The organism is Mariniflexile maritimum (assembly GCF_009746565.1).
In the GTDB taxonomy this organism is placed as follows: Bacteria; Bacteroidota; Bacteroidia; order Flavobacteriales; family Flavobacteriaceae; genus Mariniflexile; species Mariniflexile maritimum.
Genome location: NZ_WRPN01000004.1, coordinates 173,015 through 230,685, shown reverse-complemented (window position 1 = coordinate 230,685; position 57,671 = coordinate 173,015). Strand labels below are relative to the sequence as shown.

Genomic DNA, 57,671 nt, shown 5'->3' with positions numbered 1-57,671 from the left:
TTTAATTCAAAATATATTTTTCAATTATTAATAAATCTGTTATGAATTTTTGATTATCTAAGATTTGGTATCGTGTATAGGATACCAAATATGGGGAGGCGTTTTTTTGGAATGAAGACTATCTGATTTTAAGTACTTACACAATACCAACCAATGTTCTGGTATATGAAAAGCAGCAAATTTATACGTGCCAATTTTTGGTTTTAAATATAGATAGCAGAAAAAACCAAACTTTTGGATAAACTCGTAAAAAATATTATGAATGTGTATGGTTTGTATTTGCTAATTAATTCCTTCACAATTAATTAAGGGCCTATCATCTTCCGTAAGATAAAAATCAATTTTAATTTCACTTTCATTAGTTATATTAATAAATTTTGTTTGAATTGTTTTATAACCAATAGAAACTACTTCAACAAATAAATAATTATCTTTAAAATCGTTTTTTATTAATATGGAATATTCTCCATTTTGTGAATTTTTTATTTTGTTACACCCTATGGATAAGTAAACATTATCTAAAGGTTTGTTGTTCATAACATCAGAGACTTTACCTGAAATTTTTAAATAGGAAGCTTTGATATTGGACTTTACTATTTTCATTTTATAACCACCTTTATTATATGTTGGAATTAATTCTTCCTTGATAGAAGAGCATCCATTTAACAGTAATAAATAGATAAAAAATATTAAAATTTGTTTAAATGATTTCATGTTTATAATATATTAACAACCCGCATTTTTACCTTTTTGTGTGGTAAAAATGTTTGTTCGGTTAGTGTGTTTATTTTTAGGAAAAAGTTGCTTTTTTTGAATGTGACGATTTTCAGTAGGAAAATTGGAAGCAGGCAAACAGGGCAACAAACTAAGCACAAGCCTAAAGTAGCAATTTTTTTAATTCGGTGTTGGCTTTTAGTGCTTTTTTCTGTCAGTTTTTTGTCAGTAATACATATTAAAATCAGTTGTTTTAAATCTGCTTTCAGGAAGCTAATGGAAGTCTATGAAACAGCGTAAAGATTGGCTAAAATTAGATTTCCCAAATTAAAAATTCACCGGAAACATTGGTTTTGGAACGGACTTTTCAGCATTAAAGGTAACCTGTTGGAATATGAAAATGGAGCAGATTTATACGTGTCAATTTTCGGTTTAGGAAAAAGATAGCATAAAAGAAGCAAACTCTTGGTTTAGCCTTTAACTGCTATTTTTTATATACCGTGTTGTAGGCAGTATTTTATTAATAAATCACTTCTACTTTTCTGTCAGTCGTAATTTCTTTAAATACCATTCCAGAAAATCTTTTCTTCAAAATTTCATTTTTTAATCTTTCCGAAGCATAGTAGCCTCCCGCTGGAGTATTAATAATTCTAAACATGTCGTCTTTAGAATTATTTAGGATCAATACAATTTTTTTGTGTTTAAGCCATAGATTATCTTCTTTTAAAATTTCAAAACAACTTAGATAATTTTCATAGTCGGTTATTTTTATATTCTTTCCTATTAAAGTATAATCTTTTAGAGAACCGATATAAAATTCACTTTTAGCAAAATCAATGTAGTCTGTTTGTTTTGTTTCGGTTAAATAAAACAAACTGTAGTCTTGAATAAAAGCTTTTTATATTCTATTTTAATTGGCCATTTTTGATAGTGTCCTATATTAAATTTTTAAAAAAATTCTATAAAATGATTTTGTACCACGAGAAATTTTGATGGTATCATCACTACGTCCAACATAGTTGTTAAGTTTGCTTTATCTTGTAATTTTGGTATTGGCAATTCGAAATCAAAATCTATTTTTCCTTCAAAGGGCATAAAATCTTTTTGAATATCTCCAAAGTAACCACTTATACTTTGGAGAGAGATTCCAATTTCATTTCTGTTAGCACCAATTGTTGTTAGCTTATAGTATTTCATTTATTTACGGATAACTAATTAAATTTGAAATTTGCCCTATATTCATATTTTGATTTGCTTCTATAAGTTGCCGTATATGATTTGTTAGACCATTTAAGAAATTAAAAGCATCATCATAGCTATTGATATTTGGAGCATTTTGAATAAGTATATCACGTACAGTATCGCTATATCCACCAATAGAATTATGACCTGTTAAGTGGTTTGTCTATTACTCATGCCCACAACTACAAAACAACAATAAATTTATTACCCTCTAAAAACGGTAATAGCTCTAGCCTGCAATTATTTTTTTTGAATCTATAAAAAAAGTATTTCCCAAGGTGGGAACATCTTCTGTTTCAAATTTTATAAACTTTGATTAATAGTGGTGAATTAAAATATTTTTTAACAAAAAGCACCATTTTTACCAAAATCTAAAACCGATTATCGCCATCTAAAATATTACCAAGTCCACCTAAAATACTGCCTTCCCCTTTTTGCTTGCCACCGCCTTGTGGTGCCGATGCCAATACGCGACCTGCCAATCGGCTAAAAGGTAATGATTGAATATAAACGGTTCCCGGACCTTGCAATTTGGCAAAAAACAGACCTTCACCACCAAAAACAGTATTTTTAATACCGCCCACAAACTCGATGTCATAATCTATTTCTTGGGTAAAGCCAACAATACAACCGGTATCAACACGCAAGGTTTCACCACGTTGTAATATTTTTTTAGCCATAGTGCCCCCTGCATGCACAAACGCCATACCATCGCCCTCCAACTTTTGCATAATGAATCCTTCGCCGCCAAAAAGTCCGCGACCCAGTTTTCTTGAAAACTCAATGCCAACGCTTAACCCTTTAGCGGCACACAAAAAAGCGTCTTTTTGACAAATAAATTTACCGCCAAACTCGGTTAAATCGACAGGGATTATTTTTCCGGGATAGGGCGATGCGAACGATACGTTGCGCTTACCGGAAAGCGTATTGTAAAACGCGGTCATAAACAAACTTTCTCCGGTTAGAATGCGTTTGCCAGCACCCAAAATCTTTCCCAGTAAACCAGAATCGTTTTGCGAGCCATCGCCAAAAATAGTTTCCATTTTAATGCCATCGTCCATCATCATAAAACTGCCCGCTTCTGCCACAACGCCTTCTTGAGGGTCGAGTTCAATTTCTACATATTGCATTTCTTCGCCGTAAATTCTATAATCAATTTCGTGTGCTGTCATTTTTTTATTTTTTTGTTGATTTGTTGATTTGTTAAATCGTTGAATTGTTAAATCGTTGAATTGTTTATTTGTAGTATTGTTTATGCATTTGTTACATTTTTTGTTAGTTGTTAAGGTGTTTGTTGTTGCGTTGTAAAACAGCTAAACGACTTAACAACATACAACTTAACCCTTAAATTTAATGCTCCATTCAAAAACAAAGGTTGAAACCTCAACACCTGCTTCATTAATGCCGATTGATTTCATTTGTACGGTTTGCCCCTCGCCTGTTTCGTTGGTTTTTTTAAGTGCCTTATCAATTAAATGGCCATCGTTGCATGTAAACGTAATGCGTCCGGTTGCTTTTTTTGAAAAAGTGGCCGTATTGGAAGTTACCAACATAGACACTCGTTTGCCAGAATCCTTAATTTTTGCAATCATCAAGGCGCCTGTTGAAAACTCGGCAGCCATTCCTTGAACCGCCCAAAACATGGAGTTAAAGGGGTTTTGGTTTATCCATCGGTGTTTTACGGTTACTACACATTTAGTGCCGTCAATATATTTGGTACGCACACCACAAAGAAATGCAGAAGGCAATTTAAAAATGGTGAATGTATTTAGTTTTGCAGGAGTTAAAGTCATTATAAACTTTTAAAATTTTCACTAAGTTAAGAAAATAATCAGCATCCGTAATTGTTAATTTTATGTTAAATTATGGTACTATGCGTAACATAATACCTGTTTTAAGACATATATTTGCATAAGAAACTATTATATGTTTTAAAATCATGCTAGACACACACCAAAAAAACATCGCCACATTTATTCATCTATCAACCTTTAGCAGGTTTATCATTCCGTTTGGAAATTTTTTAGGCCCCATTATTTTATGGGTGGCGAACAAGGACAAATCGGAGTTTGTAGATGCCCATGGCAAGCAAATAATCAATTTCCAAATAAGCATTTTGCTCTATAGCATCATTATTGGGATGCTTACGGTACCGTTTTTCATTTTCAAATTGTTTAGCGGTATGGACTTTATCGATTTTAATGGGTTTCACGATTTGCACATCAACATTGGCAAGCCTTCAACATTATTATATATTGGTGGCGGTTTGGGTGTATTGGCGGTTGTTGCCTTTATTATTGAACTTATTTTAATAGTTAATGCCAGTTTAAAGGCAAGAGACGGAAACTATTATAAATATCCTTTTACTATAAATTTTTTAAAATAAACTTATGGCCGGCACGAAACTTACATGGAAGGCACCACTGCGTTAGGGATTGAAGCGGAAAGCCCACAGCGACCCCGACGTTTTAGGGGGCGCGAGGACTTGCAGCGTAAAGCCCGACCAGTTCCTGAACTTGTTTCAGGATAAAGGTAACGCCAAAAAAAATAAAAATTTCATCAATACAATCATCAAATCAATCAAAAAAATGAACAGTTTCACATTATTAAAACGCTTAAGAACATGAAGATAGAAAACACAAAAGCACAAATGCGCAAAGGGGTTTTGGAATTCTGCATTCTATCGGTACTAAAAGACGAGGATGCCTATGTTGCAGAAATTTTAGACACCTTAAAAGACGCCAAACTGCTTGTAGTAGAAGGTACTATTTACCCGCTACTAACACGATTAAAAAACGTGGGCCTTTTAAATTACCGCTGGGAAGAATCGACCTCGGGGCCGCCACGAAAATATTACGGTTTAACAGAAACGGGAAAGCTTTTTTTAAAAGAACTTGACACCACCTGGACCGAATTGCAAAATGCTGTAAATATAGTAACCAAACAAAAAAATCCATCAAAATGAATAAAACAGTCAACATAAATTTAGCAGGCACTTTTTTCCATATTGACGAAGATGCCTATTTAAAACTGCAACGCTATCTTGAGGCCATAAAACGTTCGTTTACAGACTCTCAGGGCAGAACCGAAATACTTGCCGATATTGAGGCGCGTATTGCCGAACTTTTTAACGAGCGTGTACAAAACGACAAACAGGTAATTAGGCTGAAGGAAGTGGACGATGTGATTTCCATCATGGGGCAACCGGAAGATTATTTGGTTGATGACGAGATTTTTGAGGATGAAGAGCCTCACGCCACTTTCCAAAGAAAAACAACCACATCCAAAAAACTGTTTAGAGATACCGAGAACTCGTACATTGGTGGTGTAGCCTCTGGCTTGGGCCATTATTTTGGCATCGATACCATTTGGATACGATTGGTATGGATATTATTAATTTTTGGTATGGGAACGGGCATTTTACTGTACATCCTACTCTGGATTTTGGTGCCCGAAGCCAAAACAACGGCCGAAAAGATAATGATGACGGGCGAACCGGTTACCATTAGCAACATTGAAAAAAAAATAAAGGACGGGTTTGAAACGGTTTCTGAGACCGTAACGGGTGTTGCAAAAAACGTTTCGGAATCGGTATCAAATGCCGCAAAAAACGTCGATTTTAAAAAACAAGGCAATTCCATAAAATCGACCTCCAAGAACTTTTTCGATACCATCGCGGATATTATCATGTTTTTCTTTAAAGTATTTGCGAAGTTTATAGGCATTATATTGATTATAGTTGGTGCTTCTGCCCTTATTGCTTTAATTATTGGTTGGTTTTCTGTGGGTATCGCCAATGTTTTGCACATCCCGGGCATAGAATTTTTAAATGTTGCCAATGCAGGCAATACCCCCATTTGGTTTGCATCGTTGCTGGTGTTTTTAGCGTTTGGCATCCCGTTCTTTTTTCTGTTTTATTTGGGCCTGAAAATTCTTATAAACAACTTAAAATCAATAGGAAGCATTGCAAAATTTACCTTATTGGGCTTATGGCTGTTTGCCATTATAGGTTTAAGCGTTATTGGTATTAGGGAAGCTAGCGAACATGCCTTTAACGAAAGTTACATTGAAAAAACAGGCCTGAACGTTACCAAAACCGATACGTTAAACATAAAAATGCTTGGTAACGACAATTACCGTGACGACTATTACAGAGGCAACAACTTTAAATTGGCCTATAATGACCAAGGAAAAAAGGTGATTTATGCATCGGACATTGAAATAATCGTAAAGCCCACGACCGATTCTATTGCCACTATTGCCATAGAAAAAAGTGCCGATGGAAGGGATTATGAAAAAGCTAGGGAACGCGCCAAAAACATCAATTATAAATTTGAGATTAAAAACAAAACGCTGGTACTGGACTCTTATTTTACTACAAATCCTGAAAACAAATTTATCGATCAGGAACTAAACATCACCCTTTATTTGCCCATTGGCTGTGTGGTTAATTTTAACAACAACACCAAGGATTTTTTAAATTTCGATACCTACGATGATAACATTGTAGCTTCAAGACACGCAAATCACTACCTAAAAATTGCCGAGGATAGCGTGTTATGTGATGATTGTACCGAAGATGAATTTGAAGTGGATATTGACACGCCAAACGTAAACATTAACGAAAACGGTATTGAAATTAAAAGCGGCAACAATAACCTAAAAATTGATGAAAACGGCATTAAAGCCGAATCAAAAAAAGTAAAAGTAAATATGGATGCCAATGGCATTAACATAAAATCGGAAAAATAACAATTCATCATTAAAAAAATACAGTTCAGGTATTTATGTTTCTCATCAAAACCATAATAAAGGATATTTGAACTATAAAAACCATCAATCAAAAAACGAACAATTATGACAACCTTAGTAAAAATTATTGTAACCACCTTAATCAGTTTAAGCTTGTTTTCGTGTAATTTCAACATGGACATAAATCCTGGCGTTAATGGAAATGGCACTGTAACAACACAAAGCCGAAGCCTAGACCAACCTTTTTCGGCCATTAAAGCTTCGCAAGGTTTGGATGTTTTTTTAACACCTAGTGAAACAGAGCACGTTACTGTGGAAGCCGACGAAAATTTACAAAGCATCATTGTTACCGAAGTTGTTGATGGCGTATTAAAAATTCACACCAAAGAAAACATAGGCTATAGTAAATCCAAAAAGGTGATGGTGCATTTTAAGGCCATCGCCAACATTGTAGCATCTAGCGGTAGCCATGTGCAATCAACCAAAACCATCACTGCGCAAAACCTTGAGCTTGAAACCTCTAGTGGTAGCAATTTGACTTTACATGTAAATACGAATACACTTACCTGTAAAGCGCCGAGCGGCAGCGACTTGAACATATCAGGAAAAACCAACCAACTTATTGCCAAAGCCTCCAGCGGAAGCGATATAAAAGCGGCCGACTTAACAGCCGAAGCAGGAAACGTTAAAGCCAGCAGTGGTGCAGACGTTACCGTTACTGCCACCAAAGAACTTATAGCAAAAGCAAGCAGCGGTGCCGACATAAAATACTATGGAAACCCCGAAAAAGTAGATATGAATGATAGCGCGTCGGGTACCATCAAACAGAAATAAACCTACTACCAAACAATTTGCAAACCATCTTAAAAGAACAATAAGTTTTAGGATGGTTTTTTCTTATATTTGTTTTTCAACAACTTTCATTAAATCAATGATTAGGCTAATTAACTCCCTATTAATCTCAACACTATTTTGTGTTACTTTACAAGCACAAACCCCAGAAAAGGTAAGGGGCAATAAAAAGGTAACCGTGCAACAAACCCAAATTGATGCCTTCCATACCATTGTTGTAAACGACGATTTTGAAATTGACATTATTTACAACCAAACCCCTTCCGTAACCATTGAAACCGATGAAAACCTGCACGAATTTATTAGTTTTAATGTGAATGCGGGCGTGCTAACCTTTCATAAAACGGCACGAATTACCTCAAAAAAAGCATTGCATATTACCGTTAACTACGATGCCAGTTTAGCCAATATAAAAGTGGCCGATAAAGGCGAAATTACCTCGTTAACAACAATGGAACTGGCAAACACCATAGTAATTACCGAAGGTTCAGCAAGAGCGGGATTAACATTGAAAACAGGAAAATTTGAATTTCAAGGAAACGGAAAATCGAAAGTGAGACTGAATATCACGAGCGATACCTCAAAACTAAACTTGAGCGAGAACTGCAAAATGGAAGCCTTAATTTACAGTTTGAAAACCCATGCCGATCTATACCAACGTGCCATCGCCATTATTGAAGGTGAAACCAATGAATTGAATGTAAGAACCGATAATTATTCATTATTTAACGGCAGAAACTTTACCGCAAAAACCTGCCAATCCATAAACGAAATGTCTAGCGATGCCTATTTAGAGGTTGTGGATACCCTTACCATGGAAGCATCTGGAAACAGCAGTGTTTATTTGTACAATAACCCTAAAATTATTGTAAACAGACTTGAAAATACGGCGAAAATTCAAAAAAAGGAAAAATAATCAATCTTGTTTTTTGCCTCCTAACGCTATTTACTGGCAAAAAGTTTCACATCCTGCTCGCTAACCTCTTGGCCACCCAGAATAATCAAACGTTCCACCACGTTCCTAAGTTCTCGAATATTGCCGGTCCAATCGTATTCTTGAAGCAATTTTATGGCTTTATCTGTAAATACTTTTTTGGCATTGCCCTGTTCCATCGCTATTTTTTCGGCAAAATGATTTACCAACAATGGAATATCGTCGCGTCTTTCGTTTAAGGAAGGTACTTGAATTAAAATCACAGCCAAACGGTGGTACAAATCTTCGCGAAACCTTCCTTCGGCAATCTCTTTTTTTAAATCCTTATTGGTGGCGGCCACCACGCGCACATTTACTTTTATGTCCTTATCGCTTCCTACGCGCTGGATACGGCTTTCCTGCAACGCCCTGAGCACCTTGGCCTGCGCCGATAGGCTCATATCGCCAATTTCATCTAAAAAGATAGTGCCTTCGTTGGCCGCTTCAAATTTACCTGCCCTATCTTTTACCGCACTTGTAAACGCACCTTTTACATGCCCAAACAATTCACTTTCAATAAGTTCACTGGGTATGGCGGCGCAATTAACCTCAATTAACGGGTTATTGGCGCGCTCGCTTTTTTCATGCAACCAATGGGCAACCAGCTCTTTTCCAGTACCATTGGCACCGGTAATGAGCACACGGGCATCGGTTTTCGCTACTTTTTCAATAATATCTTTTATGTGTGTTATGGCATTGCTGTTGCCTATCATTTCAAAATTCTTGCTTACTTTCTTCTTAAGCAGTTTGTTTTCAACCACCAGTTCTTTCCTATCGAGCGCATTGCGAACGGTATTGAGCAGTCGGTTTAAATCGGGTGGCTTGGAAATGTAATCGAAAGCGCCCAAACGCATGGTATTTACGGCGGTATCTAAATCGCCATGACCCGAAATCATCACAACCGGTATATCGTGTTTCAGTTTTTTTGTAGCTTCCAACACTTCAACGCCATCCATTTTAGGCATTTTTATATCGCAAAGCACCAAATCGAAATCATCTTGCTTTATTTTTTCCAAACCAATAAGGCCATCTTCTGCTTCTTCAACTTGGTAAGTATCATTTTCTTCCGAAAGGATTTTAACAAGTACGCGCCTAATGGCGGCCTCATCTTCTATTATAAGTATTTTTGGCATTTTTTATATTTTAGAAATAAATGAAAGGATACAACCCTTCGTTCACTTTTTATTAATTAATTGAAACTCAGTCTTTGCCCAATTCCGCATTAAATCCTGATGGTTTAAAACTTAGATTAATACGATCATCCTGCGTTTGGACGATGCGAATATCGCGCTGCGGAAACGGAATGTTGATGTTGTGTTCCCTAAACAGCCTATCTATTTCGAACCTCAAATCACTTTTTATGGCATTGGCGTTAAAACTATCCAGCAAGGTAAAAACCACCTTGAAATCGAGGGAGCTTTCGCCAAAATTGGTAAAGCGCACCGAAATATCGTCTTTTTGCAATACATCTGGAATGGATGCCGCCGCTTGTATCAGTAACTTTTTTACCAATTGCACATCACTACCGTATGCCACACCTACTTCTACACTTTCGCGGGTATCTGCGCCATTTTGGGTCCAGTTATATAAACTGTTCTCTAAATATAAATGGTTAGGAATTACCAACATCTTGTTATCTATGGTTACGGCCCTGGTGGTGCGCAATTTTATTTCAACAACCCTACCCACTTTTCCTTCCAGTTCAATAATATCGCCCACATGTACGGTTTGGTCCATAAGTATAAAAACCCCCGAAATAATATCCTTGAACAAGGTTTGAAGTGCCAAACCAATACCAATCATAAAAGCTGCAGAAGCTGCAAGTACAGAGGTTACATCGACACCAAGCGCATTAAGCGTGAACAGTAAAATAAGCAAATAGACCAGCCACCTAAAGTATCCGTAAACCACGTTAAACTTGCCTTTATCATCTTCGGGAAGTTTTCTTGTGAGAATACGCAAAACGAGCCTTAAGATTAAGGTGGTAATAAAAATAACGGTGATTACGATAATGACATCCTTAACCGAAATGCTAATATTATCGGTAATATCAACATGATTGTTTAGAAAAGCACTAATGTCTTTCCACAACGAACTTCGCTCAACTACTTTTTCAACCTTTTCTAATTCCTGGTTCATTTTAATATTTTATCCATTTCATCAATTCTTTGTAGCTTGGTTTTTTCCCGTACATTAAAATACCCACGCGGTAAATTTTTGCTGCAAACCACACCGTGAACATAAAAGTACCAATTAAAATGGCCAACGACAACAATTGCTGCCACAAAGGCACACCAAACGGTATGCGCATAAGCATGACCACGGGCGATGTTAAAGGTAAAAATGAAAAAACCAACGATACCGTTCCGTGTGGATCTTCAATAACCGTGAAAAAACCAATGTAAACCGCCAGCATAAGGGGCATGATAATGGGCAACATAAACTGTTGGGTATCGGTTTCGTTATCAACTGCAGCACCTATGGCAGCATAAAACGAACTATAAAGCAAGTAACCGCTAACAAAAAACAGAATAAAGGCGATGACCAGATTTGTTAACGGCAAGTTGTAAAAGGCCGTTACCACATCTTGAACTTGCATGCCCAATTCGGGGTTTGCCATGGCTTGATTGACCAATTCCTGTTGGGGCGTTTGTGTTTCTACACCAAAAACAACCGACAAAATGGTTATTAAAAGACCGCCAATAAATATCCAGATGATGAATTGGGTGATGCCCGCAAGCGAGGTTCCAATAATTTTTCCCAACATTAACTGAATGGGTTTTACCGATGAAATGATGACCTCGATGATACGGCTGGTTTTTTCCTCAATCACGCTGCGCATGATCATATTACCATAAATAATGATGAACATAAACAGTAAATATCCTGCTGCACCACCAAAAAAGAGTTTCATTATGCTGTCCATTTTCGAGCTTTTTTCACCCGTAAAACTTTCCTGCGAGATGGTTACCTGTACTTTCGAGGCGTTTATCATACCAACATTCACCCCATTTTGCTGAAGTTTTATATCGGTAAGCTTGTGCTCCACTTGGGTTTCCAAATCGGATATCAATGAGAGTGAGGGCGATTCTTCCGAATAAAACTTGATATGGGTTGAAACGGCATCAACATCTTTTAATTCTTCAACATACAGCAAACCCGAAGCATTGGTTTCTTTTACCAACCGTTTTGCATCGGTTAAGGACATATTGGACAGCAGGTTGTATGAGGTATGTTCGGTATTTTTAAAAACATCTTTTACCAACCCTGATTGGTCCAAAACGGCAATGGTGCGTACTTTATCATTGTTTAATGCCGATAGATAAGCCACTAGTGAGATGAGCGCAATCATAATAATCGGGCTCAAAATGGTCATTACAATAAACGATTTGTTTCTTACCTTGGTTAAATACTCTCGTTTAATTATAAGTGGTAAATGGTTCATTGGTTGTTAGATTGCTAGATTTTTAGATTGTTAGATTTTTAGGAAAATTGGTGATTTTTTTTAGGTTTGAACTATATAATTTATAACCACTCACTTTTTTGTTTTTAATTATTTTTTACGGTCTCTATAAAAATATCGTTGACGCTTGGTATCAATTCCACAAAGTGCGACACTTCGCCTTTGGTTGTTAGAAAGCTGAGTAAATCGTTGGGTTTGCTGCCATTTGATAGTTTTATGTTAAGTTTCAATTCATCTTCCAAGGTTTTAAAGTTAGCGACCGAAACTTCAAATTTTTGTGAAAGTTCGCGTTGCAACGCCTCATTATCGAAGGTTTTTATGCCCACCTCGAAGGTGTTTATTTTGTATTGGCGCTTGATATCGACCAACTTGCCATCAAGAATTTTGTTCGATTTATGGATTAGCGCAATATCGTCGCACAATTCCTCGACCGATTCCATGCGGTGGGTAGAAAAAATAACCGTGGCACCGTTTTCGCGCAAGCGTAAAATTTCATCCTTGATTAAATTGGCGTTTATGGGGTCGAAGCCCGAGAAAGGCTCATCAAATATGAGCAGTTTTGGTTGGTGCAAAACGGTAACCACAAACTGTATTTTTTGTGCCATCCCTTTGGATAGTTCCTGAATTTTCTTGTTCCACCAATCGCCAATTTCCAAACGCTCGAACCAATACGCTAAGCGTTCCTTTGCTTCGGCCTTGGTTAAGCCTTTTAACTGCGCCAAATAAAGGGCCTGTTCGCCCACTTTCATGGTTTTGTACAAACCGCGCTCTTCGGGCAAGTAGCCAATATCCTTAATATGCGCTGGGTTTAGCAAGTCGCCATCTAAACGTACCGTACCCGAATCGGGCATGGTAATTTGGTTTATTATACGGATTAAGGTTGTTTTACCTGCGCCATTTGGCCCTAATAATCCAAAAATACTGCCTTTTGGAACGGTAATGGACGCGTTATTTAATGCTTTAAAGTTTCCAAAACTTTTAGAAACTTGGTTAACTTCCAATAAGTTACTCATTTAGTTATTTTCAATTGACTAGTAGTTTGTAAATATATTAAATGTTGAGCGAGATGTTTGGTGCTTTATGCATAATTTAAGATTTTATCTTTTGAAAAGCTGGTATGAAATTCGATTTTCGTGTGAGGTTGGCGCGCAAAGGCACTAAACGCAAAGATGGAAAATAAATACAAAAAAATACATTTTAAAAGTTGCCACGAATTCACGAATGTTTTCAATATTACCAACGGTGTTTTTTTTCGGCTTAGGCCTTAGCGGTTTTACGTGATAATATTTTCAATTTCAAAAAACACAAATATTCGCTTATCATACTTAAATATAATTAGATACAAAAATAGTGTTTTAAAAAGGCACTTTAAGGCTTTAGGGGCTTTATAAAAAACAAAACCCACCCTTAAAAAAGATTAAGGATGGGAAAAAAATTGCTATGAAAAAGAAAAATTATCACTAAAGAAATTAGTGATATTCAAATATATGCTTTTTTTTTCTAAAAATTAGTAAAAGCTTGAAGGAACTTTTAAAAAAATAATCGATTGCTTAAAATTCCTTTTAGGTCTTTATATTATGAAAACATATCCTTTACTTTTTCAAAAAACGACTTATCGCTGCTATCTGGTTTAGGCTGAAAATGCTCGTCGTTTTGCATGGTCTCAAAAAAATCGCGCTGTTGTTTGCTCAAGGTTTTAGGTGTCCAAACGTTTACATGCACCAACAAATCCCCTTTGCCATAACCATTGATGCTGGGTATTCCTTTTCCGCGCAAGCGCAAAATTTTACCCGATTGTACGCCGGCTTCAACCTTTATGCGCACTTTGCCCGTTACGGTATCAATTTCCTTTGAGGTTCCTAAAACCGCATCAGGGTAACTTATATACAAATCGTAATGTAAATTATCGCCCTCGCGCTGTAATTTATCGTGCTGTTCTTCTTCAATAACCACAATAATATCGCCTGCAATACCGTTTCCGGGCGCTTCATTCCCTTTGCCCGAAACTTTAAGTTGCATGCCATCAACAACGCCTGGTGGAATTTTTATAGATACGGTTTCATCAGAAACTATCAACCCTTGCGCATCGGCATCGGCAGGTTTTTTATCAATAGTTTGGCCTGCACCGCCGCACACATTACAAGGTGCCGATGTTTGCATCCTGCCCAAAATGGTATTGGTTATGCGCGTTACTTGCCCAGAGCCGTGGCAGGTAGAACAGGTTTTATAGCTGGTGCCCGGTGCCTGTACTTTGCGTTTTACTTTTATTTTTTTCTCGACGCCGTTGGCAATTTCCTCTAAAGTTAGTTTTACGCGAATGCGCAAGTTGCTACCCTTAACCCGACGCTGACCGCCACCGCCAAAACCAGAGAAACCGCCACCAAAGCCACCGCCAAAAATATCGCCAAATTGACTGAATATATCTTCCATATTCATGCCGCCGCCGCCAAAACCGCCACCGCCTTCAAAAGCCTGATGCCCAAATTGGTCGTAACGTGCTTTTTTATCGGCATTGCTTAGCACCTCATATGCTTCGGCCGCTTCCTTAAACTTAGCCTCGGCCTCTTTGTTGTTGGGGTTTTTATCGGGGTGGTATTCAATGGCCTTTTTTCTGTAGGCCTTTTTTATTTCGGCAGAAGTAGCGCCTTTGCTAATGCCCAATATGTCGTAATAATCTCTTTTAGCCATAGGTATGGAAGGTTGGTTTGGTTAAAAAGAACCTTTAAATTAATATGTGTTATTGCCCGAAAATCACTTTTGGGAAACGAATGATTTTATCTCCCAGTTTGTAGCCTTTTTCAATTACATCGATAATTTTTCCTTTTAAATCGTCGGTGGGTGCCGGTATTTGTGTAATAGCTTCGTGGCTATCGGCATTAAACGTATCGCCCTTTTCAACAAGTATCACCTTGAGGCCTTTTTGCTCTAGGGCACTTACCAATTTATTATAAATTAACAACACGCCCTTGCGCAGGGTTTCGGCTTCCTTATCATTGTCAATATGGCTTAGGGCACGCTCAAAATCGTCGAGAATGGGCAATAAACTTTTCATCACGTCTTCACTGGCGGTTGAAAACAGTTCGATTCGCTCTTTGGCGGTACGACGTTTATAGTTTTCAAATTCGGCAAATAGGCGTAAAAATTTATCTTTTTCTTGTTTCAAGGCTTCTTGAAGTTTGTCCTCAACTGTTTGTTCCTCAACAATTTGCTCTTCATTATTTTCAGCAGCTTCATTTTGCATGGCCTCCAAAAATTCGTTTTCTATTTCGTTTGGTTTTTCCTTTTTACTCATAGCTGTATGTCCAATTTTTATACAAATACACAAATTGGTTGGCAAAAGTACTGCCAATATTGTGAAAATGCCATAATGTCATTAAAAAAATTGGTGTGAATTTATAAAACAATTGATTTTGCGGAAAAAAATATGGAAATTTGTTTAACTTTTGATATGGATATTATAAGGATTTTATAGATTTTTGTTTGGATAAAATATACCTCAAAACCACCATGAAAACTGAATTTATAGGACACGGTTTAAACAATAAATCTAAAACAGTGCATTATTATCTGAGAGAATCTTTTTTGGATGATAATTATAATTCTTTTATTGGTTTTTCTGCGTATACAAAAAAGGCTGGACTTGATTTGATTTCTAAAGAATTATTAGAAGCAAAAGCTAGGTACAAAAGCCTCACTCTGTATCTTGGGATTGCAGATAGAGGGACATCAAAAGAAGCATTGGAGTTTTTAATAGCAAATGATATTAAAACATTTACTTATCGTTCTGATAGCAACTATATATTTCATCCGAAGATTTTCTTTTTTGACGGAGAATTTGAGAAAAGAATGATAATTGGTTCTTCAAATCTTACAAAAGCAGGTCTGACAATAAATGGAAATATTGAAGCATCTGTTCTACTGGATTATTCAAAATCAGATAATAGTGGTTTAAAATTGCAAAGACAATACTTTGAATATTTTGATGAAATCTTAAACAAGAAAATTAATCAAGTTGAATTATTAACATCAGAATTACTTGTAAGTTTTGTTGAGAAAGGAATCGTTGTTGAAGAGTTTCTAACTTTTGAAAATGAAAATTCAAAAAACAAAAGAAGTGATAAAAAAGGACGGACTAAGCAAGAGATAGAAGAATTAAAAGAAAAAATTAAACAGCAGAACAAAGGGAAGAAAGGTGAAAAATCTAAATTTAGTATAACTTCTAAATATCTTGATACATGGGATGAAATGTTCGAGTTATTTAAAGAATTCAAAAAGAATAATAATGGGAATGTTACAATACCAAGAGATTATCCAATAAAAGCATTATATAGATGGTATCAGCTACAAAAGATATTTTTTGCTGACGATTCGATTGATGCCGAATATATATTAAAGTATGAGCATATTGGAAAATTATTGGACCAGGACTTCTTTTTTGATGATGCTCACGAGTTATTACAGCAAAATATTGAGGATGAATGGTTAAGTATTCTTTCAGACGCATTAAATGATTCAAGTGAGAGAGAAAAAATTCAAGTAAATCATAGATATAAATTTAATGGTTATCGTTTAGGGACGTGGCTTGTAGGAGTTAATCAAGCAACAAAAGGGAAAAAGCCTAAGCAGCGAAAAATTGACCTTAGACTAAAAATTGAAGAATTGGGATTTGATTTTACAAGAACCAGTAGAAAGCCAGAACATACTGTAGAAAGATTTATTGAGCAATTACTAAATGATAAAAATCCAATTAAAGTTGAATATCAAAAAACATTTAACCGACAAATGCTAAAACGTAAAGCAAAAATTTCTGACGAATTAAAACAAGAAATTAATGCAGCTTGGGAACTTCAATTCAACGAAATTAGAAGTTGGGATAATATTCCCAGAGCAAAAGACCGTACAGAAGAATGGAAAGAATTTAGATACAATAAAACTATAAATCCTGAAGGTAAATGGATTACTGGTGAATCGACAATGGGAAAACTGTATAATTGGGTCTATCATAAACGAAATGATAAAAGGAAAATGGATTTAGTTATTGACAAATTCACCGAAACAGAACTAAATGAATTAAGGATTGAAGGATTTCCAATATGAAAAAACATGAACAATATGGAGCCATATGCATGCTTCATTACTTCAATCAACCAAAAATCCCATCACCCCAACAAATCCTCAAGCGCAGGCTGCAATGTGTAGTATTCAAAGTAAAAACCTGCATCTTCAATTTTTTTGGAGCTTACGCGCTGACTTTCAAATAAAATAGTGTGCATGTCGCCTAAAATAAGTTTCATAAAAAACTTGGGGATATTTGGCAAAAACAATGGTTTTTTTAAAACCGCAGCGATGGTTTTTGTAAGTTCTTGGTTGGTTACGGGGTTGGGTGCTACCCCGTTGTAAACACCGGGTAATTTATGCTGCAATACATGTAAAAAGATATTTGATAAATCGTTAATATGTATCCACGATTGCCATTGTTTTCCACTACCAAAAGCTGCCCCTAAGCCAAATTTTATGGGTTTTGCCATTTCTGCTAGTGCCCCTCCTTTGGTTGAAAGCACCAAACCAATCCTGATTTTGGAAACTGTTATGCCTAATTTTGAAAAGGCGTCCACTTCGTGCTCCCAAACGTTTACTACTTCGCTTAAAAATGAGGTGTTGGCGGGTTTAAAAGTTTCGTCGTAATAATTTACCAACGAATCGGGGTAAACTCCAATAGCACTGGCCGATATAATCTGTTGTATGTTATGGGTTTCGCCCTTTAATGCATTTACCAAAAGCTGTGTTGTTGATTTTCGGCTGTTTAAAATTTCCTTTTTATAAGCCGGCGTCCAACGATTTGATATGCTGGCACCTGCTAAATGGATAATGGCATCAACTTCATTAAAACAAGCGGTGTCAAGTTCCTGTTTTTTTGGGTTCCAATAAAACCCTTGATAATTGGCTGTGTTGGTTATTTTCGATTTGCTTGTTGTTAGATAATTAACCGCAATATTGCTGTGCAAACAGCGTTTTACAAGTTCCTGCCCTATTAATCCTGTTGCTCCCGTAATCAAAACCTTCATAAATCAATTTTTATTTAAAGTTACGAAATGAGCCTACCATGCACCAAGAATTTATGGTAGGTTTAACAGAATCAATTAACAATGGAAAGATAACGATGAATATTTATACTGTTTTTAGCATAAAAGAAACAAAAGTATTTGGGTGAACCACCAAACGCAGTAATCTATTCATTTTTTCGCGCATTTGGCTCACGCCCAAGGTTACGTTTCTTTTAAAGCACGCAGCATTTCACGTTTACCGGGTGGCCCGGGAAGTTTTTCAACGGTAAAACCAACGGCTTGCATCGCTCTGCGAACGCTTCCTTTGGCCGCATAGGTTACCAAAACACCATGTTCCTTTAGGGCATCGAACATTTTTTTAAAGATGGTTTCCGTCCATAATTCGGGTTGCACACGTGCACCAAAAGCATCAAAATAAATAATGTTATAAACTTCCTTTTCATTGATTTCAATAAAGAAACGGTTCTGTTTCGTTAATGAAAAATACTTGCTGATGGCATGTGGTTCTTCCCATAAAACTTCGTGCATGGTTTTAAAAAGCGGTGCGTGTTTTTTCGCTTCCAATTGCTTCGGATAATTAAGTTGCAACACTTCCTTCATGGCAACAGGATAGCCTTCTACCCCAAAATAATCAATTTGCGATTGTAATTTTTCGGCTTCCAACAAGGTTATAAAGGCATTTAAACCGGTGCCAAAGCCTATTTCTAAAATAGTTGTTTTTTCATTGGAACCCCGAACAGGTTTAGAATTAAAAAAATGGTGCAGCCCGTGCTTTATAAACACATGGTAAGCCTCTTGTATGGCGCCATGTTTAGAATGGTACTGTTCATCCCACTCAGGTAAATGGATGGTTGAAGAACCATCGGCCGTGGTAATAATTTGACGCTCCAAACTTATTGCGCTAGCAAAACCCCATCGGCTTCAAAAGACAGGGTGCGTTTGGGCTTGGTTATGCTGGCAATTTCCTCGGCCGATTTTCCAGCATCCTCGGCATAGTGCCGCTGTTCATCAACCGAAACTTCCTCAATAAAAGCCTTTCCGTTTACAATAACGGTTTTACCTGCAATGTCTTTGGGCATAAAAAAACCATAATCCTTAAGTTTCACCATCACTTCATGGCCATCTTCCAAATCCAATCGCATCCAACAGCCTTTTGCTTGACATACACTGTTTACTTTTGCTGTCATTTTGGTGTTGATACTATCGCCTAACCGCATGGTTTTGTAATGCGACGCCATGGAAGCTGCTTGAATGGCATCATCCTTAATAATGGTTTTTCCAAACGATTTATATACAATTTCGTCGGTTTGCGCTTCTGCCTTATGTTTGCAGGAATTTAGCAAAAAAACACAAATACATGCGAATAATACATTCTTCATATCAAAAAAATTAAATTTTATAAGATTTGTTGTAAATATAATACTTTTTTAAGAACGATTTTACTTAAATTTGTAACATAAAAATAACGGCATTTATGAACACTGCAACGACTGATATCGCGATTACAAAAGCAAAAACCTCTAAAATAACAGAGGTTGATTTTGACAACTTAACATTTGGAAAGGTATTTTCGGACCACATGCTTGTATGCGATTACAAAGATGGCTCATGGCAGGCACCAAAAGTAGTCCCTTACCAACCCATTAGCTTGGACCCTTCGGCGAAAATTTTCCATTATGGGCAGTCGGTGTTTGAAGGCATGAAAGCCTATAAGGATGCCAATGATGACGTTTGGTTATTTAGGCCGTTAGAAAACTTCAAACGTTTAAATATTTCATCTAAACGTTTAGCAATACCAGAATTGCCAGAAAGCTATTTTATGGATGGTTTAAAAACGTTGTTGGAAGTTGATAAAAACTGGATTCCTACAAAAGCAGGCAGTTCACTATATATTCGTCCGTTTATATTTGCCTCTGGGAAAGGCTTTCATGCATCGCCCGCCGATGAGTATAAATTTATTATTTGTACAGCGCCATCGGGTGCCTATTTTTCGGGCAAGGTGAAGGTTTTAATTGAAGAAACCTATTCGCGTTCTGCCAATGGAGGCGTGGGTTTTGCAAAAGCGGGCGGCAATTATGCAGGTCAATTTTACCCAACGCAATTGGCTGTTGCCAAAGGTTACCAACAAGTAATTTGGACCGATGACACCAACCACGAGTTTATCGAGGAAGCGGGTGCCATGAATATTTTTATTAGAATAAACGATACCCTGCTAACGGGGCCCACCAGCGACCGTATTTTAGATGGTATTACCCGAAAAAGCATTATCGACATTGCAAAGGCAGAAGGCATTCCTGTTGAAGTTAGAAAAATAACCGTAAGCGAAGTGGTTGAAGCTGCCAAAAACGGTAGTTTAAAAGAAATGTTTGGTGCTGGAACCGCAGCAGTTGTTTCGCCCATCTCTGGCTTTGGCTATCAAGGTGTGGATTACGATTTACCCGAACTTACCGAAACCTATGCCGATAAATTGAAGAAAATAATTACCGATATACAAACAAACAAATCTGAAGATCCTTTTGGATGGCGGGTTAAGTTGTAATTTTTTCCTTAAGCTTTCATAAAAGGAAAAAATAACTGATAATCTAAAAAAATAGAGCCTGTCTAAAACCGTCATTGCGAGGTACGAAGCAATCCGTTTTAAATTATTACTATAGGATTGCTTCCTGCATTGCAATGACTTAAAACAGACTTTTGAGGTAGCCTTATTTTTATTTCTTCAAAATGGATTCTATATTTGGTTTAAAGTAATTGGGGCCTTTTAATACTTTGCCGTCTTCACGATAAATAGGCTCACCGTTTTCGCCCAATTTGCTCATGTTACTGCGCTGTATTTCATCAAATACTTCTTCAATTTTGTACTGCATGCCATGCTCAATAATGGTACCACATAAAATGTAAAGCATATCGCCCAGGGCATCGGCAACCTCAACTAAATCGTTATTATTGGCCGCTTCTAGGTATTCTTCGTTTTCCTCTTTCATCAAGTTAAAACGCAGGATGTTCTTTTCTTTGCCTAAATCGGCTTTGGGCGTTTCGCTGTGCCCTAATTTGAACGCCGTATGGAATGCTTTTACGGCTTCTATTTTGTTTTTCATGTGTTTATAATAGTTGTTTTTTATTGGTCACATGGTGCTTCCATTTAATCATTCCGTTGGGTATCGAAATTTAGTCATGGAAGTTTCATGTGCTTATATTATTTGCTTTTTAACTGCTACATGCTTTTGCTATAAAACATTTGATTTGCTAATAAAATGTTTAGCATGCGCGTTTTATAAATATTATTTTGTCCTTTCCGCGAAGGTAGGAATCTCATCATTATTAATTAAATTTGCATAAAAATAGTTATATGTTCAGCAACGGTCAAATCATTTTCGGGGTTTTATTTTTTATTGTCTTCGCCATCGTTATTGCTTACACCTACCGAAAGGATTTTAAACTGCACAAACGCTTCTACTCGGGCAGTATTTGGGTTTTAGTTGCCTTTATCGCTTTTATTTTATGTATTGCGGCCATTAAGTTTTTGGCATAACAATAATTTTACATTGATTTTTTTATGTTGTTAAAATTTCACAAAATTTTTACGCAACCTTTTTAAATCTATTGCATCTAATTAACAACTAGCTAAAAATCCAACAAAATGAAAATCCTGATCATCATTAGTATTCTTATTGTTATCAATCTTATTTTATTGACTTTTAGTGTAAACAAAAAAACAGAACCTTAATAAAAGATTCTGTTTTGGTAAAATTATTTGTCTTTATTTTTTGAATTAGTTAACTTCTAGCAAGAAATTGTATTTTTTGCCATAGTCTAGCATTTGGCCCGCAAAGGTTTCTGGCTGTATTACGTTCACTTCAATTATGTCGCCAGCGTCGTTGGTCTTGGCCTCTAAAACAGGGTTTACAAACCCAGAATACGGTGCCGAGGTAAATTGTTTGTTACGCTCCAAAACTTCCGCATGTAATTTCTGGTCAACTTTTACCCCATAGCCTTCAACCAAGGCTTGCACCGCTTTGTAATCGCCTTCAGATTTGATGCGCTGTGTTTCGCGCAATAATTCCCCAAACAGCGTGCGCAATTTAGCATAGTCGTTTATGTTGTAGTAGGTTTTTCCGTTGCGGGTTATTTTTTCAATCACATTGTCTGCTTTGCCTTTTTCAAAAACCCAAGCCGAAACCCATTGCCTGTTGCGCATGTGTGCTTCTTCCACTTCGTCGCCCAAATTTAAACGGATGAGTTGGGTTAAAAGACCGTTTCTAATATAGGCGTTATAAGCCGCTTTTCCGGTTTTTTCCCAATCGTCAACCAATCCAAGTTCTTTAAGTTTTGGGTCGTATAAATAATAAAGCGCTACCAAATCGGCACGCCCTTCTTCCAAAGTAGAAGCATAATTTTTCAGCGTTTCCTTGGTTTCGCCCACACCCGGATTCAGTTGCCCAGAGGCATGCCCAATTACTTCATGCAGGGCGGTATGCAATTTATCGGCGGTTTGCCCGTAGGCTTCATCAAGCTCAAGTTCTTCTGGGTCGTTAACAAACTCCTTCAATCTGTCCGCGCTCCCCGCATTATTATAAGCCTCAACAATGTTTCCCAAAGACACCGATTTGCTTCCTACAGCGGCACGAATCCAGTTGGCATTTGGTAAATTTACACCTATGGGCGTACTGGGTGATGCATCGCCTGCTTCACCTGCCACATTTACCGTTTTATAAGAAACGCCTACCACATTTTTCTTTTTATGGGCATCCATTAATGGGGAATGGTCCTCAAACCACTGGGCATTATCAGAAACCACGGCCATTTTTTTCGACATTTCAAAATCCTTGATCTGAACAATGGTTTCGTAGGAACCACGGTAGCCCAAGGGGTCGTTATACACTTCAATAAAACTGTTTATATAATCGATATTCCCTTCGGTAGCGGCTGTCCATGCCACGTTATAGTCGTCCCAGGTTTGTAAATCGCCGGTTTTGTAATAGGAAATAAGCAAGCCTAAAGCATTGGCTTGTGCTTCGTTTTCGGCAACGCCCTTGGCCAATTCCAACCATTTAATAACTTCATCGATAGCGGCACCGTACAAACCGCCCGATTTATACACGCGTTCCTTTAACTTGCCGTTTTCTTTTACCAATTGGGAATTCAACCCAAACGATAATGGTTTATTCGGGTCGGGCGATTTCATGGAGGCATAAAAGGTTTCCACATCCTTATTGGTAACGCCTTCACCATAAAAGTTAACGGCTGAAAGTGCCACATTATCAACGCCTTTTGCTTGGTTCACTTTTTTGGAATCGACATCGTTAAAAATAACATCAAACGCTTCGCCTTCCAAAACGGTATTGGTTTCGGCCAACAATTGTTTTAAATAATCGGCTGAAAAATCGGGTTTAATTTTATCGTTCGAGTAATGGTGATGAATACCGTTGCTAAACCAAACGCGCTTTAGGTAGGTTTCAAAGGCAGCCCAATTGCTGGTGGTTTTATCGCCTTTAAAATTTGTATAGACCTGTTCTAAAGCTTTCCTAATTTTAAGGTTGTGCTTATAATTTTGGTCCCAAATAATGTCGCGACCCGACAAACCTGCTTGGGTTAAATAGTACACCAGTTTTTTTTCCTTTAGCGTTAAATTGTCCCATCCCGGAATTTGGTAACGCAATATTTTAACGTCGGCAAACTGCTCAACGTTGTAGTTAAAAGGTGCTTCTTCAACCTTTACATCATCTTGCTTGGTATTGGATTTATCATTTCCGCAGGAAAACAATAAAAATCCTAACAGCATCATACTCAGTACTTTTTTTAAATTCATTTGATAATATTTATTTTCTTTACAAAAAAAGAAAGATTAATTATAGGAAATTGTTGATTTTAGGCAATTCAGCCTTTTTGATTATTGAATATTTAATTTTTAGAGTACAAATGTAATAATTTCTTAACAAGAATTATAATTTGATTATCTTTGATTTATGTTAATTTTAATGCAACCTAAAAAAGTAACAGATAGTGTGTTTTTTTAAACGCAAACAACTGAACATCAAAACCTTACAACATACACACCAATTAAACCAACGCATGAAAGCCTTTAAATATATTTTCTTTTTATTATTGATAGCCTTGATAGGAATTTCCATATATATCGCCGTACAACCCAATACGCTTGAAGTTAGCCGAACACGAACCGTAAAAGCCCCCGTTGCCGTTGTTTATGATAATATTATCGATTTTAAAAATTGGGAAGCATGGTCGTCGTGGATTGCAGATAAGCCAAACATGAAAACAACTTTCGCGCACCAAACCAAGGGTGTTGGCGGTTCATACGCTTGGGAAGACCAAGATGGTATTGGCACCATAAAAACCGTAGAGACCATTCCCAACGCCTTAATAAGCCAAAAAATGCAAATTGCAGGTTTTCCGGCATCGGAAATTAACTGGATCTTTAAACCAAACAGCAACGGAACGACCCAGGTTTCGTGGACCATTTCAGCAAAAGACCTTCCTTTTAGTTTTAAGGCCTATACCATTTTTAAAGGCAATATGGAAAAACAGATAGCCGCCTATTTTGAGCGCAGCGTTAAAAAACTGGAAAGCCATCTGATTGCAGAAATGAAAAAATACAGCATTACCATAAACGGTGAAACCAACCGCAGCGGAGGCTATTATTTATACACTACCGCATCAAGTAAAATAAGTGAGCTACAAAACAAAATACAGGAAATGCTTCCCAAATTGATGGCTTATGCCGAAAAAAATAACATTGCCCCCGCCGGTGCACCATTTGTAAATTATATAAAATGGGATGATGAAAACAATGCCGCCATATTTTCGTGCTGCATTCCTACCACAGAACGCATTATTACGGTTGAGGGCGACGAGGTACTTACCGGCGAATTTGAAAGTTTTAAGGCCATAAAAACCACTGTTAAAGGCAATTACAGCCATTTAACCGAAGCTTGGAACAAGACCAGAAAATACATCCCTGAAAACGGTTTTGAAGTTGTTGAAAATGGCCCCATGCTTGAAACCTATTTAAACAAACCAGAAAACACCCCAAATCCAGCCGATTTAATTACGGAAATTTACATGGCTGTTAAAGATACCCTCCATTAAATGAAAAACCTATTGCTCGTATTTATTGGCGGCGGTTTTGGAAGCACCCTACGCTATATTATTGGGAAATATCTAAACGATGCCGAAAATGGAATACCTTATGGCACTTTTGCTGCCAATGTTTTAGGGAGCTTGCTCATCGGACTTATTTTAGGGCTTGCCATGAAAAACAATGCCATTTCGCAAAACCAGTTATTGCTTTTGGCAACGGGCTTTTGCGGCGGGTTTACAACCTTTTCAACCTTTGCCTACGAAAACCACCTGTTTTTGAAATCGGGCGATTTTACAAGTTTTGCCATTTACACCATTGCCAGTTTTGTGCTGGGTTTTTTAGCGGTTTTTTTAGGGCTATTTTTGGCAAAGTAGATGCTTGCAGAAAATTATGGCTATTTTAAAAAATCTAATGCTTTTCAAAAACCTTCACCCCTGCTTCCACCCTGGTTTCTAAATAATTTTCCCTTGGCACGATGGGACAGGAATACTTTTCGTTGTAGGCACAATACGGGTTGTAGGCTTTATTGAAATCGATTTCCATAGTAGTATCTTTAGGAATTCTGGCATCCATGTAGCGGCCGCCACCATACGTTTCCACACCGTTGGTTTCATCAGAAAATGGCAGAAACAAATAATCTTCATAACCTTCACGCGTTAATAACTCTTGGTTTTGGTAAATGCCTAAGGTGTAGGTTTTTCCTTTTAATTGAAAAGTAACTTCGCCATATTTTATATATTCCGGCAATCTATCGGTTGTGGTTTTCATCTTGAATGAAGCTTCGTTTGGCAGTCGCTTAAAGCTAGCCTTCACCACATAGGCCGCATCGAATTTAAAAAAATCAAGTCCGTCAAAGTTCTTTCTGTCTTTATCCTTTAAGGGCGATGTGGTCGCATCTTTAAATTCGGCGTTTAGCTCACGCTGAAACTCAGTTTCGCCTTTAATTTCTTTTTTTTGTTGGGCACAACTTACTAAACAGATTATAAAAATGGTTAAAAAAATTAGTGGCTTCATTTAATTTTTAATTTTAATTAGTCGTGTTAGATAGTTACCGAACTGGCTTCACCTCTTTGTAACGCGTTACGTGCGACAACACGATTTGGGTTTTTGTTTCGCCATAAACAATTAGCTGGTCTATAAAGGTTTCCAAGTGTTTTTGGTTTTTTAGAAGCACTTCCATTACAATGTTTTCATTTCCTGTAATCCGATAACAATTTAACACCTCATCGTAGGTTTTTACTTTTTCCAAAAATGGTTTTAACTTGCCAATAAAGGCGTGTAACGTGATGATTGCTTTTAGTTGATAGCCCATATCCAATGGCGATACTACCGTTTTATAGCCCAATATGATGCCCGCATCCTCCATACGTTTGATGCGTTCGGAAACGGCCGGTGAGCTAATGCCTACCTGCCTGCCAATTTCAGCATTTGATTGTCGCGCGTTTTCCTGCAAACACTTCAAAATCTTCCAGTTAAGGGTGTCTAAATTCATTTTAAAGGAATTTAACTATAAAACATTAATATTTAAAGTAAATATACAATTTTACTTTAAAATAAAAAGCGGTTTGTAAATAGTTGTGAGTAATTTTGATACAATTGCTAAGAAAATAATATGATGTTGCCCAATACCCCATCAAATCTATCGGAATTACCTATTTATAAAAAGGCTGTCGAGATTTTTACCCTATCCCAAAGCATTTCAAAGTATCTTAATCACGATTTGTGCATGCTTAGAAATGATGGCACCGAGGATACCAACATTTATTTTTCGGGTGATATTGTGCAACAATCGGTATCGTTGGTACCCGAAATTGTAAATGCCCAGTTAGAAAGCTGTACCGACAGAAAGTACAAACACATTGCTTCATTGAAGCGCCTTACCAACTTGCTTTACAAAAATTCGTACCGCTTGGAACATTCCAATAGCAACGGGAAAGATTTTTTGCCCATTTTACGCAGCGAGCTAAAAAAATTTAAACAGCTTCAGCGCAATTGGTTGCTAACTTTATAAAAAACAAAAACACACATTAATCCATGTGTGTTTTAATAGCAATGTAAACCACCACAAATAGTACTCTTTTTGTTGAGAATAAGCAATTAACATAACGTTTCATACTGTAAAGCATAAAACCTAGGCTAAAATAGGCTGAAAGAAAATAAATCAACTATAAAACTTACCTGAGAATTGACATACGTCAATTTTGATATTAATTTTCACCAAAAATAGGTGTTTCCAGCCGCGACAAGGTTTCAGGACGCATGTTAAGCAAAGATGCCAAGTATTTTTTTGGCAATCGCTTGATTATTTCTGGATTATAATTTTGCAAAAAGTGCCCATACCTCCCTTTGGCTGTGGGAATACGGACCAAATAAGCACGACATTCTGCATGAAGGTAGTATTGTTGCATTAAAATTCGGTACAAACATTCCATTTCCTTAAAGTTTCCTAAAGCGACATCCAAATCGTGGTAACTGATGCTTTCTGTGCAGGTATCTTCCAAACATTCAATATTTTCAAGTGCGGGCGTTTTTTTGAAGAACCCCGATATGGAGGTTGCCATTTCATTATCCACGCTTACCCAGGTTGTAATTTCAGAGTTTTCATAATAAAAAAACCCTCGTACCAAACCTTTCCTAATAATGTGGAGCCGGTCGCAAACCTCGCCATTCTTTACAATAAAATCGCCCTTTTTATAATAGGACGTTTTTAATGAATTTGATAAAAAATTATTGAGCGATTTAGATAAGGGATGAATGGCATTTAATAAAACGATACTGAATAAATGATTGTATTTAGTGGCAGGCATGAATAAAAATGTTTTAACCAAATATAAAGAATAATAGCAAAAAACAGATGGCCAGCATTTGATTTAGGCTATAAAAAATCCTTTATTTTTTTATTGTTGTTGTTTAACGTAAAGAAATTAATCGAAATAACCGCTGGAATTAAAATTAACGATGGAGGCTTCAATTTCATAATATCGCTCAGATTTTATAATATTTATCAACCAATCTAAATGATTGTTCGACTGCCTTTTAAACTGATAGTTAAGTGTTGTGTTCATAGGTTTATGTTTTAATTATTTGGGCATAATTTGTTAAATAAAGAACTTTAACATGGTAAAATTACTGCCGAAAACGTTTGCCGAAAAATTTTATAAAAAATATTAGTTCAAGGGTTTACATACAACCATGAGGTGTTTTATTTTGCAAAAAAAAGCGATGAAATAACTTCTTAACAGAGCTATTTCATCGCTTTTTTATTTTAATCTTGCCTTTACCTTCATTCAGAATAAGCCATTCATACAGCCATTGCTAAACCAAAAGGGAGCAGATGTTTACATATTTCTACGGTACTGACCGCCCACTTCAAACAACGCCTTGGTAATTTGCCCTAGTGAGCACACCTTGCAAACTTCCATTAAAGCTTCAAAAATATTTTCGTTATTTATGGCTTTTTGTTGAAGTTCTTTTAAAAGCGACGAGGTATCATGTGCCTTATGAAGGTTTTTTAAGGTGTTGATTTGATCTTGTTTTTCCTGCTTGGTAGCCCGAATAACTTCTGCAGGCAACACCGTTGGCGACCCTTTGCTGCTTAAAAAGGTGTTTACGCCAATTATGGGAAACGCTCCATTATGCTTCAAGGTCTCATAATACAGGCTTTCTTCTTGAATCTTACTGCGTTGGTACATGGTTTCCATAGCGCCCAACACGCCCCCACGTTCTGAAATCCTATCAAATTCCAAAAGAACCGCCTCTTCAACCAAATCGGTAAGCTCTTCTATAATAAAGGAACCTTGCAAAGGGTTTTCATTTTTTGCCAATCCTAGTTCTTTGTTGATAATAAGTTGAATGGCCATGGCGCGTCGCACCGATTCTTCGGTTGGCGTAGTTATTGCTTCGTCGTAAGCGTTGGTATGCAATGAATTACAATTATCGTAAATGGCATAAAGGGCTTGCAGTGTGGTACGAATGTCATTAAAATCAATTTCTTGGGCATGCAAGCTTCTGCCAGAAGTTTGAATATGATATTTTAGCATTTGTGCCCGTTCATTGGCTCCATATTTATATTTCATGGCCTTGGCCCAAATTTTTCGTGCCACACGGCCTATAACGGCATATTCGGGGTCGATACCATTGGAAAAGAAGAACGATAAATTGGGACCGAACTGGTTTATGTCCATGCCACGGCTTAAATAATATTCCACGTAAGTGAACCCATTTGATAGGGTAAGCGCTAATTGTGTAATGGGATTGGCACCCGCTTCGGCTATATGATAACCTGAAATAGATACCGAATAGAAGTTGCGCACATTATTTTCAATAAAATATGCTTGCACATCGCCCATTAAACGCAAAGCGAACTCGGTAGAAAAAATACAGGTATTTTGCGCTTGGTCTTCCTTTAAAATATCTGCTTGCACCGTGCCGCGAACTTGGGCTATGGTCTGCTTTTTGATTTTTCCATAAACCTCCTTGGGCAGTACTTGATCGCCCGTAACACCCAAAAGCATCAGTCCTAAACCATTGTTTCCCGCGGGCAGTTTGCCATGGTATTTAGGGCGCTCCTTACCATTGTATAGTTTTGCAATTTTAGTTTCGATTGCTTCTTCTAACCCATTTTCCTTTATATAAATTTCGCACTGTTGGTCGATGGCCACATTCAAAAAATAGGCCAAAAGCATAGGTGCAGGCCCGTTGATGGTCATACTAACCGAGGTCATTTCGCTAGCCAGATCAAACCCGGAATAGAGTTTTTTGGCATCGTCCAAACAACAAATGGAAACACCTGCATTTCCTATTTTACCGTAAATATCGGGTCGAACATCTGGGTCGTTTCCGTACAAAGTCACACTATCAAAAGCAGTTGATAACCGTTTTGCCGGCAAACCCGCACTTACATAATGAAAGCGTTTATTGGTGCGTTCCGGACTTCCTTCGCCAGCAAACATGCGTGCTGGGTCTTCACCCGTTCTTTTAAAAGGATACAGGCCAGAAGTGTATGGAAATTCTCCCAGCACATTTTCCTGCAACAACCAGTGCAAAATATCGCCCCAAGCTTGATACTTGGGCAACGCCACTTTGGGTATCTGTAAATGCGACAGCGATTTTGTATGTGTTTCAATGTTAAGTTCTTTATCACGAACCTTAAAACTGTATGTAGGGTTTTTATAGGTAGCCACTTTATGCTGCCAATCCATCAACACCTCCCAATTGTTGGGGTTTAGGTTGCGTTTTACACGGTCGAATTCTTTAAATAGCAACGAAAGCAGTTGTTTGCTTTCTGCATTGGTTTGCTTCAGTATCTCTTCTTGCTGTAAACCCGACTTATCGATGAATGATGGTTTTGTTTTGCTTGCAATAAGGTTTAGAATGGACTGTATGGTTTTATAAATACCGTACAACTCTTGGGCAACTTCAACCTGATGCTTTACGGTTTTGTTATACTGACGATTATTTTCGGAAATTTCAGATAAATAGCGGGTTCTTGACGGTGGAATGATAAAAATCTTATCGCTCGACTCATTGGCAACAGAGTAGTTGGACTGAAGGTTTGCCGAAGTTTTTTCAACCAGAGCATCCATGGCAGCCTTATAAAGCCTGTTCATTCCGGGGTCGTTAAACTGGGAAGCAATTGTTCCAAAAACAGGCAAATTTTCTTGAGGTGTGTCCCATAAATTATGGTTGCGCATGTACTGCTTTTTCACATCGCGCAAGGCATCTAACGCACCACGTTTATCGAATTTATTAATGGCAACCAAATCGGCAAAATCGAGCATATCAATTTTTTCAAGTTGGGTTGCGGCACCAAATTCTGGAGTCATAACATATAATGAAACATCACTGTGCTCAACAATTTCGGTATCGCTTTGCCCAATGCCCGAGGTTTCCAAAATAATCAAATCGAATTCGGCAGCCTTTAAAACCTGAATAGCTTCATGGACATATTTAGATAGTGCCAAATTAGACTGTCGCGTTGCCAAACTACGCATATAAACACGGCTGTTGTTAATGGCATTCATACGGATACGATCGCCTAAAAGTGCGCCGCCCGTTTTACGTTTTGATGGATCGATGGAAATAATACCCACGGTTTTCTCAGGAAAATCCATTAAAAAGCGGCGTACCAACTCATCAACCAAACTCGATTTGCCCGCACCACCAGTTCCTGTAATGCCTAAAACAGCCCCACCTAGCCTTCCCGAAAGGGAGGAACTCGCATCTTGCTGGGGAAAGATGGTTTGAAACACTTTATGGTTATTCTCTGCAAGTGAAATTAATCTTGCAATGGTATTAACATCCTTGTTTTTTAAGTTTTCGAGTACTTTTTTTGAACCTAAACCTAGCAACCAAGAAGCATCTGCATTATGATTGATACTAAGAGTTAGCTCCCCTTCTTTGGAGGAGTTGGGAGATGCTTGCTCTACCAAATCGTTAATCATTCCTTGAAGTCCCATTTCCCTGCCGTCATCGGGCGAATAAATACGCGCAATACCATACGCCATCAATTCCTTTATTTCCGAAGGCAAGATAACACCGCCGCCGCCGCCAAATATTTTGATATGATTTGCCCCTTTTTCATTTAACAAATCGTACATGTACTTGAAGTATTCCATGTGTCCACCTTGGTAGGAAGTTACACAAATAGCATTCACATCCTCCTGAATAGCCGTATTTACGACCTCCTCAACGCTTCTATCGTGCCCCAAATGAATTACTTCCACGCCCGTAGCTTGAATGATTCGGCGCATGATATTTATGGATGCATCGTGCCCATCAAATAGTGCTGCGGCGGTTACAATGCGAACGTTGTGCTTGGGTTTATAAGGTGCAATCTGCATCATTCTAAAATAAATTAATTATATCTGGTTCAAATTTACGAAATATTCAAAAAAACAATGTATTTATAAACGATTATCTAAAATTATAACCACAGTAACAGCGTATCTAATTTTTAGGTTAATTTTGGATATAAATCCTTTTTATAACATGCATAAAATTACCATTTTAATTCATTGTAAAGACCGCCCAAACATTATTGCAACCGTTACCAATTTTATTGCCGAAAAAGATGGCAATATTGTATATATCGATCAGCATGTTGATAGAGAACAAAACATCTTTTTTATGCGTTTGGAAAGCGAATTTGCCAAAAAATCGTTTTCAGCAGATACTTTTAGAGATGCCTTCAAAAACACCTTAGGTGATGCTTTTAATATGAAATGGCGTATTTATTCTTCGGAAAGGAAACCGAAAATGGCATTGTTCATTTCAAAATACGACCATTGCTTGTATGATTTGTTGGGGCGCTATAATTCTGGTGAACTTAACTTGGAAATCCCTTTTATTATTAGCAATCATTTAGATTTAAAACCCATTGCCGATAACTTTAAAATTCCGTTCTACCACGTTCCGGTTACAAACGACACAAAAGAAAAGGCAGAACAACAACAACTGGAACTGCTAGAAGCCCATAAAATAGATTTTATTGTACTGGCCAGGTATATGCAAATTGTTTCAGACAGATTAATTAGCAAATACCCCAATAAAATCATCAATATCCACCATTCTTTTTTACCCGCTTTTGTGGGTGCCAAACCCTACCACTCCGCTTTTAAACGCGGGGTAAAAATTATAGGTGCTACCAGTCATTATGTTACGGAAGAATTGGATGCTGGCCCCATAATAGACCAAGGAGTGGCACGCGTATCGCATACCCATTCTATTGAAGATTTAATAGCTAAAGGGCGTGATCTGGAAAAAATAGTGTTGGCAAATGCCGTAAAACTACACGCCACCAGAAAAGTAATGGTTTACAACAATAAAACCGTTATCTTTTCATAATTGCCTATATTTGTTTTAATTGAACCCCAAAACAAACACCATGGCACGTACCTTTTTAGCATTTCTATTATTTTTTAGCCTTACAGCTTGTGCCGAATTGCAGCAAGTTGTTAACCAATTACCACAAGGTGGCGGCGTACTTAACAATACCGATATAGCGGCAGGTTTAAGGCAAGCGCTCGATTTTGGCATCGCGAAACAAGTTTCAAAGCTTACCCAAACCGATGGTTTTTATAAAAACAACCTGGTAAAGATAGTACTACCCGCAGAATTACAAAAAGTGGATAAAGGCCTGAGGGATATTGGCTTGGGCAAATTGGCCGATGATGGCATTAAAGCACTTAACAGAGCCGCTGAAGATGCCGTAAAAGAAGCAACGCCCATATTTATTGACGCTGTTAAAGGCATAACCTTTGCCGATGCCAAAACCATTTTATTGGGAAACGACGATGCAGCCACCCAATATTTGAACAACAAAACGCAAACGGCATTATACGCTAAATTTAACCCCGTTATAAAAAACTCCTTTGGAAAAGTTGGTGCAGACACCATTTGGAAAAACCTCATAACCAAATATAACGCCATTCCTTTTACTTCGGATGTAAACCCCGATCTAACCGACTACGTTACCACCGAAGCCTTAAAAGGCGTTTACACCATGATTGCGGTTGAAGAAAAAGAAATTCGTAACAATTTAGCTTCCAGAACAACCGATTTATTGAAAAAAGTGTTTGCGCTTCAAGATTAAATGTTGCCATGAAACCACTCTTTTTTTTTTCAATGTTAAAAAAAAATTAAATGTTTTTGATATTTCTGAATAAAAAATGTATATTTAATTACTTGTTATTCAGTTAAGTATATGAATCCAAATGATAGCATAAAAAATAGGCAAAAAACCCTCAATCAGCGTTATAAGGAATTGATGGAACAGGCTTACAATTTCCGTCAAACCGATGCGGAGTTAAGCGACCTTTCAGAATTTAGGGCCATGAAACTTCTAAACAAACTCAATACGCTACGGTATTTTTCAAAGTACCCCGTAAAATAATAGTTTACCCACTTATTTATCAATTCTTTAACGTTTGTTTTACATCTAAAATGGGAAAATTCACGTACTTTGTATAAAAACAAGCTATGAGTCCACATTTTTGTAAAGTAGGTAAAATAAAGCCAAATTTTAACAAGCTAATCAGCCTTAAAGAGATAGAAAAACGAATTTCAAACTTTGTTGAGGATATGACAAAAGTTGATTTTCAAGACCAAAAGAACGGCGCTACCATTTAGCTAATATAGCTTGCATTTCCCGCTGAAGTTCTTCGGCTTTTTGTGCAGCTACCATGGCAAAATCCGCACTATTGGAAGCATAAATGATGCCTCGCGATGAGTTTATAAGCAGTCCCACTTGATGGTTCATTCCGTATTTGCAAACGTCTTGTAAATTTCCGCCTTGTGCACCAACGCCCGGAACCAACAAAAAGCTATTGGGTATTATCGTTCTAATTTCCGCCAAATATTCCGCTTTGGTGGCGCCCACCACATACATTAAGTTTTCGGCATGTTTCCATGTTTTTGAGGTTTCCAAGACCTGTTTGTATAACTCTTTGCCATCGACCGTTTTTGTTTGAAAATCGAATGCCCCTTCATTGGAAGTTAATGCCAATAAAATGGTGTGCTTATTTTCAAACGCTAAAAAAGGCTCTACGGAATCTTTACCCATGTATGGCGCAACGGTAACCGAATCGAACGCCATATCCTGAAAAAAAGCTTTGGCGTACATGGTACTGGTATTGCCAATATCGCCGCGTTTGGCATCGGCAATGGTAAAAATTTCAGGATGGGTTTCATTAAGGTAACGAATCGTTTTTTCCAACGCTTTCCACCCTTTCAAACCATAGGCTTCGTAAAAAGCGGTGTTGGGCTTATAGGCAACACACAAATGATGGGTGGCATCAATAATGGCCTTGTTGAACGCAAAAATGGGGTCTTCTTCCTTTAAAAGATGCGGTGGCACTTTTTCCAGATCAACATCCAATCCAATACATAGAAAGGATTGTTTTTTATGGATTTGGGATATTAGTTGGTCTTGGGTCATAGGTTTTTAGTGTTAGTTTCCATGCATCAAATACTAGTACTTGCTTTTAGAATATTTAATCATCGCATTTATCCTTTTCTGAAGCGTGTTCAACTTTTCATTTAATATTTTTTCATCTTCTTAACTAACATAAGAAAGCTATTTATAGATTACAAAATGAGTTTCTAGCTCGAATGTAATCCTTCCAAATATCTAATTCCCTAAAATCCCTCATTTATTACATTTTCTATTACCTAAAACCCAAAACCTATGACCCAAAACCTAAAGTACATCACTGTTCGCCTTTAACTTTTCGGTGTTTTCGGCCAATTGCAGTTCGTCGATAATGCGTTGGATGTCGCCATTAACGATATTCGACAAATCGTACAGTGTTAAACCAATTCTGTGGTCGGTTACACGCCCTTGCGGATAATTATAGGTTCTAATTTTGGCACTTCTATCGCCCGAGGATACCATCGAGCCCCGTTTTGCGGCATCTTCGGCATTTTTTTTGGCCAGCTCCATTTCGTATAGTCTGGAACGCAAAACCCGAAAGGCTTTCTCTTTATTTTTATGCTGCGATTTTTGGTCTTGGCATTGCGCCACCAAACCCGTAGGCAAATGCGTTAACCGCACTGCGGAATAGGTAGTATTTACCGATTGCCCACCGGGACCCGAGGAACAGAAAAAATCGATACGCACTTCTTTTGGGTTAATTTCTACGTCAAATTCCTCAGCTTCAGGAAACACCATTACGGTTGCTGCACTGGTATGTACACGCCCTTGGGTCTCCGTTTGCGGCACCCGTTGCACACGATGAACACCGGCTTCAAACTTTAAGGTACCATACACATCTTCGCCAGAAACTTCAAACTGGATTTCCTTAAATCCGCCGTTGGTGCCTTCGCTAAAATCGACCGTATCGACTTTCCAGCCTTTACTTTCGCAATATTTGGTGTACATTTTAAATAAATCGCCCGCAAAGATACTTGCTTCGTCACCACCGGTTCCGGCGCGTAATTCAACCACCGCGTTTTTAGTGTCTTCTGGGTCTTTTGGAATTAAAAGAAATTTAATTTCATCCTCAATTTTAGGAATGTTCCTTTTAGCCTCCTCATATTGCATTTTAGCCATATCGACCATTTCTGGGTCGCCACCTTCGGCAATAATTGCTTCCGCTTCGGCCAAATTATTGGTTGCCTCAATGTACTCGTCTCGTTTTCCCATGAGTACTTTTAGGTCTTTATATTCTTTATTTAATGCGATGTAACGTTTCTGGTCGGTCATGATATCCGGTTGGATGATTAAATCGCTCACCTCGTCAAAACGTTGCTTTACTATTTGTAATTTGTCTAACATTTACTTTTTTAAATTGTGGGTCAAAAATACGATAATTTATGGATTTTTTATTGTTGGTTGGTTAGTATTGGGAAGGATGTTGTGAAAATAGTAATTTTAAGATTTACTGTGAATAATTGCATAAATTTTAAAAGGCGATAGAAGTGCAAAAAACAACCTAATTTTTAAGCAATTGAAACTTGACTTTACGCGAAAAATAGTCGAACTTCGTTTAACATTAGATAAAAAATTTCATATCAAGACGTTGAGATTCATATAGGGCAGACTAACAAACATTTTATTAATTTTAAACAACGGTCACTTTATGAAAACAAAAAAACTAAAAAGCTATTTAAAATCAGTAATCATACTATCCTGCATACTTCTCATTACCTATAATTGTGAAAAAGACAACTACGAGGTTAATCCAGAAAATAGCGAACCTTTACAAATAGAGCATTTATTCAACCAAAGTGATTTTAGCAATTTAATCCCTTATGAATATACCGTCGATTTGGATAATCCAAAAAAACTATACTCAGACGAATTGAAATCCTCTTACTATGAGTTTTCAGTCAATTTCACTTCCACTTTCAATCCAAATCAATTAAACAAAGTACAGCAAAAAGGAGGTTATTATACCAAATACAAAGTCATGGCCACCGTTAATGATACTGGTGAGTCCAATTTTTATACTATAAAATTCTATCAAAACGTAGATACCACAAATGATAGCTTAATCAATTCAGAGGTTAGTTTTAGTAATTCAGAAAATTTTACTGGTATTGTCCATTTATTGGACAGAAACAAAAAGCTTGTTTTTTCAAAAAAACTCAACAAAGGTAATCTTATTGACATTATGCCTTTCAAGACAAAGAGAAGCTCCAACTCATCATTGGCCAGCAGGGAGGAACCAAACTGCGAAACCATTGCCATTCCAACCTATACAGATTGGTATAAAGTCTACACAATGGATCATACAACCTATATTGAATATACACATACACAGTTCACGGGTTATGTTTATGAGGAAGTTTGCATTTCAAATGGCGGTTCACTGCCTGAGGTAAACCCTTATGGGTATAATAACGAAGGCATCTACACTAAAAAAACCTCAGGCGGCGTTTATGAGGATGATGCCGATGTTATCTTGATCGAAAATGAAGTGGAGGATAAGATTGATGCGACTGGACTTACAGGAAAGGCAGATTGTGTGTACAATAAAATGGTGGATAGCAAAAATAATATTAATTGGATTCTTGAAAATTTTAAAGATGGAGACAGGCCATCACAGTTCAATCTAATATTTCAAATGTCTTCAACTCTCAGTGATTCAACAAATGCATCAACTGCTACACCTCTAAATAGTGGTATTCCAAACACCTTTATTATTAACATTAATTCTAACACAATTGGTGATAGGACAGCTTTAGGTTTAGCTCGTACAATTATTCACGAAGGAATTCATGCAAGATTATGGGAATTTGTTTATAGAAACGAAGGAAAAGTTTCAAAAGAGGACTTTCCTGGAATTTATGATTTCTTTAGGTACAAAAAGAATTGGGATCACCAACAAATGGCAGCATTTTATAGAGCTACAATCGCTGAAGGATTAAAACAATTTGACAATGCCAGACATTCTGATCAATTCTACAATGACATGGCTTGGGAAGGTTTAGCAAACATTCCTGATCATAATTCTACAAATGAACATGACCAAATATATACTGATGCTTGGAATAAATTATCCGCTGATGAACAAAATAGAATAATTCAAACAATAAATGACTACAAAGCAAATGGAAGCAAAACTTGTGATTAAAATAACGATTACTATTTTAATAATCTTTTTAACTAATGATATTATTTATGCTCAAAATAAATCTGATAAATATTTGTTTTTTAACAGTGCAAAAGATAGTTTAATTTTAAAAAACAAAATCAAATATTACAAAATATATGGTAATATGTTTGATACCAAAAGATTCAATCAAGTTGATACTATTTCTTCAAAGAAATATAAAAACATAAAATTCACAACAGTCCAAAATTTAAATAAAGAAGGAAATAATATTATTGATAAAATGATTGAAAAAGAAAGAAAAGAAAAAACAGGTAAAATAAGAATAATTGAATCGTATAATCAGATTTTCGAATACATATACATAATTGAAAAAATAACTGATTGTTCATATAAACGAACACGTGTTTGGTGGATAGATTATTAAAAATACAAACCACAACACGTTATATAAAAAATAGCAGTTAAGAGCTTAACCAAAAGTTTGGTTCTTTTCTGCTATCTTCATTCTCAAGACGAAAAATGGCATACACAAACACGCAAATTTCTTTATACATAAACGTTAAACGAACCAATAAACCAAAAAAAAAAAAAAAAGGAAGTCAATATAAAATCAACTTCCTTTCTTTACTGTATTTCAAAATCTCATTACCCACATTTAGAAGAGCCACAATCTTTACAGGTTAAGCAGCCTTCTTGGTATATTAAATTTTCAGATTTACAATTTTCACAGGTATGGCCTTTGGCTTGCGTGCCATCTTCCACATAGCGTTTTAGGGCGCGCACTACCCCGTTTTTCCACGTATTTATTGAGGCACTATCGAGTTGTAAACTGTTGATTAAATCGACAATTTTATCGATGGGCATGCCATGGCGCAAGGTACTTGATATAAGTTTGGCATAGTTCCAGAATTCTGGGTTAAATTTATGCGACAACCCTTCAATGGTGGTTTTGTAGCCCCGGATGTTTTGATATTGGAAATCGTAACGCGAAGTGCCATCTTCATTTCTGTTTTTGATGATCAAACCATCCTCAACCCAACGCGGTATTAAAATCCCATCTTCATCATCGGCCAAACCGGTAAATATTTCGTATGGCTTCCCATCGATCAACCCAATAAAAGCAATCCATTTTTCTTTGCTGTTTTGGAAACGTACCACATCGGCCTCCAAGGTTTGCGGACGCTTAGTTGGAAATGGGGTTAGTCCTTCTTGGGGCTTTTCCTCTTTTTCATCATTGGCAAGCAACACGCCCGAACGCGAACCGTCGCGATACACGGTAACACCTTTGCAGCCCACTTCCCAAGCTTTTAAGTACAGGGCTCCAACCAATTCTTCGGTGGCATCGTTGGGCAAGTTTATGGTAACGCTTATCGAGTGGTCCACCCATTTCTGAATAGCGCCTTGCATGCTCACTTTGCTCATCCAATCCACATCATTGGACGTGGCTTTATGGTAGGGCGATTTTTTTATTAATTTATCGATTTCCTTTTGTGTATAATTCACCGTCGTGTCGATGCCGTTTACCTCCATCCATTGTTTGAAACGGTGATGGAACACCACATATTCTTCCCATGAATCGCCTACTTCATCCACAAAATCCACGCGGGCTTCTTTATCGTTGGGGTTCACTTTTCTTCTTCGCTTGTAAACAGGCAAAAATACAGGTTCGATGCCCGAGGTGGTTTGCGTCATCAAACTGGTAGTGCCTGTTGGCGCGATGGTTAATAGGGCAATGTTCCTTCTACCGTATTCCAACATTTCATAATACAATTTGCTGTCGGCTTCCTTCAAACGTTGGATGAAAGGGTTGTTTTTTTCACGTTCGGCATCAAAAACCAAAAACGCGCCACGATCTTTCGCTAAATGTACCGAGCCCCGGTAGGCTTCAAGCGCGATGGTTTTGTGCACTTCCAGCGAAAACGCGTTGCCGGCTTCACTACCATATTTAATGCCCAAAGCGGCCAACATATCGCCTTCGGCAGTAATGCCAATTCCGGTACGCCTGCCCTCTTGTGCTTTTCGTTTTATATTGATCCATAAATTGCGCTCGGTGGCTTTAACCTCATCCAATTCGGGATCTTCGTCTATTTTAACGAGAATGTTATCTATTTTTTCCAGTTCCAAATCGATGATATCGTCCATCATGCGTTGGGCCGCTGCCACGTGCTTTTTGAATAAATTGAAATTGAAACTAGCTTCCTTGGTGAAAGGATGATCGACATACGAAAACAAATTGATGGCCAACAAACGACAGGAATCATAAGGGCACAACGGAATTTCGCCACACGGATTGGTCGATACGGTTTTATAACCTAAATCGGCATAACAATCGGGTACCGATTCATTAATAATGGTATCCCAGAACAGAATACCGGGTTCGGCCGATTTCCACGCATTGTAAACAATTTTTTTCCACAATGAATTGGCATCAATGGTTTTTGAAACTTTTGGATGGTCGCTAAAAATGGGATATTTTTGGGTATAATCGGTACCGTTTTTAACAGCTTTCATAAAACCATCATCAATCCTTACCGATACATTAGCGCCGGTTACCTTGCCTTGTTCCAATTTTGCATTGATGAAATCTTCCGAGTCGGGATGGTTGATAGAAACCGAAAGCATGAGTGCCCCACGGCGCCCATCTTGTGCTACTTCCCTGGTTGAATTGGAATAGCGCTCCATAAAAGGAACGATACCCGTAGAGGTTAACGCTGAATTTTTTACAGCCGAACCTTTGGGGCGAATGTGCGATAAATCGTGACCAACGCCACCACGACGTTTCATAAGTTGCACTTGCTCTTGGTCGATTTTCATGATGCCGCCATACGAATCGGAATCGCCTGCATTTCCAATAACGAAACAATTTGAAAGGGAAGCTATTTGATACGGGTTGCCAATACCGGCCATGGGGCTACCTTGCGGAACGATGTATTTAAAATCTTTGATAAGGTCGAAAATTTCATCTTCGGATAGCGGATTCGCATACTTTTTTTCAACCCTAGCCAATTCTTTTGCAATACGGCGGTGCATATCGTTTGGCGTTAGTTCATAAAGATTTCCTTGGGAGTCTTTAAGGGCATACTTGTTCAACCATACACGCGCCGCTAGATCGTCTTGGTTGAAATAGTTTAAGGAAGCCTTGAAAGCTTCGTCTTGCGAATAGGTTTTTGGTGGCGTTTTGGCAACTTCTGAATTCATTGTTATTTTAATTTGTGGTTATGTTAAATAAAGCACTAAAATAACAAAATTACTTTAACTTAATACATGATTAAAATCATAAAGTTTACAGAGGTTTTAACTTAAATAATTGATTATTAGTGTTTTAATTATTTATTAACATAAAAAAGTTAACAAATTTTTTAAAAACCAAAAACAAAACCTCATTTAAAAATCTACCGCAAAGCCAATGCCCAGGAACTGTTTCCATTGCACTTTGGCACCGGCTTCATCAACTTCGCCAGCGACCGCCGAGGGTTTGGATGTTTTAACATCATTGTCGTATCGTAAATGCGAGCCCAATGTGGCTTTAACGAAATGATTCACCTTAAAATCAAAATCGACCCTCCAATCAACATCCACATTACCAAACTTATTGATATAATCGGTATATAGACTTACTTGTTGTTTCATCTTTATATTGGTAGCCACATCCATTTCGTAGCCGTTGTTTATTAAGATTCCAACCTCTTTTTTAACACGTTCGCCCGCAACAATTACATTGCCATCGGCATCATAAACCGCAGGAGTTACACCAAATTTGCCGGCGTTCGCAAGCTCTTCATCCAAAACAAAGGTGGCTTTCAATGTTAGTGGCGAAAAGTAAAACGACAGTTTGTCTATATTTTTACCATACTCCATGCCGCCACCAAAAAACAGGTATCCCGGAGCCAAAAATCGGGAAATAGGTTCATCGGTATTGGGGTATTTATAACCGTTTGTTAATTGGGTCCGGAAATTAAGTTTTGCAGAATAGAACCAATTGGAGATGCTATCGGGCTTAAAACCAATATCGGAATTAATCTCCAATAAATCGTCTGTTTTTCTCAACTCCCTGGATTGCTGCTTATTAATACCGTACTTCAGCAGTCCGTTGTTACGCCATGTAAAATATTTATCGGTATAATTGGCTGACGATTCCATGCCCAAAAGACCTGAAATAGAGTTACTACCACCCGAATTCCAATTTGAAAAAGATACTTGGCTTAAATTAACCAATGCTTTGTTTTTTTGAGCCCAAACGGGGCCATCGTATTTTGGAGCTTTCGATTTTAAGAATAATGAATCGGGCTGTGCGTGGATAAACTGTAAAGATAAACATACAGTTATCAAAAAAACGTTCCTCATTTTTATATTTGATTGATTTAATAAACTATTCTAGTTATCAAAAACCGTTCCGTTTGAAAAAGAAAAATAGCTTAATAACTAAACTCCCCAAACTCACTTTTTATTGTTAGCCTTTTGGTATTTGACGCCTCTACACGTCCGATAATTTTAGCGTTTACATGGAATGATTTCGATATTTCAATAATAGCGTCGGCAATTTCGGGCGCAACATACAATTCCATGCGGTGGCCACAGTTGAACACTTGGTACATTTCTTTCCAGTCGGTTTTGCTTTGTTCCTGAATTAATTTGAACAAGGGTGGAATAGGAAACATATTATCTTTGATGATATGGAATTGATCTACAAAATGAAGGACCTTTGTTTGCGCTCCACCCGAGCAGTGCACCATTCCATGAATTTGATCGCTTTTATATTTTGAAAGTATTTTTTTGATGATGGGCGCATAGGTTCGCGTAGGCGACAAAACCAGTTTACCTGCATTTACCGGAGCATCTTGCACGGCATCGGTTAGTTTTACCCTTCCAGAATACACTAAATCCTGGGGTAATGCCGCATCGAAGCTTTCAGGATATTTTTCAGCCAAATAACTACTGAACACGTCATGGCGCGCCGAGGTGAGCCCGTTACTGCCCATGCCACCGTTATAGTCTTTTTCATAAGTTGCCTGACCGAAACTTTCCAAACCAACAATCACATCGCCAGCTTTAATATTCGCATTATCGATAACCTCGCTGCGCTTTATTCGCGCCATTACGGTAGAATCGACAATAATGGTTCGCACCAAATCGCCCACATCGGCCGTTTCACCACCCGTAGCATGTATGGTAATACCAAAATCTTTCAGTTCAGAAATCAAGTCTTCAGTACCTTTAATGATGGCTGCAATGACTTCACCGGGAATTCGATTTTTGTTCCTGCCAATTGTTGAGGAGAGCATGATATTATCGGTTATGCCAACACAAAGTAAGTCGTCAATATTCATAATCAACGCATCTTGGGCTATCCCCTTCCAAACCGAAATATCGCCGGTTTCTTTCCAGTACATGTAGGCAAGCGACGATTTTGTTCCCGCGCCATCGGCATGCATCACGAGGCAATAAGCATCATCATTGGTTAAATAATCGGGAACAATTTTGCAGAATGCCTTAGGGAACAATCCTTTATCGCTATTTTTTATGGCGTTGTGCACATCTTCTTTGGATGCCGAAACACCACGTTGCGCATAGCGTTTTGAAACTTCTTGACTCATAATGTTGTGTTGTGGTGCAAAGTTAGTTTTTTGAATTAAAAAACATGGCTTTTTTTGATTTACGATTTACGATTTTTAAAACTGCGACTGAAACTACGCGTACCAAGAATTTATCTTGTAAACAATAATTCCCTGTACTTGGTTAGTGGCCAAATCTCATCATCAACAAGCAGTTCCAATTTATCGCAATGCCTGCGAATATCATCAAACAAGGGCCTTACTTTATGGCAATAAGCAAGTGCTTTGGCCTCAAGGTCTTCTATGGCGTTTGCTTTTTTGCGCTCGTTGGTCATTTTAGTTACATTGGCATTGATATTTTCAATATGGCTGGAAATTTCTTCAATCAAGTTAATCTGTTCCTTTGAAACAGTTCTGAACTTTTCCTCAAAAATTTCCTTTAAACCTTTTACGTTCTCTATCAAAACGTTTTGGTATTTAACCGCTGTTGGCACAATATGGTTGCGTGCAATATCGCCCAACACCCGACCTTCAATTTGGATGTGCATGATGTAGGCTTCCATTTCAATTTCATAACGTGCTTGCGATTCAATTTTACTCATCACATTCATTTCCTCAAACAACGCTAAGGATTTCTTTGAAATTTTTGCCTTCAATGCCTCTGGAGTGGTTTTATTATTGCTCAATCCGCGCTTTTTTGCTTCATCTTCCCAAGCTTTTCCGTAACCATTGCCTTCAAACAAAATGGCTTTGGTAGATTTTATATACTCGCGCAGGACGTTAAAAACAGCCTCATCTTTTTTTAAGTCCTTTTTCTCTATTAATTGGTCAACTTCCTTTTTAAAATCTATTAGTTGTTTTGCAACAATGGTATTTAAAACCGTCATTGGGTTGCCACAATTGGCCATTGAGCCTACCGCCCTAAATTCAAATTTATTGCCCGTAAAGGCAAATGGTGATGTGCGGTTTCTATCGGTATTATCCAACAAAACATCTGGTATCTTACCAACAACGTTTAGTTTTAGTTCGGTTTTTTCTTCAGGTGATAATTTTCCTTTGGTAACGCCCTCAAGCTCTTCCAAAACCTTGGTTAATTGTTCGCCAATAAAAACCGAAATGATGGCAGGGGGCGCTTCGTTGGCACCCAAACGGTGGTCGTTGCTTGCCGATGCGATGGATGCCCGCAACAATTCCTCGTGTTCGTGTACCGCTTTTATGGTATTGATAAAAAAAGTAAGGAACTGCAAATTGCTCATTGGGGTTTTGCCGGGTGCCAGTAAATTAACGCCCGTATCGGTTGAAAGCGACCAGTTGTTGTGCTTGCCCGAGCCATTAATGCCCGCAAAAGGCTTTTCATGGAACAACACTTTAAAATTATGGCGTGAGGCTACCCTACCCATAATATCCATTAATAAGGAATTATGATCTACAGCCAAATTTGCTTCTTCAAAAATGGGCGCCAATTCAAATTGGTTTGGTGCCACTTCGTTATGGCGGGTTTTAACAGGGATGCCCAAAAGCATACATTCGGTTTCCAGTTCGCGCATAAAATTTAATGCCCTTGTTGGTATGGCGCCAAAATAATGGTCGTCAAGCTGCTGGCCTTTTGCCGAGGAGTGCCCTAATAAGGTTCTGCCCGTTAACGCAATATCGGGCCTGCTTGCCGCCAAAAGTTTATCGACTAAAAAATATTCTTGTTCCCAACCTAAAGATGAAGAAACCTTCTTAACGTTTTTATCAAAATATTTACAAACATCGGTAGCGGCATAGTCAACAGCGTTCAATGCACGAAGCAGGGGCGTTTTAAAATCCAGTGCCTCACCGGTATAAGCAATGAATATGGTAGGAATGCACAAAGTAGTTCCATAAATAAATGCAGGCGATGTGGGGTCCCAAGCAGTGTAGCCCCTGGCCTCAAATGTATTTCGGATGCCGCCACTTGGAAAGCTAGAGGCATCGGGCTCCTGCTGCACCAACTGTGAACCTCCAAACTTTTCAATGGCCATACCATTACCAATGGTTTCAAAAAAAGCATCGTGTTTTTCGGCGGTAATTCCCGTTAAGGGCTGAAACCAATGCGTGTAGTGCGTTACCCCTTTGGACAGGGCCCAATCCTTCATGGAAGAAGATACTTGATCGGCAATATTCCTATCAATTTTCTTCCCATATTGAATGGCATTCATTACGCCAACAAATGCATCTTTAGTTAAATATTGGCGCATGGTGTTTTCATTAAAAACATTTTTACCAAATAATTCTGAACGACGTTCATTTTCCTTTACCAAAACAGGCTTATTTGCTAAGGATTTTTTAATAGCATGAAATCGTAATGTGGACATATCCCTATTGATTTTAAAAATTAAAGCACAAAAGTAAGGATATATCGATTATAAATGAAACTATACGAGCAATTCATCATTAACAATATTTCGGTTTTTTTAAAAAATAATAATCATTTTTTAATTAATGCCCCCAAATAATAGGGGATAAATAAAAATATGTTGCGTTTTTATTTTAATACCCCTTGAATTATACAGGAAACAACAAAAAATATATATTTGTTGACATATTAGCAATTTTTCATTTCTTAATAAATAATATTATGGCAAAAATTAAATTAGAATACATTTGGTTAGACGGTTATTACCCAACCCAAAACATGAGGAGCAAAACAAAGGTTGAAGAACATGAAAACTTTAAAGGCACTCTTGAGGAAATAGGGAATTGGTCTTTTGACGGCTCTTCAACAAAGCAAGCTGAAGGAGGTTCTTCAGATTGTTTATTGGTGCCCGTGGCCATTTATCCAGATCCAGAGCGCGTTAATGGCTGGTTGGTAATGAATGAAGTTTACAATGCCGACGGAACGCCTCATGTATCTAATGGTAGGGCTACCATTGATGACGATAATGATGATTTCTGGTTTGGCTTTGAACAAGAATATTTTATAATGGATACTGCAACCCAGTTACCTTTAGGGTTTCCTGTGGGCGGTTACCCAAAACCACAAGGTATGTACTACTGCTCGGTGGGCGGTTTAAATACCCACGGAAGGGATTTGGTTGAAGAACATGCCGACTTGTGCATTAAAGCCGGATTGAACTTTGAAGGTATTAACCAAGAAGTTGCCTGTGGCCAATGGGAATTTCAATTATTTGCCAAAGGTGCCAAATTAGCAGGCGACGAATTATGGATTGCCAGATATTTATTGGATAGATTAACCGAAAAATATGGTTATTTTATTGAATACCACCCAAAACCATTAGGCAAGGATATGGATTGGAACGGTTCTGGTATGCATGCCAACTTCTCTAATTCTGTTTTAAGAACTTGTGGCTCCAAAGAAACCTACGAAAAAATATGCGAAGCATTCCGTCCGGTTGTTGAAGAGCACATTGAAGTGTATGGCGAGTTTAACGACCAACGCTTAACAGGAAAGCACGAAACAGCTTCGATTCACGATTTTAGCTATGGCGTTTCCGATAGAGGTGCTTCTATTCGTATCCCTTTAATTACCGTTAACAGAGGCTGGAAAGGTTGGTTGGAAGACAGACGACCTGCTTCAAACGGTGATCCGTACAAAATTGCGGCTAGAATTATCAAAACCGTTAAATCTGCAAAGATTTAATCATCTATTGATATCATTTACAGAAAAGGGTTCGCTTTACGGCGAGCCCTTTTTGCTTTTGTAGTACACAGTAAAATGTTTAAGGGCAGCATCAGCTTTTGCAGTTTATCTATTTAAAATTTTCAACGCGAATCTTTTAAGTTTAAAGCCTTGGCTATTTGATATTCTTTCTCGCTTCTTGGTTCTACTTCCTAAAAAAACAACTATTTATGTGTAAATAACAACATCACAAAAATGCCGTAGGCAAGCACCAAGCAGAAACCTTTAAAACGGTTAATTTCAAATTTCTTGCCAATAAACACTAAAGGTATCAATATAAAGGCAAACCCCAACATCCAAAAAATATCACGAGTTAGTATTAACGGTTCTGTAACCGGTATGGGCTTTATAATGGCCGTTAAGCCCAAAACCGAAGCAATATTGAAAATATTGGACCCAATTAGGTTGCCCAACGAAATGGCTTTTTCCTGTTTTGCAGCAGCAATTACCGATGCCGCCAATTCTGGAACGCTGGTGCCCACGGCTATTAACGAAACCCCAATTACAGCCTCACTAACCCCTATTGACAAGGCAATGTCTTTTGCGCCCGAAACCAACCATTCGCTACCAAAAAACAACGCCGCAGCACCAATGGCCAACCAAAGCAAAATTTTAAAATTTGATACGGTGGTCAACGTTTCATCAATGGCTTCTAAATCAATTTCTTGCTTCGTACTTTTAATCAATACTATAAGAAACAAATACAGGCCAATAAACAATATGGTTCCTTCAAAAGCAGAAAGAAAATTATCGTTCTTCATAAAATAATATAAAACAATAGAGTAAACCATCATAGCAGGCCAATTTAACTTATAAAAAGATTTATCAACCGCTATATTATTTACCATGGCCGTAATACCCAGAACCAAACCAATATTAGCGATATTGGACCCCACAACATTATTTATTGCAATAGCGGGCGAACCTGATATTGCAGCCTGCAAACTAACCAGCAACTCGGGCACCGAGGTAGCGAATGAAACTACCGTCATACCAATAACCATTTTGGAAATGTTAAACTTGAAAGAGAGTGCCACCGACGACCTAACCAAAAATTCGCCGCCAACAACCAATAAGGTTAGCCCTAATATAACCCAAATTATGCTCATAGTTTTTTTTGCGAAGATAAATGAAAGTTAAAAGTTAGCGATTAGAATTTAAGGGTTTTTATTTTAGATAAAGCTGTTGGATAACAAATCGCACTGGTTACCCGCAACGAAGTTAAAACTAAGAACCATGATTTGGGAACCAAGAAAAGAAATTTGCAGAACAATGCTACCTGTCAATAAAACTAGAATTAATTTTAAACATACTTACAGCCTAAGCCCAACTCAAAAAAATATTCACATTTTTTAACACAAGTTAGAGTTTTCATTTTAAAGTTTCGTTAAACTTTCCCATCAACGCTGTTTATGTAATAATTTTATATGTCGATTTTTTAAAATATAACACACAATAAATAAAACATTTGAGCATGAAACCAAAAAGCGCTTTAAAATTTGGAATAGGCTTGCTGATAATAATAGCCTTAAGCCTAGTAACTTTTAATAGTTTTGCGAAACAAAATAAAGTCTCGCAACTGTTAAAGAGTGACAATATTACAGTAACCATTGACAAAAAAACAACTGAAGATGGTTTTAAGGACATTAAAAGTATGCTAAAGGAACATGGCATAGAAGCAACCTTTACAGCCATAGAACGCAACGACCTTGGCGAGCTAACCGGATTAAAAATTGAACTAAAGGATGGCAATAACGGATTGGCAACCAGCAAAGTATCGAGCAACTTACCAATTTCGGAAATCACTTTTGGCCGAAAAGATGGAATGCTTTTTATATCGCAGGGAAAAAATGCCCCCCAAGGCATGTCCCTTTTTAGTCAAAACAATATGCCTTCGTTCAGCTTTGATAGTGATTCCTTAACAGGGCCAAACCTGAACGCTTTTGGGGGCTTTAATCTGAACGATTTCTTTAATGGTGATGGCGATTCTATTTTTTTTGGAGGAAATTCACTGAACATGGACAAGGTTAGGGAACAAATGCAACAACTTATGCAACAGTCGTTTACCCAAGAACCCTATTCGTTTTATGATGACCCCAATACCAACAAATTGATTATTATCGACGGCAAGGAATCGGATTTTAAAACGCTCGACCGCTTATCAAAAGAAAACAAAATATCTGAAATTGACGATTTAAAACCCAAAACGGCCATGAGTATTTATGGTGAAAAGGCTAAGGATGGCGCCATTATAGTAACAACAAAATAGCCAGTAACATTTATATTATCAATTTAAAGACGCTAAAAATGCGTCTTTTTTTGTTCTTAAAACTTAATTTTTAGTTAAATAACTATATATTTAGTTGTATAACTATAAAATTAGTTATAGGTTTGTATGGCGTTAGGGATTGCAGCGGAAAGCCCACAGCGATCCCGATAGCTATCGGGAGAGCGAGGACTTGCAGCGAAAAACCCGACCAGTTCCTGAACTTGTTTCAGGATAAAGGTAACGCCCAAAAAATTAGTATATGGAAAAGTTAACTAACAAAGAAGAGGAAATTATGCACATATTATGGAAGCTGAAAAAGGCTTTTGTAAAGGATGTTCTAGCTGAAATTAAAGATGAAAAACCGCACTACAACACGCTTTCTACCATTATTAGAAACCTTGAAGACAAAGGCTATGTGAGCCATAATGCCTATGGAAAAACCCACCAATACTACCCTATTGTGAGCAAGGAAGCCTATAAAAAAAGGTTTATGACGCAGGCCATTAACAACTATTTTAATAATTCGTATAAAAACGTGGTGTCTTTTTTTGCTAAGGAAGAGAAGATAAGTGTTGACGATTTAAAAGAAATTATTGCCTTAATTGAAAAAGATAAACAATGATGGAATATCTACTAAAAGCAAGTGCAGTTGTAGCTATTTTTTATGTAAGCTATAAGCTATTCTTGCAACGGGAAACCTTTTTTGGGCAAAACAGATGGTTTTTGCTAATGGGCTTAATTACTGCATTTTTGCTGCCATTTTTAGTAATTCCTATTTATATTGAAGCCAATCCTTTGGATTTTTCCAATTACGTTTTTGAAACCGCCCCAACAACCAAAAACATTGAAAAACCATTTAGCATTTTAAATTATTTGCCTTTAGCTTATGGCGTGGGTGTTTTGTTTTTTTCTGTTCGGTTTTTAATGCAATTCACCTCTTTAGCCCTGGTGATTTTTAAAAATAAAGCTGAGAAAATTGGCGGTTTTACATACATTAAAACGGCCAATAAGCTGTCGCCATTTTCATTTTTCAAATGGATTGTTTACAACCCTAAACAATTTAGCAGCAGTGAACTGGAGCAAATTATTACCCATGAAAAAGTGCATGCGTACCAACTTCATTCTTTCGACATCTTATTAGCCCACCTTGGTTGTGTGGTGCTTTGGTTCAACCCTTTTATGTGGCTTTACAACAAAAATTTAAAGCAAAACCTGGAATTTATTGCCGACAACATTGCTGCTACCAAAACCACCTGCAAAAAAAGCTATCAATACACCTTACTTAAAACAAGCATGCCATCCCATCACATGGCTTTAAGCAATCCTTTTTATAATTCATCAATCAAAAAACGAATCGTTATGTTACACAAATCAAAATCAAAAAAAATCAATCAATTGAAGTATGTATTAGTAATTCCTGTTTTAGGCTTATTTTTAATGAGTTTTAATACGAAGAAAATGTATATTGAAAAAACCATGGTTCATTCTGAAAAACAAAACCAAGACAAACCACCTTTGTATATGGTAGATGGAAAGGAAACATCAAAAGAAGACGCTGAAAACATACAACCAGAACGAATTGAAACTGTTAATGTTTTAAAAGGAAAAGCTGCCACCGAAAAATATGGCGACAAAGGGAAACAGGGCGTTATAGAAATTACAACTAAAGGGAAAAACGCTGCTGCTAATGACCAAAAATCACTTTCCAAAGTTGAAGTTAATGGATATGAAGAAAACCAGGACAAAAAACCATTACTCCTTTTTAATGAAAAAGAAATTACCAAAGAGGCCATGAGTTCTATAGACCCAAATGCCATTGAAAAAGTAGAAGTTATAAAAAACGAAAATGCCACAAAATTATATGGAAATAAAGGAAAAGACGGTGTCATCATAATTACATCTAAAAATGATCCTTCAAAATACACCGTAAAACTTAGTGATGAAGCACTCTATAAAATTAACGGCAAAGAAGCAAGAAAAGTAGAAGTTGACAAATTAAATCCAAACGATATTGAATCTGTAAATGTTTATAAAGGTAATACCGCCATTGAAAAATACGGCAACAAAGCAAAAAATGGCGTTGTTGAAATAACGACTAAAAAGAAGTAATTTTCCTTTAGAATATGAGACCTCACAGGTTTTTCAAACCTGTGAGGTCTTGTTGTGTATGTCACTAATTAACCACTATTTTATGTATTTTGGTGTTGCCTTCACAATTTACACGAAGCAAATACATACCGCTTGACACATCCAAATCTATTTCAGAATGGGCGTAAATTTTAAAGGTTTTCAATTTTCTACCATCCAAAGAAAATACTTCTACGGTACTTTCATTTTTTATGCCGTTAATAAAAACAGTGCCCGTTGTAGGGTTTGGAAATATTTTAATGGAAGGTGCTTTTTCACCATCCACGCTTAACGCCATACTCCAGACTTGCCCAACGCTATTTCCCCATAGATATTCAACCAAATCGGGGTGGTCTATAAACGGGTTCCGGTTGAATTGCCAGGTATAAACTACGTTGTTTCTGTTCATCTCAAAATCGTCTGGTGGGTCGTTTCTATGCCAATCCAAAAGCGTTGCTAAATCGCCAAATTGTCCTGTGATGCCTTCGGGGTAACCGTTCACTATTTCCAAGCCGTTATAGCGTACCGCCATATAAAACACACTTCTGGCAACATCGCCTTTAAACGTTCCCAAAGTTCCTGATGTCCCATTGTACTGTCCGTAAAACTGATTGCCCCTACTGCTATTTTCAGGTCCATCGGCAGCCCGTAAGGCATGCGCATCGGAGTTTCCGTGGCGTAAAGAATCGGCTGTGGTGTTCCAAAAAAGGTCTTTTCCGTCGGCAATATCATCTAAATTGATGCTATTAAATCCACCTCGCGAACGCGGAAAGGTATGCTCCCTATTCCATTTACCTAGGCTATTGGATGTGGTTTGGTAATCGAGTTTCGCGCGGCCAATTTCTTTATAAACCAACCAAACTTGGTTACTGTTTGCTGGGTTTTGGTCGGCTTCCTTTAAAATATCAATAATATCGGTATAGGTTTGCGCCCGCACCACGCCTTCTTCAGCAATAATATCTTGCATAGCTTGACGCAAAACACTACCAGATTTTCCATCCAAACTATTGTAATAGCCCATTGGTTGCGTGCTGGCTACCGTGTTGTATGTTGGATTGATAGGCGTTCCAAACGGTGCTACTTGAAAATCGTTGTCAACCACCCGAATGCGCAAATTGTTGTTTAAGGAATAATTTGGCGACACCAAACCAGACACTTTTAGAAGCATTTCTTCATCGCCTTCATCAAAAGCATCATCAACCAAGGTAATGCTTGTGGAAGCTGTATTTGAACCGTTAGGGATGGTTATGGATGTATTACCTGTAAAATCTGAAGAATTAAAAGTACCGTTATTAAATACGATTGAAAAATTAAGATCGGAAGTTACGGTTTGTTCTGAAGTAAAAACAATATCAAACGTGTCGCCTTCATTATAACTTGTTTGGGCCACCGTTATTAAAATACCGTTTAAAACAATACCGCTACCGTCGTTCAATTGTCTGGGTGTTGGCGCTTTTACGGTGTAAGAACCATCATTGTTTCTTTGAATGGAATTGGCATTGTTGTTTGCCCCTTCATTGATTATCTGGATGTTTGGGTTGAAGGCTGAAAAAATGGGAACAAATTCGTTTCCATCGGAATCGTTGGTTTCATATATTAAAACATCAATAAGTGTTGCATCTGCATACGCTTTTACGGGTTCTTCAAAATCCAAATCATCAGCTTTATAAATGGCTACTGCATCAACCCCGTTTTGAATGAAATTTGTGGGGATAATATATTGAGGAAATGGTGTAACGGTGGTACTCCCTATTAACAACAGCCCATTTATATCGGTTTCATAACCATCCAAATCTAGGGCAGCATAACTTTTGTGTTGTCCTATGTCTGAACCATTAAAAAACACTACCACATAGCCATCCAACGGGAAATTGGGGGTAACTGATAGCAATTCAAGAAACTCTCTGTCTTCTGCTCCAAGGGAATCGCAATCCAATTCATTAATAACCAATTGACCTATTGCAAGTTGGGAAACTAAAAAAAACACTACTAAAATTACTTTTTTCATCATCAAAATAACTTTTTACAAAGATACCGTTCTTAAAGCGTTTTAAGTGCCAAAAACCAGAACTTTAACTAATAGCGCGTTTTAATATAAGTGCTTTATAAAACAAGTTTTGCTATTTTTGCATTTAACTCGCATGTTACTAATGAAAAAACAATTCTTTAAACTTTTGGCAAGAGTGAATAAGGCTGTGCTGCCCAGTTATTCTAAAAAACAGTTGGATTTGGCTAAGGCAAGCAAACTACAAATGGCCATTATAGGGTGGCGCTGGTTTGTTACCAAAAATGCCTTGGATGCCTAATACCTTCGCGTAAGTTCCTGCTTTTTATAACATTTGTACCACTGCTTAGGCTTTCTTAATAACAAAATGGTAAAAATAATCATTTTAAATAGGCTTATATTTTTGGATATACTTTTGAAAATTGCGTGATACTAAAAGATATTTTAATAATATTGTAATTAAAAATTTAAAGTACCATACCAAAACGCTTTAAAACATGTTTAAAAACACAGATTTTATACATGAGTACAACTAACTTAAACCACTTTATTATTTATGACAACTCATTTTGAATTTTGGGATTATTTTATTTTTGTGGCCTACGCCATTTTAATTCTGGGTGTAGGACTTTGGGTTTCCAGGGACAAAAAAGGCCATGAAAAAAATGCTGAAGATTACTTTTTGGCCAGCAAATCTTTGCCTTGGTGGGCCATTGGCGCTTCGTTGATTGCGGCTAATATTTCTGCGGAACAATTTATTGGCATGTCCGGTTCTGGTTTTGCATCGGGTTTGGCCATAGCCTCGTACGAGTGGATGGCCGCCATCACCTTGATCATTGTGGGTAAATACTTTTTGCCCATTTTTATTGAAAAAGGGCTTTATACCATTCCCGAATTTGTGGAAAAACGCTATTCAACAAACTTAAAGACCATATTGGCCGTTTTTTGGATTGCCTTGTATGTATTTGTAAACTTAACAACCGTTCTCTATCTAGGCTCTTTGGCACTAGAAACCATTATTGGCATTCCACTTATGTATGGCGTTATTGGATTAGCACTTTTTGCTGCTGCTTATTCCTTATATGGCGGTTTATCGGCAGTGGCATGGACCGATGTTATTCAAGTTGTTTTCTTGGTTTTAGGTGGTTTAGCCACTACTTATTTAGCATTGAATACCGTATCGGATGGACAGGGCATGATAGCCGGTTTGCGTACCGTTTACGATGCTGTTCCTGAGCGATTCGCAATGATTTTAGACAAATCGAACCCTGAGTTTAAAAACTTACCGGGTATTTCGGTACTCGTTGGCGGTATGTGGGTGGCCAATTTATATTATTGGGGCTTTAACCAGTATATCATTCAACGTACCTTGGCCGCAAAATCGTTAAAGGAAGCCCAAAAAGGTATTTTATTGGCGGCATTCTTAAAATTAATCATTCCATTAATTGTTGTTATACCTGGAATTGCAGCTTATGTTATGATTAACGATCCAGAAATTATGGCTAGACTGGGAAGCGCCGGACTAAGAAACCTACCTTCCATAGAGCAAGCCGACAGAGCCTATCCTTGGTTGCTGCAATTTTTGCCAACCGGCTTAAAAGGGGTAGCGTTTGCTGCCTTGGCTGCCGCAATTGTATCATCATTGGCCTCCATGCTTAATTCAACCTCTACCATATTTACCATGGACATTTACAAGCAGTATATCAATAAAGATGCCTCCGATAAAAGTACAGTTAATATGGGCCGTATTTCTGCTTTCGTAGCCTTAGTTATTGCCTGCATCATGGCACCCTTATTAGGAAATCTCGATCAAGCATTTCAATTTATACAGGAATATACCGGAGTGGTAAGCCCCGGAATTTTAGCCGTATTTTTATTAGGTTTATTCTGGAAAAAAACCACAAACAAAGGAGCCATTATTGGCGCTTTAGCTTCTATTCCTATCGCTATGTATTTTAAAGTAGCACCAAAAGGATGGTCTTCAAGCCCCTTGTTTATTGATGTTCCTTTTATGGATCAAATGGGCTATACGCTTCTTTTAACCATGTTGGTTATTGCTTTGGTAAGCTATATACAACATAATGGTGCCGATGACAAAAAAGGCATCGATGTTAACAAAGAACTTTTCAAAACCAGTCCGTTATTTAATATTGGGGCATTTGCCGTTATATTAATACTAACGGTTTTATATGCTATGTTCTGGAAATAAGACGGATTCTAGTTTAGATAAAAAAATAGCTCGGAAAAACTCCCGAGCTATTTTTTTGTTGGTTGCTAAACCTTGATATTATTTTAGGCCGCTATTAAAATCTGTTTTTTTACTGAAATTTAATGACCAAGCCGTTATTTGATAGTTGCTGCGCTTGAACTTCCAGATAATCGAACCACTGTTTGTGGGTAGTAATAACACCGGCCTTATTCCAAGCGGCACCAGCGTAATAAACGAACGGCTTATTTAAAGTAGCTTCTGATATTACCAGATATTGTTCGTTAAACAACTTCATTTCATCAACTTTTGAAGGTATGATAACACCCACCCCGGTAATACCGTCTTCACCATGCTGTGGTTCCCAATAGCCTAAAATGCCTTTTTCTTTCTGCATCCATTCAACCCCTTCTTCAGGACGTTTAATGATGCCCACTGCCACAGAAATTGTTCCTTCAGATTCGGCCTTGTAGGTCACTTCAATCTTGTTTAATTGCGAACCCGCATCCAGAGTAATGGTTTTAGTGGCCGTAAATGGTGTTCCGGCAACATCCCAAGCATCGAAGTCTAGCGTAAAGGTGGTTCTTAATGGGCCGTTATCCAATACTTTCCAAGTATTATAGTGTTTCGAGTACCAAACGCTATCGTTCACAAACGGAGCGCAATCTCCCGCACCAAGGGTTAGCCCAACTTTATAATAATCCATTCCATCGCCCAAATCTTCATGGTATTTGCCTCTTTTATAACGTTCATTTATAACCATTCTATCGGTGCGTTTTACCCAAACATCCATTCCATAGGCGTTTTCGGCAGGTCTTTGGTCTAAGGCTTTTCCATACATTCTAAAAGCTATTTTGTCGTTTTCCCAAGCAAAATCGTCCAATCGCTCGGGCACATAACGCCCATAGGTTTTGGTTACAAAAACGCTGGGTTTCTCTTGAAGGCAAGTCAACTTCATCTTTTCACCACTTTTTAATGAAATTTGAAGCAATAAATTAACGGGCGAATTGGTTCCGCGGTATTCCATTTGATAAGGAATTTCTAATTTTGTTTTAGTATTGATGATTTTAAAGTTTTCGGCATCAACCCATGGATAATGTGCTTGTAACCCTTCCCATGGTATGGAAATTACTTTATCAACATAATCGAATTTGCTGGTGTTTTCAATAGAGATACTTTTTTTATTGAGGCCATTACAGCTCATTAAAATCAAGAAGGAAATAAAAATTGATACGGTGTTTTTTGTCATTTTGATGATTTATTTAAGTATTGTAGCTTTACAAATTTAAGGCTTAAAAGTTGAAAACATATTCAATTATCCAATTAAATAATTAGCGCTATCTCTTATGGATTAGAACTCATTTTTGAGATTGAATTATGTGTATTGAAATTTTACGAACAACCCTCGATTACATTATCGGTTTTTGCTCGTTCAAAAAAAAAAAGAGCAACTGTTTATTCCATCCACAATAACGGATACCGTACGGGCATATTCCTAATAATTTCCTGCTTGGTTAACTGTGGATTTAAGGATTTCCATGTTTCAAGATATGCTTTATTATCCAAGGCCAATCCGCCAAATAAAAGCGATGGTTGCCTTACTGGCCAATCTTCCCAATACATCACGTCTTTT

The 57,671-nt window shown here is 37.5% G+C and carries 54 protein-coding genes (1 of these 54 cut by a window edge); 23 read left to right on the top strand and 31 right to left on the bottom strand.

The features are described 5' to 3' along the window. Positions 1-282: 282 nt before the first annotated feature. From GQO80_RS08120 to GQO80_RS08100, 5 genes are all read right to left on the bottom strand, one after another. Positions 283-714, bottom strand: coding sequence for a peptidase associated/transthyretin-like domain-containing protein (locus GQO80_RS08120; RefSeq protein ID WP_157207848.1), 432 nt, complete (start codon positions 712-714; stop codon positions 283-285). A 520-nt stretch (positions 715-1,234) separates the two neighbouring features. After that, a complete protein-coding gene (locus GQO80_RS08115) occupies positions 1,235-1,588 on the bottom strand; it encodes a hypothetical protein (protein ID WP_157207847.1) in 354 nt (117 codons plus the stop codon). Between the two features lie 74 nt (positions 1,589-1,662). Continuing rightward, positions 1,663-1,911 carry a hypothetical protein gene (locus GQO80_RS08110; protein WP_157207846.1) on the bottom strand — a complete coding sequence of 83 codons (249 nt, stop codon included), beginning with the start codon at positions 1,909-1,911 and terminating at the stop codon, positions 1,663-1,665. A 416-nt stretch (positions 1,912-2,327) separates the two neighbouring features. Then, complete coding sequence (locus GQO80_RS08105) at positions 2,328-3,128, bottom strand: TIGR00266 family protein (protein WP_157207845.1); 801 nt, start codon at positions 3,126-3,128, stop codon at positions 2,328-2,330. A 165-nt stretch (positions 3,129-3,293) separates the two neighbouring features. After that, complete coding sequence (locus GQO80_RS08100; protein WP_157207844.1) at positions 3,294-3,749, bottom strand: DUF4442 domain-containing protein; 456 nt, start codon at positions 3,747-3,749, stop codon at positions 3,294-3,296. Between the two features lie 146 nt (positions 3,750-3,895). Between GQO80_RS08100 and GQO80_RS08095 the strand changes: the two genes are divergently transcribed. The 5 genes from GQO80_RS08095 (at position 3,896) to GQO80_RS08075 (ending at position 8,476) form a co-directional block, all read left to right on the top strand. Further along, complete coding sequence (locus GQO80_RS08095; RefSeq protein ID WP_157207843.1) at positions 3,896-4,342, top strand: DUF4870 domain-containing protein; 447 nt, start codon at positions 3,896-3,898, stop codon at positions 4,340-4,342. Positions 4,343-4,579: 237 nt separating this feature from the next. Next, positions 4,580-4,921 carry a PadR family transcriptional regulator gene (locus GQO80_RS08090; RefSeq protein WP_157207842.1) on the top strand — a complete coding sequence of 114 codons (342 nt, stop codon included), beginning with the start codon at positions 4,580-4,582 and terminating at the stop codon, positions 4,919-4,921. Beyond that, the gene (locus GQO80_RS08085; protein WP_157207841.1) at positions 4,918-6,708 is read left to right on the top strand and encodes a PspC domain-containing protein; all 1,791 of its coding nucleotides are present in this window, start codon (positions 4,918-4,920) and stop codon (positions 6,706-6,708) included. The genes GQO80_RS08090 and GQO80_RS08085 overlap by 4 nt, the downstream gene beginning before the upstream one ends. Before the next feature lie 105 nt (positions 6,709-6,813). Next, positions 6,814-7,542, top strand: coding sequence for a head GIN domain-containing protein (locus GQO80_RS08080; RefSeq protein ID WP_157207840.1), 729 nt, complete (start codon positions 6,814-6,816; stop codon positions 7,540-7,542). Positions 7,543-7,639: 97 nt separating this feature from the next. Further along, the gene (locus tag GQO80_RS08075; protein ID WP_157207839.1) at positions 7,640-8,476 is read left to right on the top strand and encodes a GIN domain-containing protein; all 837 of its coding nucleotides are present in this window, start codon (positions 7,640-7,642) and stop codon (positions 8,474-8,476) included. A 26-nt stretch (positions 8,477-8,502) separates the two neighbouring features. Here the strand turns inward: GQO80_RS08075 and GQO80_RS08070 are convergent, their stop codons facing one another. The 6 genes from GQO80_RS08070 to GQO80_RS08045 form a co-directional block, all read right to left on the bottom strand. Further along, complete coding sequence (locus GQO80_RS08070) at positions 8,503-9,666, bottom strand: sigma-54-dependent transcriptional regulator (protein WP_157207838.1); 1,164 nt, start codon at positions 9,664-9,666, stop codon at positions 8,503-8,505. A gap of 67 nt (positions 9,667-9,733) precedes the next feature. Next, positions 9,734-10,672 carry a mechanosensitive ion channel family protein gene (locus tag GQO80_RS08065; RefSeq protein WP_157207837.1) on the bottom strand — a complete coding sequence of 313 codons (939 nt, stop codon included), beginning with the start codon at positions 10,670-10,672 and terminating at the stop codon, positions 9,734-9,736. A 1-nt stretch (position 10,673) separates the two neighbouring features. After that, positions 10,674-11,978, bottom strand: coding sequence for an ABC transporter permease (locus GQO80_RS08060; RefSeq protein ID WP_157207836.1), 1,305 nt, complete (start codon positions 11,976-11,978; stop codon positions 10,674-10,676). Between the two features lie 104 nt (positions 11,979-12,082). Continuing rightward, a complete protein-coding gene (locus tag GQO80_RS08055) occupies positions 12,083-13,009 on the bottom strand; it encodes an ABC transporter ATP-binding protein (protein ID WP_157207835.1) in 927 nt (308 codons plus the stop codon). A 562-nt stretch (positions 13,010-13,571) separates the two neighbouring features. After that, complete coding sequence (gene dnaJ / locus GQO80_RS08050) at positions 13,572-14,684, bottom strand: molecular chaperone DnaJ (protein ID WP_157207834.1); 1,113 nt, start codon at positions 14,682-14,684, stop codon at positions 13,572-13,574. A 49-nt stretch (positions 14,685-14,733) separates the two neighbouring features. Next, positions 14,734-15,288: a nucleotide exchange factor GrpE gene (locus tag GQO80_RS08045; protein ID WP_157207833.1), complete on the bottom strand. Its 555-nt coding sequence runs from the start codon at positions 15,286-15,288 to the stop codon at positions 14,734-14,736. A gap of 215 nt (positions 15,289-15,503) precedes the next feature. Here GQO80_RS08045 and GQO80_RS08040 point away from each other — a divergent pair, with 215 nt between their 5' ends. Beyond that, positions 15,504-17,093 carry a phospholipase D family protein gene (locus GQO80_RS08040; RefSeq protein ID WP_157207832.1) on the top strand — a complete coding sequence of 530 codons (1,590 nt, stop codon included), beginning with the start codon at positions 15,504-15,506 and terminating at the stop codon, positions 17,091-17,093. Positions 17,094-17,155: 62 nt separating this feature from the next. On the opposite strand, the gene GQO80_RS08035 is transcribed toward GQO80_RS08040, so the two are convergent. From GQO80_RS08035 to GQO80_RS08025, 3 genes are all read right to left on the bottom strand, one after another. Further along, a complete protein-coding gene (locus GQO80_RS08035) occupies positions 17,156-18,061 on the bottom strand; it encodes a TIGR01777 family oxidoreductase (protein WP_157207831.1) in 906 nt (301 codons plus the stop codon). A gap of 201 nt (positions 18,062-18,262) precedes the next feature. Beyond that, positions 18,263-18,952, bottom strand: a complete 690-nt coding sequence (gene mnmD / locus GQO80_RS08030; protein WP_157207830.1) for a tRNA (5-methylaminomethyl-2-thiouridine)(34)-methyltransferase MnmD — start codon at positions 18,950-18,952, stop codon at positions 18,263-18,265. Positions 18,953-18,954: 2 nt separating this feature from the next. Then, positions 18,955-19,440: a DUF4920 domain-containing protein gene (locus GQO80_RS08025; RefSeq protein WP_157207829.1), complete on the bottom strand. Its 486-nt coding sequence runs from the start codon at positions 19,438-19,440 to the stop codon at positions 18,955-18,957. Between the two features lie 95 nt (positions 19,441-19,535). Here GQO80_RS08025 and GQO80_RS08020 point away from each other — a divergent pair, with 95 nt between their 5' ends. After that, on the top strand, positions 19,536-20,600 hold the full coding sequence (locus tag GQO80_RS08020) for a branched-chain amino acid aminotransferase (RefSeq protein WP_157207828.1): 1,065 nt from the start codon (positions 19,536-19,538) through the stop codon (positions 20,598-20,600). Between the two features lie 169 nt (positions 20,601-20,769). Here the strand turns inward: GQO80_RS08020 and GQO80_RS08015 are convergent, their stop codons facing one another. Further along, a complete protein-coding gene (locus tag GQO80_RS08015; RefSeq protein WP_157207827.1) occupies positions 20,770-21,156 on the bottom strand; it encodes a pyrophosphohydrolase domain-containing protein in 387 nt (128 codons plus the stop codon). A gap of 251 nt (positions 21,157-21,407) precedes the next feature. On the opposite strand from GQO80_RS08015, the gene GQO80_RS08010 reads away from it, so the two are divergent. Then, positions 21,408-21,590, top strand: coding sequence for a hypothetical protein (locus GQO80_RS08010; protein ID WP_157207826.1), 183 nt, complete (start codon positions 21,408-21,410; stop codon positions 21,588-21,590). Positions 21,591-21,830: 240 nt separating this feature from the next. Here GQO80_RS08010 and GQO80_RS08005 read toward each other — a convergent pair whose 3' ends face one another. After that, on the bottom strand, positions 21,831-23,867 hold the full coding sequence (locus GQO80_RS08005; RefSeq protein WP_157207825.1) for a dipeptidyl-peptidase 3 family protein: 2,037 nt from the start codon (positions 23,865-23,867) through the stop codon (positions 21,831-21,833). Positions 23,868-24,130: 263 nt separating this feature from the next. Here GQO80_RS08005 and GQO80_RS08000 point away from each other — a divergent pair, with 263 nt between their 5' ends. Next, positions 24,131-25,165, top strand: coding sequence for an SRPBCC family protein (locus GQO80_RS08000; protein WP_157207824.1), 1,035 nt, complete (start codon positions 24,131-24,133; stop codon positions 25,163-25,165). Next, positions 25,166-25,531: a fluoride efflux transporter CrcB gene (crcB, locus tag GQO80_RS07995; protein ID WP_157207823.1), complete on the top strand. Its 366-nt coding sequence runs from the start codon at positions 25,166-25,168 to the stop codon at positions 25,529-25,531. 34 nt (positions 25,532-25,565) lie between these two features. Here the strand turns inward: crcB and GQO80_RS07990 are convergent, their stop codons facing one another. Beyond that, positions 25,566-26,171 (bottom strand): DUF1684 domain-containing protein, encoded by a 606-nt coding sequence (locus GQO80_RS07990; protein ID WP_157207822.1) that lies wholly within the window; start codon positions 26,169-26,171, stop codon positions 25,566-25,568. A 34-nt stretch (positions 26,172-26,205) separates the two neighbouring features. Beyond that, positions 26,206-26,649, bottom strand: coding sequence for an Lrp/AsnC family transcriptional regulator (locus GQO80_RS07985; protein ID WP_157207821.1), 444 nt, complete (start codon positions 26,647-26,649; stop codon positions 26,206-26,208). A gap of 120 nt (positions 26,650-26,769) precedes the next feature. Between GQO80_RS07985 and GQO80_RS07980 the strand changes: the two genes are divergently transcribed. Next, positions 26,770-27,168, top strand: coding sequence for a hypothetical protein (locus tag GQO80_RS07980; protein WP_317163229.1), 399 nt, complete (start codon positions 26,770-26,772; stop codon positions 27,166-27,168). Between the two features lie 196 nt (positions 27,169-27,364). On the opposite strand, the gene GQO80_RS07975 is transcribed toward GQO80_RS07980, so the two are convergent. The 3 genes from GQO80_RS07975 to GQO80_RS07965 form a co-directional block, all read right to left on the bottom strand. Continuing rightward, entirely contained in the window at positions 27,365-27,964 is a 600-nt protein-coding gene (locus tag GQO80_RS07975) for a Crp/Fnr family transcriptional regulator (protein WP_157207820.1), read from the bottom strand. A 117-nt stretch (positions 27,965-28,081) separates the two neighbouring features. Then, a complete protein-coding gene (locus GQO80_RS07970) occupies positions 28,082-28,222 on the bottom strand; it encodes a hypothetical protein (RefSeq protein WP_157207819.1) in 141 nt (46 codons plus the stop codon). Positions 28,223-28,495: 273 nt separating this feature from the next. Then, entirely contained in the window at positions 28,496-32,002 is a 3,507-nt protein-coding gene (locus GQO80_RS07965; protein ID WP_157207818.1) for a methylmalonyl-CoA mutase family protein, read from the bottom strand. A gap of 145 nt (positions 32,003-32,147) precedes the next feature. Here GQO80_RS07965 and purU point away from each other — a divergent pair, with 145 nt between their 5' ends. The 4 genes from purU to GQO80_RS07945 all read left to right on the top strand — a co-directional run bounded on the left by purU (position 32,148) and on the right by GQO80_RS07945 (position 34,286). After that, positions 32,148-33,002 carry a formyltetrahydrofolate deformylase gene (purU, locus tag GQO80_RS07960; RefSeq protein ID WP_157207817.1) on the top strand — a complete coding sequence of 285 codons (855 nt, stop codon included), beginning with the start codon at positions 32,148-32,150 and terminating at the stop codon, positions 33,000-33,002. A 40-nt stretch (positions 33,003-33,042) separates the two neighbouring features. Then, the gene (locus GQO80_RS07955) at positions 33,043-33,750 is read left to right on the top strand and encodes a DUF4197 domain-containing protein (protein WP_157207816.1); all 708 of its coding nucleotides are present in this window, start codon (positions 33,043-33,045) and stop codon (positions 33,748-33,750) included. 111 nt (positions 33,751-33,861) lie between these two features. Continuing rightward, a complete protein-coding gene (locus tag GQO80_RS07950) occupies positions 33,862-34,050 on the top strand; it encodes a Lacal_2735 family protein (RefSeq protein ID WP_157207815.1) in 189 nt (62 codons plus the stop codon). A gap of 86 nt (positions 34,051-34,136) precedes the next feature. Then, the gene (locus GQO80_RS07945) at positions 34,137-34,286 is read left to right on the top strand and encodes a hypothetical protein (protein ID WP_157207814.1); all 150 of its coding nucleotides are present in this window, start codon (positions 34,137-34,139) and stop codon (positions 34,284-34,286) included. On the opposite strand, the gene pyrF is transcribed toward GQO80_RS07945, so the two are convergent. Both pyrF and prfA read right to left on the bottom strand, forming a co-directional pair. Further along, on the bottom strand, positions 34,276-35,094 hold the full coding sequence (gene pyrF, locus GQO80_RS07940; RefSeq protein WP_157207813.1) for an orotidine-5'-phosphate decarboxylase: 819 nt from the start codon (positions 35,092-35,094) through the stop codon (positions 34,276-34,278). The two genes, GQO80_RS07945 and pyrF, sit on opposite strands and share 11 nt — an antisense overlap. Positions 35,095-35,355: 261 nt before the next feature. Further along, positions 35,356-36,432 carry a peptide chain release factor 1 gene (gene prfA, locus GQO80_RS07935; RefSeq protein ID WP_157207812.1) on the bottom strand — a complete coding sequence of 359 codons (1,077 nt, stop codon included), beginning with the start codon at positions 36,430-36,432 and terminating at the stop codon, positions 35,356-35,358. Between the two features lie 304 nt (positions 36,433-36,736). Between prfA and GQO80_RS07930 the strand changes: the two genes are divergently transcribed. Then, the gene (locus tag GQO80_RS07930; RefSeq protein ID WP_157207811.1) at positions 36,737-38,233 is read left to right on the top strand and encodes a hypothetical protein; all 1,497 of its coding nucleotides are present in this window, start codon (positions 36,737-36,739) and stop codon (positions 38,231-38,233) included. Next, positions 38,211-38,639 carry a hypothetical protein gene (locus GQO80_RS07925; protein WP_198037737.1) on the top strand — a complete coding sequence of 143 codons (429 nt, stop codon included), beginning with the start codon at positions 38,211-38,213 and terminating at the stop codon, positions 38,637-38,639. Before GQO80_RS07930 ends, GQO80_RS07925 begins: the two co-directional genes overlap by 23 nt. Positions 38,640-38,860: 221 nt before the next feature. Here the strand turns inward: GQO80_RS07925 and GQO80_RS07920 are convergent, their stop codons facing one another. The 4 genes from GQO80_RS07920 to GQO80_RS07905 all read right to left on the bottom strand — a co-directional run bounded on the left by GQO80_RS07920 (position 38,861) and on the right by GQO80_RS07905 (position 46,106). After that, entirely contained in the window at positions 38,861-41,413 is a 2,553-nt protein-coding gene (locus GQO80_RS07920; RefSeq protein WP_157207809.1) for an adenosylcobalamin-dependent ribonucleoside-diphosphate reductase, read from the bottom strand. Between the two features lie 186 nt (positions 41,414-41,599). Continuing rightward, the gene (locus GQO80_RS07915) at positions 41,600-42,559 is read right to left on the bottom strand and encodes a DUF3078 domain-containing protein (RefSeq protein WP_157207808.1); all 960 of its coding nucleotides are present in this window, start codon (positions 42,557-42,559) and stop codon (positions 41,600-41,602) included. A 71-nt stretch (positions 42,560-42,630) separates the two neighbouring features. Then, positions 42,631-43,809, bottom strand: coding sequence for an AIR synthase related protein (locus tag GQO80_RS07910; protein ID WP_157207807.1), 1,179 nt, complete (start codon positions 43,807-43,809; stop codon positions 42,631-42,633). 110 nt (positions 43,810-43,919) lie between these two features. Next, complete coding sequence (locus tag GQO80_RS07905) at positions 43,920-46,106, bottom strand: glutamine synthetase III family protein (protein WP_157207806.1); 2,187 nt, start codon at positions 46,104-46,106, stop codon at positions 43,920-43,922. Positions 46,107-46,369: 263 nt separating this feature from the next. Between GQO80_RS07905 and GQO80_RS07900 the strand changes: the two genes are divergently transcribed. Beyond that, positions 46,370-47,392, top strand: a complete 1,023-nt coding sequence (locus tag GQO80_RS07900; protein WP_157207805.1) for a glutamine synthetase beta-grasp domain-containing protein — start codon at positions 46,370-46,372, stop codon at positions 47,390-47,392. Between the two features lie 203 nt (positions 47,393-47,595). Here GQO80_RS07900 and GQO80_RS07895 read toward each other — a convergent pair whose 3' ends face one another. Continuing rightward, complete coding sequence (locus GQO80_RS07895; RefSeq protein ID WP_157207804.1) at positions 47,596-48,540, bottom strand: calcium/sodium antiporter; 945 nt, start codon at positions 48,538-48,540, stop codon at positions 47,596-47,598. A gap of 365 nt (positions 48,541-48,905) precedes the next feature. On the opposite strand from GQO80_RS07895, the gene GQO80_RS07890 reads away from it, so the two are divergent. The 3 genes from GQO80_RS07890 (at position 48,906) to GQO80_RS07880 (ending at position 51,809) form a co-directional block, all read left to right on the top strand. Further along, a complete protein-coding gene (locus tag GQO80_RS07890) occupies positions 48,906-49,700 on the top strand; it encodes a hypothetical protein (protein WP_157207803.1) in 795 nt (264 codons plus the stop codon). A gap of 259 nt (positions 49,701-49,959) precedes the next feature. Next, positions 49,960-50,322: a BlaI/MecI/CopY family transcriptional regulator gene (locus GQO80_RS07885; RefSeq protein ID WP_157207802.1), complete on the top strand. Its 363-nt coding sequence runs from the start codon at positions 49,960-49,962 to the stop codon at positions 50,320-50,322. After that, positions 50,319-51,809: a M56 family metallopeptidase gene (locus GQO80_RS07880; RefSeq protein WP_157207801.1), complete on the top strand. Its 1,491-nt coding sequence runs from the start codon at positions 50,319-50,321 to the stop codon at positions 51,807-51,809. Before GQO80_RS07885 ends, GQO80_RS07880 begins: the two co-directional genes overlap by 4 nt. A 64-nt stretch (positions 51,810-51,873) precedes the next feature. Here the strand turns inward: GQO80_RS07880 and GQO80_RS07875 are convergent, their stop codons facing one another. Beyond that, on the bottom strand, positions 51,874-53,838 hold the full coding sequence (locus GQO80_RS07875) for an endonuclease (RefSeq protein WP_317163228.1): 1,965 nt from the start codon (positions 53,836-53,838) through the stop codon (positions 51,874-51,876). Positions 53,839-53,977: 139 nt separating this feature from the next. Here GQO80_RS07875 and GQO80_RS07870 point away from each other — a divergent pair, with 139 nt between their 5' ends. Continuing rightward, entirely contained in the window at positions 53,978-54,133 is a 156-nt protein-coding gene (locus GQO80_RS07870) for an SsrA-binding protein (protein ID WP_157207800.1), read from the top strand. Between the two features lie 255 nt (positions 54,134-54,388). Beyond that, positions 54,389-56,041: a sodium/sugar symporter gene (locus tag GQO80_RS07865; RefSeq protein WP_157207799.1), complete on the top strand. Its 1,653-nt coding sequence runs from the start codon at positions 54,389-54,391 to the stop codon at positions 56,039-56,041. Positions 56,042-56,150: 109 nt separating this feature from the next. Here the strand turns inward: GQO80_RS07865 and GQO80_RS07860 are convergent, their stop codons facing one another. Then, on the bottom strand, positions 56,151-57,287 hold the full coding sequence (locus GQO80_RS07860) for a DUF4861 family protein (RefSeq protein WP_157207798.1): 1,137 nt from the start codon (positions 57,285-57,287) through the stop codon (positions 56,151-56,153). A 206-nt stretch (positions 57,288-57,493) separates the two neighbouring features. After that, on the bottom strand, positions 57,494-57,671 hold the end of the coding sequence (locus tag GQO80_RS07855) for an alginate lyase family protein (protein ID WP_157207797.1). 983 nt of this gene lie beyond the right edge of the window; the window shows 178 of its 1,161 coding nt (coding positions 984-1,161); its start codon lies beyond the right edge, outside the window; it ends in the stop codon at positions 57,494-57,496.

What these genes read in the sequence shown, in the direction of transcription:
- GQO80_RS08120 (WP_157207848.1), bottom strand. Translation starts at nt 714, where the DNA reads ATGAAATCATTTAAACAAATTTTAATATTTTTTATCTATTTATTACTG.
- GQO80_RS08110 (WP_157207846.1), bottom strand. Translation starts at nt 1,911, where the DNA reads ATGAAATACTATAAGCTAACAACAATTGGTGCTAACAGAAATGAAATT.
- GQO80_RS08105 (WP_157207845.1), bottom strand. Translation starts at nt 3,128, where the DNA reads ATGACAGCACACGAAATTGATTATAGAATTTACGGCGAAGAAATGCAA.
- GQO80_RS08100 (WP_157207844.1), bottom strand. Translation starts at nt 3,749, where the DNA reads ATGACTTTAACTCCTGCAAAACTAAATACATTCACCATTTTTAAATTG.
- GQO80_RS08095 (WP_157207843.1), top strand. Translation starts at nt 3,896, where the DNA reads ATGCTAGACACACACCAAAAAAACATCGCCACATTTATTCATCTATCA.
- GQO80_RS08090 (WP_157207842.1), top strand. Translation starts at nt 4,580, where the DNA reads ATGAAGATAGAAAACACAAAAGCACAAATGCGCAAAGGGGTTTTGGAA.
- GQO80_RS08085 (WP_157207841.1), top strand. Translation starts at nt 4,918, where the DNA reads ATGAATAAAACAGTCAACATAAATTTAGCAGGCACTTTTTTCCATATT.
- GQO80_RS08080 (WP_157207840.1), top strand. Translation starts at nt 6,814, where the DNA reads ATGACAACCTTAGTAAAAATTATTGTAACCACCTTAATCAGTTTAAGC.
- GQO80_RS08075 (WP_157207839.1), top strand. Translation starts at nt 7,640, where the DNA reads ATGATTAGGCTAATTAACTCCCTATTAATCTCAACACTATTTTGTGTT.
- GQO80_RS08070 (WP_157207838.1), bottom strand. Translation starts at nt 9,666, where the DNA reads ATGCCAAAAATACTTATAATAGAAGATGAGGCCGCCATTAGGCGCGTA.
- GQO80_RS08065 (WP_157207837.1), bottom strand. Translation starts at nt 10,672, where the DNA reads ATGAACCAGGAATTAGAAAAGGTTGAAAAAGTAGTTGAGCGAAGTTCG.
- GQO80_RS08060 (WP_157207836.1), bottom strand. Translation starts at nt 11,978, where the DNA reads ATGAACCATTTACCACTTATAATTAAACGAGAGTATTTAACCAAGGTA.
- GQO80_RS08055 (WP_157207835.1), bottom strand. Translation starts at nt 13,009, where the DNA reads ATGAGTAACTTATTGGAAGTTAACCAAGTTTCTAAAAGTTTTGGAAAC.
- dnaJ (WP_157207834.1), bottom strand. Translation starts at nt 14,684, where the DNA reads ATGGCTAAAAGAGATTATTACGACATATTGGGCATTAGCAAAGGCGCT.
- GQO80_RS08045 (WP_157207833.1), bottom strand. Translation starts at nt 15,288, where the DNA reads ATGAGTAAAAAGGAAAAACCAAACGAAATAGAAAACGAATTTTTGGAG.
- GQO80_RS08040 (WP_157207832.1), top strand. Translation starts at nt 15,504, where the DNA reads ATGAAAACTGAATTTATAGGACACGGTTTAAACAATAAATCTAAAACA.
- GQO80_RS08035 (WP_157207831.1), bottom strand. Translation starts at nt 18,061, where the DNA reads ATGAAGGTTTTGATTACGGGAGCAACAGGATTAATAGGGCAGGAACTT.
- GQO80_RS08025 (WP_157207829.1), bottom strand. Translation starts at nt 19,440, where the DNA reads ATGAAGAATGTATTATTCGCATGTATTTGTGTTTTTTTGCTAAATTCC.
- GQO80_RS08020 (WP_157207828.1), top strand. Translation starts at nt 19,536, where the DNA reads ATGAACACTGCAACGACTGATATCGCGATTACAAAAGCAAAAACCTCT.
- GQO80_RS08015 (WP_157207827.1), bottom strand. Translation starts at nt 21,156, where the DNA reads ATGAAAAACAAAATAGAAGCCGTAAAAGCATTCCATACGGCGTTCAAA.
- GQO80_RS08010 (WP_157207826.1), top strand. Translation starts at nt 21,408, where the DNA reads ATGTTCAGCAACGGTCAAATCATTTTCGGGGTTTTATTTTTTATTGTC.
- GQO80_RS08005 (WP_157207825.1), bottom strand. Translation starts at nt 23,867, where the DNA reads ATGAATTTAAAAAAAGTACTGAGTATGATGCTGTTAGGATTTTTATTG.
- GQO80_RS08000 (WP_157207824.1), top strand. Translation starts at nt 24,131, where the DNA reads ATGAAAGCCTTTAAATATATTTTCTTTTTATTATTGATAGCCTTGATA.
- crcB (WP_157207823.1), top strand. Translation starts at nt 25,166, where the DNA reads ATGAAAAACCTATTGCTCGTATTTATTGGCGGCGGTTTTGGAAGCACC.
- GQO80_RS07990 (WP_157207822.1), bottom strand. Translation starts at nt 26,171, where the DNA reads ATGAAGCCACTAATTTTTTTAACCATTTTTATAATCTGTTTAGTAAGT.
- GQO80_RS07985 (WP_157207821.1), bottom strand. Translation starts at nt 26,649, where the DNA reads ATGAATTTAGACACCCTTAACTGGAAGATTTTGAAGTGTTTGCAGGAA.
- GQO80_RS07980 (WP_317163229.1), top strand. Translation starts at nt 26,770, where the DNA reads ATGATGTTGCCCAATACCCCATCAAATCTATCGGAATTACCTATTTAT.
- GQO80_RS07975 (WP_157207820.1), bottom strand. Translation starts at nt 27,964, where the DNA reads ATGCCTGCCACTAAATACAATCATTTATTCAGTATCGTTTTATTAAAT.
- GQO80_RS07970 (WP_157207819.1), bottom strand. Translation starts at nt 28,222, where the DNA reads ATGAACACAACACTTAACTATCAGTTTAAAAGGCAGTCGAACAATCAT.
- GQO80_RS07965 (WP_157207818.1), bottom strand. Translation starts at nt 32,002, where the DNA reads ATGATGCAGATTGCACCTTATAAACCCAAGCACAACGTTCGCATTGTA.
- purU (WP_157207817.1), top strand. Translation starts at nt 32,148, where the DNA reads ATGCATAAAATTACCATTTTAATTCATTGTAAAGACCGCCCAAACATT.
- GQO80_RS07955 (WP_157207816.1), top strand. Translation starts at nt 33,043, where the DNA reads ATGGCACGTACCTTTTTAGCATTTCTATTATTTTTTAGCCTTACAGCT.
- GQO80_RS07950 (WP_157207815.1), top strand. Translation starts at nt 33,862, where the DNA reads ATGAATCCAAATGATAGCATAAAAAATAGGCAAAAAACCCTCAATCAG.
- GQO80_RS07945 (WP_157207814.1), top strand. Translation starts at nt 34,137, where the DNA reads ATGAGTCCACATTTTTGTAAAGTAGGTAAAATAAAGCCAAATTTTAAC.
- pyrF (WP_157207813.1), bottom strand. Translation starts at nt 35,094, where the DNA reads ATGACCCAAGACCAACTAATATCCCAAATCCATAAAAAACAATCCTTT.
- prfA (WP_157207812.1), bottom strand. Translation starts at nt 36,432, where the DNA reads ATGTTAGACAAATTACAAATAGTAAAGCAACGTTTTGACGAGGTGAGC.
- GQO80_RS07930 (WP_157207811.1), top strand. Translation starts at nt 36,737, where the DNA reads ATGAAAACAAAAAAACTAAAAAGCTATTTAAAATCAGTAATCATACTA.
- GQO80_RS07925 (WP_198037737.1), top strand. Translation starts at nt 38,211, where the DNA reads ATGGAAGCAAAACTTGTGATTAAAATAACGATTACTATTTTAATAATC.
- GQO80_RS07920 (WP_157207809.1), bottom strand. Translation starts at nt 41,413, where the DNA reads ATGAATTCAGAAGTTGCCAAAACGCCACCAAAAACCTATTCGCAAGAC.
- GQO80_RS07915 (WP_157207808.1), bottom strand. Translation starts at nt 42,559, where the DNA reads ATGAGGAACGTTTTTTTGATAACTGTATGTTTATCTTTACAGTTTATC.
- GQO80_RS07910 (WP_157207807.1), bottom strand. Translation starts at nt 43,809, where the DNA reads ATGAGTCAAGAAGTTTCAAAACGCTATGCGCAACGTGGTGTTTCGGCA.
- GQO80_RS07905 (WP_157207806.1), bottom strand. Translation starts at nt 46,106, where the DNA reads ATGTCCACATTACGATTTCATGCTATTAAAAAATCCTTAGCAAATAAG.
- GQO80_RS07900 (WP_157207805.1), top strand. Translation starts at nt 46,370, where the DNA reads ATGGCAAAAATTAAATTAGAATACATTTGGTTAGACGGTTATTACCCA.
- GQO80_RS07895 (WP_157207804.1), bottom strand. Translation starts at nt 48,540, where the DNA reads ATGAGCATAATTTGGGTTATATTAGGGCTAACCTTATTGGTTGTTGGC.
- GQO80_RS07890 (WP_157207803.1), top strand. Translation starts at nt 48,906, where the DNA reads ATGAAACCAAAAAGCGCTTTAAAATTTGGAATAGGCTTGCTGATAATA.
- GQO80_RS07885 (WP_157207802.1), top strand. Translation starts at nt 49,960, where the DNA reads ATGGAAAAGTTAACTAACAAAGAAGAGGAAATTATGCACATATTATGG.
- GQO80_RS07880 (WP_157207801.1), top strand. Translation starts at nt 50,319, where the DNA reads ATGATGGAATATCTACTAAAAGCAAGTGCAGTTGTAGCTATTTTTTAT.
- GQO80_RS07875 (WP_317163228.1), bottom strand. Translation starts at nt 53,838, where the DNA reads ATGATGAAAAAAGTAATTTTAGTAGTGTTTTTTTTAGTTTCCCAACTT.
- GQO80_RS07870 (WP_157207800.1), top strand. Translation starts at nt 53,978, where the DNA reads ATGAAAAAACAATTCTTTAAACTTTTGGCAAGAGTGAATAAGGCTGTG.
- GQO80_RS07865 (WP_157207799.1), top strand. Translation starts at nt 54,389, where the DNA reads ATGACAACTCATTTTGAATTTTGGGATTATTTTATTTTTGTGGCCTAC.
- GQO80_RS07860 (WP_157207798.1), bottom strand. Translation starts at nt 57,287, where the DNA reads ATGACAAAAAACACCGTATCAATTTTTATTTCCTTCTTGATTTTAATG.